Raw genomic sequence first — 57,671 nt, forward strand, 5'->3', positions numbered from 1 at the left:
TTATGACCGCTTTCGGTGTGTTCTGGGGAATATTTATGCTGATAATTATGTCGGGAGCCGGTCGTGCCCTTGAAAATGGGGTGATGGACGGAATTAAAGCTTTCGCATCAAACTCGGCATTCTTCTGGACCGAGCGCACCAGCGTGCCATATAAAGGATTTCAACGGGGACGACGCTGGAACTACAAGAATACAGATATTGAATACATAAAAGCCAACATCAGCGATATAGAATACCTGTCGCCACGATTGTTCGGACCAAGCAGCGGAGGCGGAGATAATGTAATTCGCGGTAAAAAAACAGGCGCTTTTAATATTTATGGCGATTATCCCGAGTTTTTCAAAATCGATCCGTGGACACCGCTGCAGGGACGACTGATCAATACCATCGATATTCAACATTCGCGAAAAGTGGTAAACATTGGCGAACGTGTTGTGGAAGTCATGTTCGACAAGGACGAAGATCCGATTGGACAATACCTGAAAATTAACGGTGTTTACTTCCAGGTGGTTGGTGTGGTAAAAGGCGAAACCCGCGTAAATATTGGTAATGGCCGGAAAAATGAAACCATAATAATGCCGTTCACAACCATGCAAAAGACCTATAACATGGGCGACGATGTGCACTTTTTCTCGGTAACATCGCAACCCGGAGTGCCGGTGAGTAAAGTGGAAAGCCGCTTAAAAGAATTGATGAAAGAACGCCACAGTGTTGCACCCGACGATCAACAGGCAGTTGGGTCGTTTAACATCGAGGTGGAGTGGAAAAAATATATGGGACTTTTCACCGGAATTCAGATCCTAACCTGGATCGTGGGAATTGGAACTTTGCTGGCCGGTGTAATTGGCGTAAGCAATATTATGCTGGTAATTATTAAAGAACGCACGCAGGAAATTGGTATCCAGCGCGCCATTGGTGCCACTCCGGGGAAAGTGATTCTTCACATTGTTGCCGAAAGTGTTTTCCTAACCGTACTTGCCGGATACCTTGGTTTGGCACTGGGTGTCGGCCTGCTTGAGCTGCTGAATATGGCGTTGGAAATGAATGCCGGTAGCGGAGATGATATTTTCTTCCGCCGCCCTGAAATCAGTTTCCAAATGGCAGTTGGAGCGCTCTCAGTACTGGTGGTTTCCGGAATTTTTGCCGGATTAATTCCGGCGCGGCGGGCGGTAAGTATTAAACCGATTGATGCTTTGCGCGACGAGTAAAATGCGGGATTGGGAGTTACATTCACCCCCTATCTCCACTGCGTTCCGATTGTCCCCCTGCAGGGGGACAGGAGCGACGAAGAAGCGACAGGGGGTAAAAAAGTAGAGTGTTAAAAAGAAAAATAAAATTGAAACAAAAAACAATAAAAGCAAATTAGCCATGAAGAAAGTATTTAAAATTTTAGGAGTTGTAGTATTGGTTGCAATATTTGGAGGAACGCTTTTCTTCCTGTACAACAAATCGAAAAAGAAAACCGATTTTTTTGAAAACAAGAACCCGTTTTATAGCGAGGTAGTAATGAAAACGGTGGCTACCGGTTCGGTGGTACCACGTTTTGAAATTGAGATCGTTCCGCAGGTTTCAGGAATTATTGATGAATTGTTTGTTGAAGCCGGCGATAAAATTACAAAGGGGCAGGTGGTTGCACGTATCAAAATTATTCCTGATATGGTGACGCTAAACTCAGCAGAAACACGTGTGAACCGTGCAAAAATTGGTTTTGATGATGCCCAGATCGATTACGATCGTCAGCAGAAATTATTTGATAAAGAAGTGATCTCGTACGAAGAGTTTAAAGCTGCAAAAGTGGCCTACGACTCAGCAAAAGAAGAATTAACCGCTGCCGAAAATAATCTGGAATTAATTAAAAACGGTGTAACAAAAAAGGCTGAAACGGCTACTAATACGCTTGTGCGCTCAACCATCGACGGTATGGTGCTGGATGTTCCGGTTGAAGAAGGTAACTCGGTAATTCAGGCAAATACCTTTAACGCAGGAACTACCATTGCGTCGGTTGCCGATATGAGCGATATGATATTTGAAGGAAATGTTGACGAAACAGAGGTGGGTAAAATCCGCGAAGGAATGCCAATTGAACTTGAAATTGGTGCTATCGACAAAGAAAAATTTGCTGCCGTTCTGGAATATATTTCGCCAAAAGGTGTGGAAGAAAACGGCGCTATTCAGTTTGAAATTAAAGCAAATGTGAAACTTAAGGAAGGCCAGTTTATCCGTGCCGGATACAGTGCAAACGCCAATATCGTTCTGGAGCGCAAAGACAATGTGATGGTTATTCCCGAAGGTTTGCTTCAATTTGAAAACGACTCGTCGTTTGTTGAGGTGAATGTTGGTACGGCCGAAGAACCAAACTACGAAAAACGTTGGGTACATACCGGCCTTTCTGACGGGATAAATATTGAAATTACCGAAGGATTGAATGTGGAGGATAAAGTTAAAGGCGAAAAGATTGATCCAAAGAAAGTTCAGGAAGCACAAGCCAATAATGGCTAACAGTAGGTAATTCACATTGCTTTATGTAAATTAGTGGCAAAACAAAAAACAATACATGATGAAGAATCTTTTAACCTTATTTTTGGGAATATTACTGTCGGCCGGAGCCTTTAACCTGCAGGCGCAAAACGAATGGGATTTACAGACCTGTTTCGATTACGCCATTCAAAACAACCTTCAGGTAAAACGACAGGAGATAAATACACGTTACAACGAAACGCTGGTTAAGCAGGCAAAAGATGATAAGCTGCCTAACCTGAATGGCCAGGTGAGCAACGATTTTAGTTTTGGCCGTTCGTTAACTTACGACAATACTTACGACAATATTAACTCGGCAAGTGTAGCCGGAGGGTTAAATACCAACATGACACTGTTTAACGGAATGACGCTGAGCAACACCGTTAAAATGCGTGAGATCGATTTGCAGGCAACATTGGCCGATCTGCAAAAAACAAAAGACGATATTATGCTGGCTATTGCAGCCGAGTACCTCGAAATTCTTTTTGCACAGGAGGTGCAACTGGTTGCCGAGGCTACCATTGAGGTAACCAAACAACAAATTAATCGCACCCGTCAGCTTGTTGATGCAGGAAGTGAAGCACGTGGAGCTTTGCTTGAAATTGAAGCGCAGCTGGCTCGCGAAGAGCTGGATTTGGTAAATGCACAAAACCGTGTTCAGTTGGCTTACCTGAATTTGTACCAGTTTTTGGAATTACCCATGGCCGAAAGTTTTAAGATTAAAGAGCCCGTATTGCCCGAAGTTCAGGCCAACCTTACCATGATAAACGCTTACGATGTGTTTCGCAACGCAATTAATGTACGCCCCGAAATAAAAGCGGCACAGTTGCGTGTTGAAAGTGCCATGAAACAGTTGGAAATTGCCAAGGGATATCGTTATCCGAGTTTGAGTTTTGGCGCCAACTATTACAACCAGTACAACAACCAGTACAAAGACTTTGAAGGAAACCGCATTGATTTGGGCGAACAGCTGAAAAACAACAGCCGCTCGAGCCTGGGCTTAACGTTGAGTATCCCGATTTTCAATCGTTTCCAGGTGAAGAACAATATTTCGAACTCAGAGTTTCAAATTGCCGATTACGAGTACCAGTTACAACAAAACCGCAATGTTTTGCGCAGAGACATTGAGCAGGTGTACACCAATGCGCTGGCTGCATTTAATCGTTACATTTCAACCGATAAAGCGGTGGCTTCAATGAAAGAAGCTTTCCGTTACACCGAAGAAAAATTTAACGTGGGAATGATCAACTCTGTGGAATACAACCAAAGTAAAACAAATCTGACCAATGCTCAGTCGGATCTGATACAAGCAAAATACGAATACATTTTCCGCACGAAAATACTTGATTTCTACAACGGTGTAGCAATCACCTTGTAGCAGATCTTGCTTGAACATTGTTTTTTGTGCCTCCGGCTGAAAAGTCGGAGGCTTTTTGTTCAGTGAGACTCAGATTACAGGAGAGAATCGAACTGTAATCTGATAGTCGAACTAATCCCGATAGCGGAGCGTATCGGGATGAATGATTTAATACTCCAATGCTTGCATCGTTTTTAACTAAATTCCATATTGATACCTCCTTAGTGTGCTGCGAGGTGGTTCATTTGATGGCTGAACCCCAATCCCTAACCACATAAGGCACATAGACCACATTAGATTTTGCCTATTGCTGTTTGCCAATTGTCAATTCTTTCACCAGTTTTTTTCCCTTTTGCCTTGTATCCTGAACCACATCAGGCACATAGAATACATTCGGTTTTGCTCTCTGTGGCACTCCGTGTCTTCTTTGTGTTATCTCTGTGGTTTATTTTTTTTCAAAGACACGAAGGTGACATTTGCCTACCGGCGTTTGCCATTTGCCTACTCCTTCTAAAATCTTCAATCGTTAATCATCATTCTATAATCATCTTTATTAAAGGGGGTACTTCCGAAGGTGTCGATCGACCTTCCGAAGCTATCCGTTGACCTTCCGAAGGTATCCTTTCTGCTTCCGAAGCTGAACGTCTGTGTTCCGAAGGTCGAGCTCCGGCTTCAAAAGTTAAAATTTGTGCTTCAGAAGGTATCGATCCGACTTCAAAAGTTAAAATTTGAGCTTCCGAAGGTGTCACTCCGGCTTCAGAAGCTCAAGTTCGGGCTTCCGAAGGTATCAATTTGAGTTCCGAAGCTATTGTTTGAGCTTCCGAAGGTATAATTAATACTTCCGAAGGTATCCTTTTAGCTTCAGAAGCTATAATTAATACCTCGGAACTTAAAGTCAGAGCCTGCGATCCTTAAGGGATGAGCTCCGAAAATCTAACTTCAGCTGAATTTTTGGATATTCCTGTTAATTTGTTTCTCGCAAAGAGTGTTAAATAAACTTCTTCAAAGGATAGATTTGTCACTTTGTGGTTATTACAATTTAAATATCTTTACAGGCAATTTATTATACCTAAATCAATTAAAGCTGTTTCTTATGAAGTTGCCTTTGGTCTTATTTCTCTGTGTATGTTTGGCATATACTGCTGTTGCCAACAATTATAGCTCAAAATCGGATACAACGATAAATACCTTCAATAAAGCCTATGTTTATCGCGTAAAGAAATTGCAGGGGCTAATAAATATTGATGGTGTAATTGATGAAAGCGACTGGCAAAGCGCGCAAAAAGCAGATAAATTTTACCGGGTGCTACCTGTTGATACCGGTTTTGCCACGCAGCCTTCAACAATGATGATGGCATACGACGACAAAGCCTTGTACGTAGCACAAATATTTTACGATACTATTCCCGGCGATCGTGTGATGGAATCGTTCCGCCGTGATTTTAGCTTTGGAAATAACGATAACCTGCTCATATTTTTCGATACATTTTTGGATCAGACAAACGGTTTTTCATTTGGAGTTTCGGCCTCGGGAGCCAAGTGGGACGGAACCATGAGTAACGGACACAGTATTTCGTTGGATTGGGATTGCAAATGGGAGATGAAAACCAAACATTACGACAACCGATGGGTAAGCGAAATGCGTATTCCGTTTAAATCGGTTCGGTATCCGAAAGGTAGCAAAGAGTGGAACGTAAACTTTAGCCGATTGGATTTGAAATCGAACGAAAAGTCGGCATGGGCGCCTGTGCCAAGGCAGTTTCCAACGGCATCGCTGGCTTACACCGGACGTATGCAGTTTGAAGAGCCACTGCCAAAATCAAAAATGCAGTTTTCAGTAATTCCTTATTTATTGGGTGGCGCATCAAAAGATTTTGAGGCCGGCACAAGTACCGATTACCGTACCGATGTTGGTTTTGATGCCAAAGTTGGTATCTCGTCATCGATGACACTCGACCTGACGTATAATCCCGATTTTGCGCAGGTTGAAGTTGATCAGCAGGTAACCAATATTGATCGTTTCGAATTGTTCTTCCCCGAAAAACGACAGTTCTTCCTCGAGAACAGCGACCTTTTTTCAAGTTATGGATACTCGCATACTTTAACTCCGTTTTTCTCGCGCCGTATTGGTTTGGATGCGCCGGTACTTGCCGGGGCCCGATTGAGTGGGAAAATTGGCAAAGACTGGCGGGTAGGTTTTATGAATATGGCCACCGAAGAAACCAGCGAAAACCTGGCCCGGAATTTTACTGTGGCTTCCGTTCAGAAGAAAATGTTTACGCGGTCGAGCCTTGGATTTATTGCCGTTAACAAAGAATATTTTGATGAACCATCGGACACCAGCATGTTTAACCGCGTGATTGGTTTCGACTATAACCTGGCCAGCAAAGACAATGTGTGGGATGGTAAGTTCTTTTACCACCGCTCGTTTCAACCCGATAATCCCGATAAACAATATGCACAGGGAGCCATGTTAAATTACAGCACTCCGCATCTACACCTGGGGATTTATGAAACTTCGGTTGGCGAAAATTACCGTGCCGAGGCCGGCTATGTGCGCCGAACAGGATATAACTTTATTGGTGCATCGGCCGGTTATACTTTTGTGCCCAATAGAAAAGTGGTAAATCACGGGCCGAGTATAAAACTTGATAACTATTTCAATCCTGATAAGGATTTGATTGAACATGAGTATGAGTTCGAATATGAGTTAACCTTTGCAAACCGGGCAGAACTGAGTTTTGGTTATGCCGATCATTTTGTGCAACTACGAAACGATTTTAACCCAACACAGGATCCTGACAATTATTTACCCGAAGGTTCGGAATATGATTTTGGACTTTTTTCTGTTAAGTACCAGTCAACACGTAAATCGTTGTTTACCTGGGAAGCCGAGGCCTCAAAAGGCAGTTTCTATAGTGGCGACATTCAGTACATACAGGGAGAAATTGGTTACCGCTTTCAACCCTATGTAAACCTTACCATGAATTTTAACTACACCGATATGGATTTGGGTGATCCGTTCAACCGCGAAAAGTTTTGGCTGGTGGGCCCGAAAATGGATATCACTTTCACCGATAAAATATTCTGGTCGACTTTTGTGCAGTACAACGAACAAATCGACAATCTGAATATCAACTCTCGCTTTCAGTGGCGTTATCAACCGGTTTCGGATATTTACCTGGTTTACACCGACAACTATTTTACCGGCAACTGGAACTCGAGAAACAGGGCAGTGGTTTTAAAAATGACTTACTGGTTTAATTAGGGATTTTGCACATCGCAATAATTCGCCGAACCATTCCGCCCCGGATTCGTAAAAATCAAACATAAGTGACTAAAATCACTTCGGATTAGAGTGGTAAATCGTATGTTTTACCAATTTGTTAAACCGATTTTGGGGGCTCTGAATTATTTCTGACATCGCGAAAAAAAATTAACTTTGCGTGCCTTAAAACAATTTGACAGACAATTGTTTAAGATAACACGATTTTATAATTATAAAACTCACTAGTAAAATGAAAGTAACAGTAGTTGGAGCAGGTGCAGTAGGTGCAAGTTGTGCCGAGTATATCGCAATTAAAGATTTTGCAGATGAAATAGTATTGATTGACATCAAAGAAGGTTTTGCTGAAGGTAAAGCAATGGATTTGATGCAAACTGCTTCGTTAAACGGTTTTGACTCAACTATCGTTGGTGCCACTAACGATTACACAAAAACAGCTGGTAGCGATGTTGCAGTAATTACCAGTGGTATTCCACGTAAACCGGGAATGACTCGTGAAGAGTTGATCGGTATTAATGCCGGAATTGTAAAAGACGTTGCTGAAAAATTGATCGCTGAGTCGCCAAGCGTAATCATTATTGTGGTTAGTAACCCAATGGATACAATGGCTTACCTGGCACACAAAGCTACAGGTCTTCCTAAAAACCGCATTATCGGTATGGGTGGTGCATTAGATAGCGCACGTTTTAAATACAGATTGGCTGAAGCATTGGAATGTGCACAGTCAGATATTTCTGCAATGGTAATTGGTGGACACAGCGATACCGGTATGGTTCCGTTAATCGACAAAGCTGTTCGAAACAGTGTTCCTGTTACTGAATTTTTAAGTGAAGAGAAACAAGCCGAAGTTGTTGAAGCAACTAAAGTTGGTGGTGCTACTTTAACAAAATTGCTGGGAACCAGCGCATGGTATGCTCCCGGTGCTGCAGTATCAGAATTGGTTCGTGCCATTGCATTGGATTCTAAAAAAATGTTCCCATGTTCAGCTCTTCTAGAAGGCGAGTACGGTTTAAGCGACATTTCAATCGGTGTTCCTTGTATCATCGGTAAAAACGGTATCGAGAAAATCGTTGAAATCGAATTGACTGATGCTGAAAAAGAAAAATTGGCTGCAAGTGCAGAAGGTGTTTCAGCTGTGAACGCTTTACTATAATTCGAAAGATTAAAAACAGCATACAGAGGCTCGCAATTTTTGCGGGCCTTTTTTTGTGAAAGTCTCTCCCCATCTTTTTATGTGTATTGCCGTTTGAGTTTCGTCCGGGAGAATCACCTGGCTTCGATCGGCTTTCTTCGCCGGACGATTTCCCTTTGGTCATTTCATCCCGGTGCTACGCACCGGGTTATTCACATTCGACGCTTCCAGCGTCATGAAAAGTTTGCAATTCCGACATAATTGGTCAATAAACTCGTCCTAACTTTGTAATTCAGTTCAATATCCCGAAGGGATAAAATGTGACTAACCTCGGGTGAAACCCGAGGTTGATGTGCGGTAATTTAAAGGTGCAATCAATAAGATATTCAAAGCACAATCGTTTTATGCGCCTGGTAATCTGACTATTTTTATGAAATGCTGTCGACAGGTCTTACTTTCATTCCTGCTGGTAATTTCCGGGAATGTAGAATATTTTGTACTAATTTGATTTAAATTTGAAGCCATGCGAACGAAAATACCTATTGACATTATAGAGCTGGAATCGTCGAACTATCATTTAATTCTTCCCACGCAATTCGAAGGAAGCGAAACCGCCTATTGGGTGATTGATACCGGGGCCTCAAAATCGGTATTTGATAAAAACCAGGCTGAATTTATTTTGTCGGAAGAGGAAGGTACAGAAGATCTCCATGCGGCAAACATGAGTGAGGAACCGTTAAAAACGTCGCTGGGTATTTTAAAACCATTGTCTTTTGGCAAGCTAAAAGTCGACAACATGAAAGTTGCCCTGATGGATATGAACCACATTAACGAACTCTACCAAAAAGTTAGCGACTATAAAATCTGCGGTTTGCTGGGAAGCGATTTCCTGTTGAAATATAATGCCGTTATTGATTATAAACGACGGGTACTGAAGTTGTCAGAGTAAATAATCCGGATCTTAAAGGATTACGCATGGAGTTAATTTAGTTTTAACGAATTTACAATTGCCTCCAATTCTTGCTTTTGTTTCTCTGTTTGATACGTGATCGTGATATCGATATAAAAATCATTCCTTTTCAAGGCGAAATGAGTTTGATTCATTGTCATCTGCTGAATCGTCATGGTAAGATCGAAAGTGAAACACTCAATATTGTTTTTCAGAAACGTTTTCTCAATCTCGGAAGTGATAGGATTTAAATTAGCGTATTGCTTTTTTACATGCACTAAATATTCGTTTTCGTTTTTAAGCTCCGGGTAAAGAGTGCTCCTTTCTGCTATCATCGACAGATTGGGTTTAAATTCCTCCTTTTCAATTTCCTGATAAATGGTGAGCAAGTTGGCCACTAAAACAGTATCCTTTTTATCCGCCTCTGCTGCTGTTGCCTTCTTTTCAATTTTACCCAAAGTGTCAACTGTCCAGCTTTCAGGAACATTCATACTTAATTTGAAATAGTTGCTGGAATAAATCTCATTCTCCAGCTTTCCTTCTTCAACCGGACTGCGGTTAATATTCGTGCACCCCAAGCCAAGTAGTAACAGAATTAAAGCGAAGAAAAGAACATGTGTTTTTAGCATGATATATAAGTTTTTATCTGGTTTGGGTAATACTTAATCGCTGTTCGAAACAAATGCAATCTTCTTGCTGTCGGGCGACCAGCTAGGAACATTTATCGATCCCTGTCCGCCGTAAATGTAGGCTATAATTCGCGGTTGGCCACCTTCGTATGGCATTAAGCGAATCAGACAATGTTTGTAAAACGGATGATCAGCAGGATCAATATCTTCAGGAAATGAAATGAATACGATCCACTTTTTGTCCGGGCTTACATGCGGGAACCAGTCGTTGTATTTGTCGTCGGTCAGCTGAACCTGATTTTTGCCATCAGCATCCATTCGCCACAATTGCATTTTTCCGCTTCTGGTTGAATTGAAGAAAATGTATTTCCCATCGGGGCTGTATTCCGGTCCGTCATCAAGCGTTTTTTCGTTGGTCAGTTGTGTTTCTTCGCCAGTGGCAACATCAACACCGAAAATATCGTATTGGCCGTTTCGTTCGCCGGTAAAGACCATCGTTTTTTTATCGGGCGACCACCCATGAAAATACGAAGCGCCAAGTCCTGTTTTTGTAACTCTAACGGGAGTAGAATCGCCTTTTGCAGGCAAATAATAAATGGTGGAACTTCCGTTGTTATCGACGCTGTGGTGCGAAATGCCCAGCAAACCTCCATCGAAAGTTAAAACATGGTCGTTGTTGTTATTGGTAGCAAATCCGGTATTCAACGGTTTGATTTCGCCGATAGCCAGTTTGTAGGTGAATAAATGCCCTTTTGAATTGTAGATCAGCTTTTCATTATCAGGCGTCCAGTTAGGTGCCTGAATCGAATGTGCCGAATGGTGGATCACTTTGCGCAATCCGCTTTCAATATCCAGTATTTCAAGGTTGCTTCCAATGTAATCCCGGTAAGGTACATAGTCTTCTTTCTCGGGACGAATAATGCGTACATTCCGGTAAACTGCACTTTCCATAACATCGGCATTGTGTGCACAAACATAAATTCCCACATAAACTTCGTTATCCAGCGGCAGGTTATCGAGTTGAACCACTTTAAAAGGCTCGCCAAACTTAGCTGTCGACATAATAAAAGAGGAGCCTTTTCTTTCCAGCTGAATTACATCCGGCGCCTGATCTTCCGATTTTACTTCTTCTGTATCTGCTCCTGCAGTTTTCCTGTATTGTAACGATGTAAGCCCATCGCCATGAACGGTTGCATTTGCATGTGGCGAATTGCTGTCGAGATTATTCCGAACCATCCAACCAACTTTGCGGTGCGGATCAACGCCATCGCCCAAAAGTTTTACTTCGGCGCGCAAAATAAAATCGCCCTGAAGTGTTGTCCACAAGTAATGAAACTGGTCGTCGGCAAACCACATGTTAAATCCCGATCCACCGATTGTGTATGTTTGGTCGATTGCATTAAACGAAGCAAAACCCTGGTGTTTGCAGGCTCCAATATCGGTGTGGTTATCGAAAATACCCAGTTTGTTTTGTGCCGATGTAAAATTCATAATGATTAATAAGAAGGAAAGTACAGTAAATAAACGAATGAAAGCAGATTTGATCATGACGTTTTAATTTAGTTGGTTAGTGTTGCAAGGCCAGTAAAATTAAGGAGTTTTCATTCAACTCAAAGAATGTTGGGCCTATTGTTGAACATATTCTGCAAATATTAGTTTCGTCTGTAATATTCAATTCGTGTTGCCGGAACAATCTCATCGCGATAAAATGCCAGCGATTCTGATTCAAATTGATCTTCGTCCCAGTCAAAGTCTTCCAGAAATTCATTTCCGGCCATCCAAACAAAAGCTATAGCATCAATAATTCCGGAACTTGTTTCAACTTTAACCGGTGCCATCCCATAATCATCCCCTTCGTAGAAAGTCAGCAGGTAAATCGCATTTTCATCGAGGTTAAGTAGAACTTTCCCTTTTACTGTTGAGTTATTTTTTTTGATAATTGCCGGGTAATCGGCCTCTTTTAACGCAAAGCGTGAGTAACCATTTAAAGTTGCTTCTTCCGATTTTAACTTTTCCCCGCACAAACCCTCAGCAATTTCAGGAAATAACAGTGAACCATATACAAATACATTCATCATAAATTGTTGGCGTTAAACCAAATACTTCAAAATAACCGCTGTCGTTTTTGGAAAGCTGGACTATTTCGGTATATTTGCTCCGCTTAAAAATAGGGTGAAAAAACTTGTGTAAAAAGTTTTTTCGGTAACAAATATTTTAAGTAGTTGCAGACGAGAAGTTTAAAGTATGATTTCTAAAATAAAAATAACCAGAAGAATTGTAGTTCGTTTGGCCATGTTTATGGCAATTATTGCGGCTGCCTTGGTTTTGGATAATTATTTTGGGAATAATCCTGAGGAGGTTAAAAAGATTCAGGCTGAATCGCAGGAGCAGAGTAATGAGCAGGGTGCTGTTTACCTGATTGCTCAAACCTCTACAAATACAATAAAAACCTTCGAAGATCGTGTGTATTCAAAGCATACGAAACCTCAGTTGCACGACAAATTCTTACGCAATTATCACTCTATTCGCAATTACCAGGTTTTTAAAGCAGAGCTTGTTAAACAAACCACTCCGCTTATCTCATCCTATCATTACCTGGTTTTTCAAAATCACGTCTTTTCCCCCGAAGAAGACTCCGTAGCTTTATCGTAATTCTTTTATCTGTTTAAAAGAATATCAGGTGCAATGTATACCTGAATGAACTTGAATTCAATCAAATAAAAAATATCAATAAACATTTAAATTCAAATTAAAATGCAAAACAAAGGTGCAATTTTAACATTTGCAATTCTGTTGGCAGCGGTATGTTTTTACCAACTATCATTTACCTGGGTATCGAACAAGGTAAAAGATGATGCCATTGAATATGCACAAGGTGATGAAATGAAAGAGTTTCAATACCTTGATTCAATGAAAAGTGAAGTGGTTTACAACTTCCTTGGATTGAAAAAATTTACGTACAAAGATGTTCAGGAGCTGGAAATAAACCTGGGTCTTGACCTTAAAGGTGGTATGAACGTAACACTTCAGGTTGAAGTGCAGGATATCATCCGTGCGATGTCGAATTACAGCGATGATGAAACATTCAACGCCGCTTTGGCACTGGCAACGAAAAACCAGCAAAACAGTACAAAAGACTACGTAACACTGTTTGGCGAGGCTTTCGAAGAAATTGATCCGAATGCTCGACTGGCTTCAGTTTTCAATACTTTGGAACTTCGCGATCAGGTAAACTTTAACACCAGCAACGCTGATGTATTAAAAATAATCAAAGAGCAAACTGAGGCTGCTATCGCCAATGCTTTTAATATCATCCGTACGCGTATCGACCGTTTTGGTGTAGCGCAACCAAATATTCAAAACCTGCAAACAAGCGGTAGAATTTTGGTTGAATTACCGGGTGTAAAAGATCAGAACCGTGTGCGTAGCCTGTTGCAGGGAACTGCAAACCTTGAGTTCTGGGAAACTTACGAAAACCAGGAAGTTTATCAATACATGCTTCAAGCCAACGAGCGCATTAAAGAAATGCAAGTGCTTGAATCAGAAAAAAGCGGCAAAGAAGCTACTGCTGATACAACAACAGAAACTACTGCTGACGACACTGAAGAGAACTCTTTACTTTCGGAACTGGAAGCCGGTGCAGCCGGTGACACAACAGCAACACCTGATAACTTATCCGCTTTTAAAGAGCAGTATCCACTGTTTGCTATTTTGAATCCAAGTACCGATCAAAATGGTCAGCTATACGGTGGCCCGATTGTAGGTATTGCACATGCAAAAGATACAGCACAGATTAATACATATCTTCATAATGCACAAATCAAAAGTGTATTCCCACGCGATATGATATTTGCGTGGACAGCCAAGTCGATGGATGAAGCTGGTAATTTTTACCGTTTAATTGCATTAAAAGTTACTACCCGCGACGGAAAAGCACCTCTTGATGGTGGTGTAATTACCGATGCTCGTCAGGACTTCGACCAATTTGGTTCAAACCCTGAAGTAGCAATGCAAATGAATGCTGAAGGTGCAAAAGTTTGGCAACGTATGACCAAAGAAAACGTTGGTAAATCAATTGCAATTGTTCTTGATGGTTATGTTCGTTCATTCCCAAATGTAAATGGCGAGATTCCAGGAGGTCGTTCAAGCATCAGCGGTTTGGAAAGTATTGAAGAGGCACAAGACCTTGCAAACGTACTGAAGTCGGGTAAAATGCCGGCTCCTGCACGTATCATTCAGGAAGACATTGTTGGTCCTTCACTGGGTCAGAAAGCAATTAACAGCGGTTTACTTTCATTTGTAATCGCTTTTGCGCTAGTGCTTGTTTACATGTTGTTCTTCTACAGTAAAAATGCAGGTTTGGCTGCAAACGTCGCACTGGTTGCCAACATGTTCTTTATTTTCGGTATTCTTGCTTCGTTAGGTGCAGTACTAACACTGCCTGGTATTGCAGGTATTGTACTTACAATCGGTATGTCGGTTGATGCTAACGTGCTGATTTACGAACGTATTCAGGAAGAAATGCGCGCCGGTAAAGGTGTGAAACTGGCCATTGCCGATGGTTATAAAAATGCTTACTCAGCAATTATCGACGGTCAGGTTACTACATTATTAACCGGTATCGTACTTTACCTGTTTGGTTCAGGTCCGATCAAAGGTTTTGCTACAACGCTGATCATTGGTATTCTTACCTCACTGTTCTCTGCAATTTTCTTAACCCGTTTGATTTTCGAATGGCAATTGAAAAAAGGTGGCCGCATCTTGTTTGCTTCTACAGCAACAGAAGGTTGGTTGCGTAACATGAAAATTAAATTCCTCGAGAAAAGAAAAATGTTCTACGTTATTTCAGGCGTATTCATTGTTCTCTCAATTGGTTCGTTCTTTGTTCGCGGCTTGAATTACGGTATCGACTTTAAAGGTGGTCGTTCGTACATCATCGAATTCCAGAAAGATGTTGAAGTAGGAGAAGTTCGTGCAGCACTGGCCGATGTGTTCGGAACAGCGCCGGAAGTAAAAACTTCAGGGGAAGACATTAAAATTACTACCGACTATAAAATTGACGACCATAGCGAAAACATCGATAACGAAGTTGAAGCGTTGTTAATGAAAGGTTTGCAGGATGCCGACCTGATCGACAAAACAGTATCTCTTGAAGAATTTACTCAGGATTATCAGCAGAGTTCGCAAAAAGTTGGTCCTACTATTTCAGATGATATCCGTAAGGATGCAGCTATTGCAATCGCTTTCTCGCTGATCATTATCTTCCTTTATATTCTGGTTCGTTTCCGCGACTGGCAATATGGTTTGGGAGCAGTTGCTGCATTGGCACACGACTCGTTAATTGTATTGGGTATCTTCTCATTACTATCAGGAGTACTGCCATTCTCCCTGGAGATCGACCAGGCGTTTATCGCGGCTATTCTTACCGTGGTGGGTTATTCGATTAACGACACCGTGGTTGTATTCGACCGTATCAGGGAATATCTGGGCTTGCACCCAAAACGCGACATTGTTGAAAACGTAGATGATGCACTGAACAGCACACTGCGTCGTACCTTTAGTACATCGCTGTCAACTTTTGTGGTATTGTTAGCTATCTTCTTATTCGGAGGAGCTACCATTCGCGGCTTTACGTTTGCCTTGTTGGTGGGTGTGGTTGTAGGTACCTACTCGTCGATATTTATTGCAACACCAATTGCTTACGATACACGTAACCGTGTAGCCAAAGTAGTTGCAAAACGTAAAAAATAATTTGAAGATCGAAGTCAGAAGTCGGAAGACGGAAGACTAAATTTATACAAAGGATGTCATCGCTTAATTGGGGTGACATCCTTTTTTTGTGATTAATGTGTGAGTTTATTTCATTAAAAGCGATTAAACGAGCAAAAAAAGTGTTTATCACTGTCGTTTTGTAAAATCTCTCCGGTGATAACCGACACTTCGTATCGGAGAACATACTTTTTATGGGTGATAAGACCCTTTGGGCAAGTGATAAGGCATCTTTTACGGTTGATAAGCCTTTTCTGGCAGGAGATAAGAGCCGGGAGCCGGGTGATAATTGGCTAAAATGTAGTGATAACAGGAAAATGCGGATGTAATGTTTACATTCTGTAAAGCCATTCATCGGTTTCTGATATGATCTCTGATTGGCTTCAGGTTAGTACATGTCCGATCATCATTTAAACTTGTTAAACTATCTTCCGTCATCGGTCTTCTGACTTCCAACTTTTTATATATTTGTGGTCTAAATCAATTTGACGATGCAGTATTTATTATTTATAAGTGGTGGCGAGATAGTTTTGGTGATGCTGTTGGCATTGTTGTTTTTCGGGTCGAAAGCGATACCTGATATTGCCAAAACACTGGGGAAGGGAATGCGTGAGTTTAAGAAAGCCACAAACGAAATAAAACGCGAACTCGACAACCATACTTCTGATATTCAAAAAGATATTAAAGATGTTACTTCAACCGTAACAAAAGATACCAACGACATTAAAAAAGGTATCACCGATAAGTTGAAGGACTAATTCCAAAAATTAATGTTATTGATTCTACCCTATATTTTGGCTTTGCTGGCTAGCTTCGTTTTGTTGGCCCGCATTGTCGATTTGTTTTTTATATCGTCTTTGGATAAAATTTCGAAAGACCTGCGTTTATCGGACGATGCCGCCGGAGCTACTTTAATGGCCGTTGGGTCGAGCGCTCCCGAGTTATTCGTGGCTTTGTTTGCCGTTATAAAACCCGGCGAACACCAGGCAATTGGTATCGGTAGCATTGTGGGTAGTGCCATTTTTAACCTGCTGGTAATTGTTGGTGCTGCGGTGTATGTAAAAAAGACAAAGCTCACCTGGCAGCCTATGGTTCGCGATTTGTTTTTTTATTCGCTATCGGTAGTATTACTGGTATGGTTTATCTGGGATGGTCGGTTAACATTAAACGAAACCATAATCTTTTTAGGTGTTTACGTTTTATATGTTGTAGCGGTTATTTACTGGAGAAAGTGGTTGCCATACAACGATATGGAAGCTACTGAACTGGAAGATACGCATGGCGAGCACAGTAAGATCAGCCGACCGGTGGATCAACTTTTACGTTTTATTTTCCCGAACGAAAAACATTACTACCGCGTTTTTATTCTTTCAATAGTTTTAATTGCTGCCCTGAGTTATGTTTTGGTAGAAGTTGCGGTTGCTTCGGCGCATATTCTTAACATCCCTGAAGCAATTATTGCATTAACGGTACTCGCTGTCGGAACCTCAATTCCTGATTTGTTTTCATCGGTTATTGTGGCTCGTCAGGGAAGAGGAGATATGGCTGTTAGTAACGCTATAGGATCAAATATTTTTGATATTCTGGTTGGATTGGGATTACCATTTCTTCTTGTAATGATTTTTTCAGGAGGAGTAATCGAATCGGGAGGCGATGTATTTAGCTCAACCCTGATTTTGTCGGGATCAGTCGTCTTGCTGATGCTTCTTTTATTGGTAAAAAAATGGAATGCAGGGAAGTTTACCGGAATAGTGTTGATCGCTGCTTATGTATTATATGTGCTCAATGAAATACTAAAACTTTACGGATTAGGTTTTATCCTATAAATAATTGCATTGATAAGAGCTGAAAACATAACAAAATCGTTCGGAGCACTTGAGGTGCTGAAGGGAATTGACCTGGATATTCCAAAAGGGAAACTGTATTCTATTGTTGGAGCCAGCGGGGCAGGGAAAACCACTTTACTGCAAATTCTCGGGACACTGAGTAAACCTGATAGCGGAGATCTGTTTTTTAACGACACAAAAATTTCAGATCTCAGCGATAATAAGCTGGCAGAATTTCGGAACCGCGAAATTGGTTTTGTATTTCAGTTTCATCATTTGCTGCCCGAGTTTACAGCCTTGGAAAATGTTTGTATTCCTGCCTTTATTGCAAAAACACCAAAAGCAAAAGCCGAAGCCCGCGCAATAAAACTGATCGATTATTTGGGACTGGCCGATCGTATGACACATAAACCATCTGAATTGTCGGGTGGCGAAAAACAACGGGTGGCGATGGCTCGTGCGCTAATAAACAGCCCGTCGGTGGTGATGGCCGATGAACCATCGGGAAACCTCGATTCCACCAACCGCGACGAATTGCACGACCTGCTTTTTAAATTACGCGACGATTTGGGGCAAACTTTTATTATTGTTACGCACGATGATCATTTTGCCGAACAATCCGACCGGATCATCCACATCAAAGACGGAATTATCGAGTGAAAAAAGTCGCCAGTGAGCAGTCGCAGTATCCAGTTGAGCGAAGCGAATTGAAAATCGGCCACAGCCAAATCCCGACCGAAAGCGTCGGGGGATCCAGTATCAATCTTCTCATAAAATTGAAGAATGGAGAAAATAGCTGATCTAAAAGATTTCCTCGACGAAAAAGTTGAAAAGTACAATCAACCCGAATTTATTGAAACCGACCCGATTCAGGTTCCCAAGCAGTTTGCCGAAAAAGAAAATATTGAGGTTGCCGGTTTTCTGGCAGCAACCATTGCCTGGGGAAACCGGGCGGCTATTATAAAAAATGCCTTGCGTTTAATGGCTTTGCTCGAGAATCAACCACACGACTTTGTGTTAAACGCCTCGGAAAAGGAGCTTGAACGGCTGCAAAAATTTGTACACCGCACTTTTAATGGCGACGATTGTATTTATTTTATTCGATCATTACGAAATATATACAAAAATTACGGGGGCTTACAAACGGTTTTCGAAGACGGTTATAAAAACGAACAATCTGTAAAAGCGGCCTTGGCACGCTTCCATTCTGTATTTTTCGAAACGGAAGGCGAACGAACACGCAAACATATTTCGAATGTTACCAAAGGGGCGTCGGCCAAACGCCTGAATATGTATTTGCGCTGGATGTGTCGTAACGATAAATCGGGAGTGGATTTTGGTTTATGGAAAGGAATTCCGCAATCGGCCTTGATGTTACCGCTTGATGTGCACACCGGAAATGTGGGACGTAAGCTAGGGCTGCTACAACGAAAATCCAACGACTGTAAAGCGGTGGAAGAAATTACCAGCACTTTGCGTGAATTCGATCCGGACGACCCGATTAAATATGATTTTGCCTTGTTTGGATTGGGTGTTTTCGAAAAATTTTAACCTTTGTATCTTTATTACACAGAGAACTCGAAGGAGGCTCAGAGATTCACAAAGTAAAATAAACTTTGTGGTTCTTTGTGTGGTCTTGGTGAATCTTTGTGTAACTTTATTTTTTCACCAAAACACGAAGGAGATGGATACAAATGAATTATCTAGTTTAATTATTGGTAAAGCTATTGAAGTTCATAAGGCACTTGGTCCGGGCCTCCTGGAGTCCACTTACAAGGAATGTCTTTCTTATGAGTTGACAGCATTAGGTTTGAATGTTGAGAAGGAAAAGCCACTACCTATTATTTATAAAGATATAAAACTAGATCATGGTTATCGGATCGATCTGTTAGTAGAAAACAAAATTGTAATTGAGCTAAAAGCAGTTGAAACATTTACAGATGTTCATTTTGCACAGGTACTTACCTATTTGAAGGTTGGGGATTTTAAGCTAGGATTGTTGTTGAATTTTAATGTGCTGCGGTTAAAAGATGGCATTAAGCGATTTATAATGTAATGGGCAGAAACAATTATTTCCAGTTCAAACAATTCCGTATCGAACAACAACGTTCGGCAATGAAGGTGGGGATCGATGGGATTCTGCTGGGTGCGTGGGCCAATGTTCGCAGTTGCAGTACTATTCTTGATATTGGTACCGGAACCGGATTAATTGCCCTGATGCTGGCACAGCGCTCGCAAGCCCAAATCACTGCCATCGAAATTGAAAAAAATGCTGCCGAAGAAGCTGCTGAAAATGTGGCTGCATCGCCCTGGAAAGATAGGGTAGAAGTAGCGAATGTTTCGTTACAAAAGTTTGCAGCCGAAACTGCTCAGCAATTCGATTTAATTGTATCAAATCCTCCTTTTTTCCAGAATGTGTTAAAAGCTGGTAACGAAAGCCGTTCGCTGGCACGGCATACCGATAGTTTATCTTACGAAACGCTATTACAGTGTACTTCGCAGTTGTTATCGGACGAGGGGCGATGTGCATTTATCTTGCCCGAACCGGCAGTAAAGGAAATAGAAAAGTTGGCACAGCAACACCATCTCTATTTAAAGCGAATTACAATGATAGCTCCCAATGAGAATAAACCGGCGAACCGGGTTTTAATGGAGATGAGTAAGAAGGAAACAGCGACCGTAACCGAGCACCTTACAATTTATAATAATGACGGATCGTGGAACGAAAAATTTAAAATGTTAACGCGCGATTATTACCTGAACTTCTAAACAAAAAACATAAAAGGATTAAAAATCTGGTTCATTTGCTGCGAGAAACGTTTGATGGCATCGTGGTTAAGGTGCGAAACACTGTTTTCTACCTTCGACACTTTTTTTACGATAAGTTTCTGAAAGAAATTCATTTTATTAAAATCGAACTCTCCGCCCAGGCATGCTGTTGCTTTGGCACTTAGTAACAACCCTTCGGGGAAAGCGTCGTGTAACTGAATTTCCGCTTTTTCGCCTTCCTCCATACAACAAATAAACAAGCCGAGTTCTTTGTTTTTCAGCGTTTCATAATGTTCGTTGCAAAACTCTTTAATTTTTTTCTGAATCTGGCCCGCATGAATGGAGCCGCCAACAATTATCCGGTCAAAGGAAGAAAGGTCATTAACCGCTTCTTTTTTTAGGTTAATCAATAAAACTTCGCCTCCCAAAAACTGTTTTAGTTCGGTAGCTGTTTTTTCGGTACATCCATGTGTGGTGCAGTAGGTGATTAATGTTTTCATTGGTTTCTTATTGTTTGTTTTCAATGGTATAAGATTTGACTCGTCCCGATTAATCGGGACTCCTTTCATTTTTTCTGCTTACTTGGTTTTTAAGAAATTGAAATCGATATTCGAAAATTTCTATCCAAAATTATGGCACACTATTGAACATTCGTGTTAATAATCGGTTAATTCTCTAAAACTATCGGTGAAATAGAATACCAAAAAGTCTTTAAATCAATAATTGCACATATTTTTGTGTCGAAGAAAAAATTAGATACATCATGACAATTGATATGAAACCAGAAGTACAGCTTGATACAAATTATTATAAGGTTGTTGGAATCAGGAAATTAACAGAACACACTTTTGTGTTGTCTTTACCAAAAAGTCGCTTCGAATTTGTTGCCGGACAACATGTGTCCCTGTCGATTACAGGCGACTATCAAAGCCGCGAATACTCGATTTACAGTGCCGAAAAAGGGGAAAACCTGGAGGTGTTGGTAAAAGAAGTTGAAGGTGGTTACTTCTCACCAAAACTAAAGCACCTGAAAGTTGGCGACATGGTAGAAGTACACGGCCCTTTCGGAAAATTTGGTTTGGATGTGAAAAATAAAGATACACACAAGCATATTTTTATTGCCAGCGGAACAGGAATTGCACCGTTTCATAGCATGGTAAAAAGTAATCCGGGTTTGAATTACCAGTTAATTCACGGAGTTCGTTATGCCGAGGAAGGCTACGAGCAGGAAGATTACAATAAAGAAAATTACACACTTTGCACATCGCGCGATAAAAGCGGCGATTTTAACGGCAGGGTGACCGATTACCTGAAAAAGACAGATTTTGATAAAAATACCTCCTTTTACCTGTGCGGAAACAGCGATATGATCTTCGACTCGATGGAGATTTTGAGCGACAAAGGATTTGGAAGAGAGAATATTACCGTTGAGGTATATTTTTAAGATAGAATTACTAAGAATAGTTTGAGAGAGTTTTTCAAGAAATGCCAGTCCTGTAAAGGGCTGGCATTCTTGTTTATTCTATTTTGAATCGATTTTTTCGCCAAATGCCAAATCTCCGGCATCGCCAAGTCCCGGGACGATGTATGATTTTGGAGTCATTTCAGGATCAACAGCACCAAGCCATAAAGTCACATTTTTGTCTTTTATAGCATTTTGCACATATTCAACACCTTCTTCGCTGGCAATAATCGCCACCAGGTGAATATGAGCCGGTTTTCCTTTGCTGAATAATGCTTCGTATCCAATTTCCATCGATTTTCCCGAGGCCAGCATCGGATCTGAAAGTATAACCACTTTATCGTCAAGCGAAGGCGAGGCCATGTATTCAAATTCAATTTCAAAGCCCCCCCCTTCGGTGTATTTTCTGAAGGCTGAAATAAAACAGTTTTCTGCCCGGTCGAAAATACGCAGCAGACCATTGTGCATGGCTAACCCGGCACGTAAAATAGTTGCTAAAACCGGTTGTTGGCATAATTTCGGAACTTTTGCAACGCCCAGTGGAGTTATAACGTCATTCACTTCAAACTGCATTTCTTTGCTTATTTCGTATGCAAAAATTTCACCAATACGGTTAAGGTTATCGCGAAAACGAAGTGGGTCGGTTTGAATGCCTGTATCCCGAATTTCTGCCAGATACTGATCTAAAATGGAGTGGGTGTTGCCTAAAACTCGAACGTTCATAATTTTTTTTTTAGGTGAAGAAGAGATCTCCGTCACCATCCTGAAATGTATGTTGCTTTTTATTTGATACCTGAAAAGTACTGTATATTTTTTGCCCGTATCTTTTCGCGTACAAAAATGGGAATTTTCTGCTTAAAAGCTGGTCTGTCAGCTCCTTTTTATAAATAGTTATGTACTCAATTTTATTACTAAGGCAATATTTTTTTAAAAAGGCGGAAATTTCTTTTGTGCAATCTTCGGGGAGGTTAAAATAAAGCGTTTTTAAATGTCCTTCACGTACCGAGAAAATAAAAAGGCCCAGCAGTTTATTGGCTCTATTCACTTTTACAGTTCTGTAGTAAAAATTTCCCGAAAAAGATGAAAAAGGGTAGCGGGAGCTTTCATCATTTTTTTGCTGTGTCAGCCAGGGATACTCAAAAATCCATTTTAATTCGGCTTCTCTCCGCTTGAAAACACTGGTAGCCGGGTTGGATTTTATAAACTGATAACAGGCTTCATCCGGTTTTTCAATTTCTGAGAATAAAACCGTAGAGTTTGTCTTTGACTTATAGAAGAAGCCGGATACATTAACGATTAGCTCAATAAAAAAATCGGTTATTTTGAATAGAACTGCAGCAACTGGATTTATTCTGGCCTGAAAAATTTTGGTTGTTTTTGCATACAAATACAAACGCGCTCCTTCAAACTGGTGAATCGTGTGAAACAGTCCGGTTTTTAAATACAGTTTTTCCGAATTGGGAGCATAATTGGTGAATACCAGTTTTTTGTTCCAGTCGTTATATGCTTCGCGCAGAAGTTGTTCGGAATAACCTAAGCGGCGGTGTTGTTCGTGTACCCAGTTTCCGCTGCACCACCCAAAACGAATCAGTTGATCTTCAGAAATGAGCGTGTCGGCAAAAATGCTTCGGAAAGCCACCAACTTGTCAGCAATAAAACCAAGATAAAGTACAATGTCATCGGGTAGTGCATGTGGATTGGCTAGATACGATTGGGCGCGAATTGTAGAAATGGGAATCACTTCGTAGTTCTGAAATTCTTTGCTTTTCACAAATTTTTCAAGCTCGTTGAGTCGTATTTTTTTTACCTGGAAAGTCAATGTTTTACTGTTACTTTGCCAATTGTTTTGCGGAGTTTAAAATAAAGAAATTCCGCTTTTACATTCAATTCAAAATCACCCGGTTGTTCAGCCGGGTAGCGTTGAAAATGTTTGGAGATTTCATCGTATTTAACTCCGGCAGTTCCAAAACTAATATCGCATATTTCGCTGTCATGTATTTTTTTTATCAGATTAGTTGAAACGCCATCATCGGTATACGGAAATGAAAAAGCTTTTACATTTGGATTTATAGTCTCTTCTACCCATTTCATACATTTTTTGACTTGCTTCAGTTGTTTTTTCTCCGAAATCTTCCGGAATTCGGGGTGTTTGTGACTGTGCCCACCAATGGAAAAACCTTTGTCGTGCAACTCTTTAATTTGGGTGGTAGTCATGTACGGCTTTTGTGTTTCAAGAAACGATTGAAAATCGATTTCAATTAACTCTGCTGCATGATCAAGTATTTCTCGTTTTGAGTATGGAGTTTGCAATAATGCTTTTAGTGGAATGCCGTTTTCGTGCAGGTAATTTTCCACTTCTGCATCAGGTTGCGTGCGCATTTCATTGGTAATTAAACTGGCTTTGTACCGATGAAAAAGTTCTTTGTTGTCGACAAAACCACTATTCACAAAAAAAGTAGCCGGTATTCCTTTCTGTAAAAGAATAGGTGCAATTATTTCGGCACACTCTTTCAGCCCGTCATCAAAACTTAAATGAAAACTGTTGGATTTGTTTGGCTTTGTTAGCTCATCAAGCGAAATCGGATTAAAATATTTTAAGTAGAAATCAAGTTCCTGCTTAAACTGTTTTTCATCAATTACCGGGTAATTTAAAATGTGTGGTAAAGGTTTGTTGCTAACGGTGTGGTAAAAGGGCAAAAAAGGAGGCGTTATTGCTGTCAGAAGTTTTTGGGTTGAAAACAGCGGACTCAGTTTTTTACTTACCAAACGCGGGAAATTCCTCATTGCCAATTATCGTTTTAGCCACCTAAGCAGCAAAGGTAAACGATTATATTTAAGTTGAAAGTAGGTTTCGGGTCTTGCTCCAAAACCTGCGTAAAAGCGCACAACTCCCGGAATCATAGATCCTTCAAAATCCAACAGCAGATTTTTTCCGGCATTGTCTTCAATAAAACGGTTGACCAGATAATACATCGCTCCCGTGTTTTTGCCTTCTTCGTTTGAGGCTGCATTAAAATAGATAACGCGGTCTTTCCAGCGGCAGAAATAAACAGCCGCACAAAGTTCATTTCCCGGAGTGTATACGCCATATATTTTTCCAAAGCCTTTGTATTCGCCAAAAGCGATAAGGCTTTTTAGTTTGGCGACAGCCGACAGATCAACTCCGGCAGGTAGATTTTTCGATTTAAATTCGAGGTAATCTTCAAACCGGATACCTTCAATAATCGAAAGATCCTGTTTTTGGGCTTTGGCAATATTTCGTTTTGTATTGTTTGAGTAGCCGGAAATGATCGATTTAAAATCTTTTGTTAGCGAAAGCAGGTAATTTTTACGTTCGAAAAAAATATCACCGTCATTTTCTCCGGGAATATTTACAGCATTAAGTTGCATATCGACGTATTTAAAACGGTTTTTTATGGCAGTAATAAATGTTTCAAAAATCGCCTTCGATGGAGGAGGGAAGATTCCAAGCTGCTGCGAAAAATGTGGTTGATAAAGGTATTTTATGCCCAGTTTGCTTCGAAAGGGCAGCGGCATTATATATTCGTAATCGCCATAAACCAGGGCATCCCACTCAATGGCAGTTCTGTCGAGGTGCCAATCGTAGGCATAAATTCTGCAATTTAACGCACCATCAATGCATTGATTCCATTTCCCGGAATCGATTTGCGTATGTTTTATATAGTGAATCTTTTTTACGCTGCTCATTTAAATATGCCGGCTACTCATTCGCCCATTCAAAACCCAGTTTGTTCATCTGTTCAAACACTTCTCTGAAACCTTTCCATGTTCCCAAATCGTTAACGGTTTCGTTGTGCCAGACACTTACAAATGTACCGCCAACATTTTTAACTTCCTGCATAATCTTCTTTATTTCTTCAAAAGCCTTTTCCGGAGACAGCTGAAGATAGTAGCGCAACGTTCCGTCCATAATGTTGAAAGGAATGATTTTCAGGTTTGTTACCGTTTCATGTTTAAGGTCGTAGAAACAATATGGCGTACAAATACCACCTCTGAAACCCGATTGGGCAGAATAACCCAGTGTGTAGTCTTCTTCAATTCCGGCTTTTATCAGGCGGGTGTATGTTTTGGGAAATTTGAGTCGTAAATAGTGTTGTCGACTTTTGGAAACACTTCGGCCAATAATTTCTTCCAGGCGTTGTTTTTCCAATTTTACTTTCTTTTTGCCACCTTTTTTCTTGCTACTGCCAAACGACGGATGAATACCAACGTCGTATTTTTCGGCCGTCCGTTTAATCAGTTCCCGGTATTCTTTGTTGGTGTGGGCAATGTTCTTGTCGTAACGTCCGTAATCGCCCAATAGGAAGAAAAATTTTACTTTGTCCTCGTTTCCTGCAAAAACATTGTCGAGGTAATTGTAGGTGTCGTACGGATCGGATTCTTCACCGTCTAAAACCCGTTTACGTTTTATGGTCTCTTGCCGGTTGCCTTTTATCAGCGACTTTGCCCAGGCCGCTGTTGTGCGCAAAAAACCTTTGTTTTGGTAGGCGTAAGCATTGTCGACATCGATGGTGGAGATAAACTTAAATTTCGATTCGATGTAATTGAATTCCGGGTATGTCTCTTTCAGCAATGTGCCCAACAGCTTTGCCCAGATATTTACAACGGGCTTTTGCATTAGATTATATTTCGATAAAATGCTGTTCTGGTATGGATAACGCCCCAGTTTGTCACGGTTTTTATCGACGTATTCTTCGTGGCGGGTAACCAAATAAAACGAAGCAGCAAAGGGATCGAAAGGCAGGTCAGAGTCTTTGGATGTTTCGCAGAAATATTTTTCACCCTCGTACCAAACCGAATTTATGGTAGGTTTAATAAGTGCATTCTGAAAAATAAGTTTATGTGGTTTGATGTAAAATTCATCGCCAAATTTTTCGTACGAATAGTTGATCTTTGGGATTTCCGACTTTCGAAATTCCGCAGAATTCTGAGTAAACGCGATTTCCGTTTGCAAAATGTTCGCGAAGATCAGTTTTGCAATGTACTCAATCCGTGGGTTAACTTCGTCGGAATAAAAAAGTATCATTTTCGTTCGGTTTATTCGTTTAACATTCCTTCGTCGGCTAAACTCAGGTAGTTGCTCTGGCCAATAATAATATGGTCGAGCACCGTTATATCCATAATTTCAGCCGCGCTTTTAATTTTACGGGTAATATTCAGATCTGCATTTGATGCCTGCATAGTCCCTGAAGGATGGTTGTGGCAGAGAATAATGGCACTGGCCATTTTGTCCAGCGCATTTTTTAATATCAGTCGCACATCGATTACAGTTCCTGAAATTCCGCCCTGGCTCACCATAAACGAGTCGATTATCCGGTTGCCGCGGTTAAGCAGCAGAATCCAGAATTCTTCGTGATTCAGATCGCCAAGCATGGGCTGAAAATATTCAGCTGCGTCTTTACTGCCGCTAATTTGCTTTTTATTGAATACATCAGCTTCTTTCCGGCGTTTACCCAGCTCCAGTGCTGCTGCAATGGTAACGGCTTTTGCTTCGCCAATTCCCTGAAATCGGGTAAGGAAATCAATGCCTTTACGGCCCAGTTCGTTTAAGTTATTGTCGGCTGATGCTAAAATGCGCCTGGAGAGTTCTACGGCTGTTTCTTCAATATTGCCCGAGCCAATCAATATGGCAACGAGTTCGGCATCGGTTAGCGATCGTGGTCCTTTGTTTAGTAACTTTTCGCGCGGACGATCTTCTACAGCCCAGTCTTTTATATTTAGTTTTTTGTATTCTCCCATTTGTCCCGGAGTTCTATCCTAAAATTAATTATAATTAGTTATTTCGGAAATACTAAATTATAGTTACAGAACATACGGGATTATAAAACACAAAAAAACCTCCCCGATACTCGGAGAGGTTTTCTATATAATGTGGTTTTTCTCTTCTTACAACGAATTAACCTGAATAGTTAATTTCGATTTTAAGTTTGCAGCTTTGTTTTTATGAATGATATTGCGTTTCGCTAATTTATCAATCATAGCAACAACTGAAGGATACATTTTATCTGCCTCAGCTTTATCAGTAGCATTACGTAAAGCTTTAATTGCATTACGTGTAGTTTTTGCGTAGTACTTGTTGTGTACTCTCTTTTTTTCGTCTTGACGAATTCTTTTTAATGCTGACTTATGATGTGCCATTTTCTTTCTTTCTCTCTTTTTTAAAAATTAGTAGCCCGTAGGGGATTCGAACCCCTGCTACCAGGATGAAAACCTGGCGTCCTAACCCCTAGACGAACGGGCCTTCCTATTTAACTCCCTTAATTTTGGGACTGCAAAAATACATCATTTTTGTAATCGACCAAATTTTTTCAGGATTTTTTTCTCAGCCAAAATCGGTTTGCTTTTCGTTTAAAGCGCCGTTTTTATTTTAGCGCTGCAAAGGAAAGAAACATTTTTTAATCTGCAAACAAAAAAATAAAAAAAATGTAAAAATGTTTTTCCTAACGTAATTCGAAGTTCTGACCGAGGTAAACACGGCGCACATCCTCATCGGCAGCCAACTCATCAGCTGTTCCGGCTTTAAGGATATTTCCTTCAAACAGGAGATAGGAGCGGTCTGTAATACGCAGTGTTTCGTGTACATTGTGGTCGGTAATCAACACGCCAATGTTTTTTTCTTTCAGCTGCATTACAATTTGCTGAATGTCTTCCACCGCAATCGGGTCAACCCCGGCAAAGGGCTCATCAAGCAAGATAAATTTCGGGTCGATGGCCAGTGCCCGTGCAATTTCTGTGCGGCGTCGCTCACCCCCCGAAAGCTGAATACCTTTACTCTTTCGAATGTGCTGTAAACTGAATTCATCAAGCAATGTTTCCAGTTTTTCTTTCTGGTACTCTTTCGAATAATCAGTCATTTCCAGAACAGCCCTGATGTTGTCTTCAATGCTTAATTTCCTGAAAACAGATGCTTCCTGAGCCAGATAGCCAATGCCTCGCTGGGCTCTTTTGTAAACCGGAAGTTTTGTTATCTCCTTTTCGTCGAGAAATATTTTTCCTGAAAATGGTTGAATCAATCCAACAATCATATAAAATGATGTGGTTTTTCCGGCTCCGTTTGGACCTAATAATCCCACAATTTCGCCTTGCTCAACCTGAAAACTAACTCCTTTTACTACGGTTCTTTTTCGGTATTTTTTAACGATATTTTCTGCTCGAAGAATCATAATGGTTCAAATAACGTCAATTTTTGACGGAATTACATGGCCTCCATTGCTTTTTCACGATTTTTAACTACACGACGCGAAATAACAATACCAATTTCGTAAAGGAAAACCAAAGGGAAACAAACCATAATCTGGCTAAAAATATCGGGAGGTGTAATAATTGCCGATAGTAGCAGCATTACCACATAAGCATGTCGACGATACGTTTTCATAAATTCCGGCGTAAGGAGTCCTACTTTGCTCAAAAAGTAAGAGAAAATAGGAAGCAGGAAAACAACTCCACCCGCCAATGAGATGGATGTTACCGATCCAATATATGAACGAAGATTAATTGTATTTTCAACTTCGCTACTTACCTGGTAAGTACCTAAAAAGTGAATAGATAAAGGCACAATTAAGAAGTAGCCAAACAGTACGCCCATTAAAAATAAAATGGAGGTAAAGAACACGGCACCACCAGCATGTTTCCGTTCATTATCGTACAATGCGGGTTTTATAAATCGCCAGAATTCGTAGAAAACAACAGGCGAAGCTATAATTAATCCGGCAATTATCGATACCATAATATGCGTAGAAAACTGCCCTGCAATTTTTATACTTTGCATTTTTAATGGTACCTGGTTAATTTTTAATGCCTCCGATCCTACCATGTCTCCCAGCTTGGCCAACATGCGGTTGGTCCAAAAATCGGGCATTCTCGGACTGAGGATAACCACATCGAAAATAAATGATTTCATAACAAATGCGACGATGGCAAAAAGAACTATGGCCGCTGATGACCGGATAATATGCCAACGAAGTATCTCCAGGTGTTCAAGAAAGGACATTTCCCCCTTGGAACTTTCTTCTCCTTGTTTTTTTGTAGTACGTTCTTCGCTCATGAATTCTGGTTGTCAAAAAAAAACTTCACAAATGTACACGAATTTTTCGCATTTAAAATCTCAAATATTACTTATATATTGCACGGCCTAAACTTTTCACATAATGTTAGTCTCTATTAAATACATCAATTTTTAAAGTATAAAATTTATTAAATTGTATTGCCATTTTGCTTACTTTTAATAATTTAGAATTTACTTATGCTACAGATATTGGGAGATAGGACATATGAGTGAAAAAGTTGTATTAGCAGAAGAGTTGCAGCGTTTTTTTGGTTTCGACCGTTTTAAAGGGCAACAGGAAGAGGCGATTAAAAGTGTGATGGACGGAAAAGACACCTTTGTGTTGATGCCAACAGGAGGAGGGAAGTCTTTAATTTATCAGTTGCCGGCGTTAATTCTTGATGGCACGGCCATTGTGATTTCTCCTCTAATTGCGCTGATGAAAAACCAGGTAGATGCAATGCGAGGTACGCATGCCGAAGACAGTGTTGCTCATTTCTTAAATTCATCGCTGTCGAAAGCAGCCATAACACAGGTTAAAGAAGATGTGTTGGACGGAAAAACAAAACTGCTTTATGTTGCTCCTGAGTCGTTGACAAAAGAAGAGAACATTGAATTCCTTAAACAAATAAAGATATCGTTTTACGCCATTGATGAGGCGCATTGTATTTCGGAGTGGGGGCACGATTTCAGACCGGAGTACAGGCGAATAAAGCCGATTGTTGAAGAAATCGGGAAGTCGCCAATTGTTGCATTAACTGCAACGGCAACGGCAAAGGTTCAGCACGATATTCAAAAAAACCTTGGCATTTTGGATGCTCGAGTTTTTAAAGCATCATTTAATCGCGAGAATCTCTATTACGAGGTGAGGCCAAAGGTGAAAACCGAAACGCAGATCATTAAATTCATAAAACAAAACGAAGGCAAATCAGGCATTATATATTGTTTAAGCCGAAAGAAAGTTGAAGAGCTGGCCGAAACCTTAGTGGTGAACGGAGTTAAAGCACTTGCTTATCATGCCGGTATGGATGCCACTACCCGCTCGGGAAATCAGGATAAATTTCTGATGGAAGAAGTGGATGTAATTGTGGCTACCATTGCTTTTGGTATGGGCATCGATAAACCTGATGTGCGTTTTGTGATTCACTACGATATTCCCAAAAGTCTGGAAGGATATTACCAGGAAACCGGACGTGCCGGCCGTGATGGTGGCGAAGGACAATGCATTACTTTTTACAGTTATAAAGACATTCAGAAACTGGAGAAATTTATGCACGGGAAACCGGTTGCCGAGCAGGAGATCGGGAAACAACTTTTATTGGATACCGTATCATATGCCGAGTCGGCCATTTGCCGCCGCATAATATTGTTGCATTATTTTGGCGAGCACTACAGAACTGATAATTGTGGAAACTGCGATAACTGCTTGAACCCGAAGGAGCAGATTGAAGCAAAAGATGAAATCGTTACCGCCCTGAAAGCCATTCTTGAAGTAAATGAAAAATACAAAGGCGACCATATTGCCAACATCCTGATTGGGAACAGTACGGCTGCTATAAAATCGTTTAAACATTACACGCTAAAATCGTTTGGTACAGGAAAAGAACACGACGAGCGTTTTTGGAATGCCGTGTTCCGCCAGTCGATGGTAGCCGGAATCATCAACAAGGATATTGAAAATTATGGGCTGCTGAAAGTCACTGAAAAAGGACACGAGTTTCTGGAGAAACCGCATAGTTTTATGTTGGTGAAAAACCACGAGTACGAAGAAGAGGATGATTCGCCAGGTGCAGGAGGCGCTCCATCAGGAGGTGCAAGTGGCGATCCTCAGTTGTTTGCCATGTTAAAAGACCTGCGGAAAAAGATTGCCAAAAAACACAATCTGCCACCGTTTGTAATTTTTCAGGATCCGTCGTTGGCCGACATGTCTATTCAATACCCGGTAACTACAGAGGAGTTGCAAAATATTCAGGGAGTTGGGCAGGGGAAAGCCCGCCGGTATGGAAAAGAGTTTTTGGCGCTGATAAAATCGTATGTGGAAGAAAATGAGATTGAACGCCCGGAAGATTTGGTGGTGCGCACCGTAGCCAACAAATCGAAAATGAAGGTGTTCATTATTCAGAGCATCGACCGCAAATTGTCGTTTGAAGATATTGCCGACTCCAAAGGGATTGAAGTGAGCGACGTGATTGGCGAAGTGGAGGCTATTGTAAATTCCGGGACTAAATTAAATATCGATTACTACATTGATGATGTGATTGACGAAGATCATCAGGAGGATATTTTTGAATATTTCCGCGAGGCAGAAACCGACTCCATTGAGGATGCTCTGGAAGAATTAGGCGAAGAAGAATACTCGGAAGATGACATTCGTTTAATGCGTGTGAAGTTCTTCTCCGACCTTGGTAACTAATCCTTGTTATTGATTTTCAACTTTTTTGTTGCAGAAATTGTTATTTTTGCACACTTTTTTATTTGAAAAAATTAAATAATAGATATGACCGTGTCAGTTCAGGAAAAACTAGATTACAAAGTAGCCGATATTTCATTGGCAGAATTCGGAAGAAAAGAAATTGAGATCGCGGAGAAGGAAATGCCGGGATTAATGGCCATCAGGGAAAAGTTTGGCCCGCGCAAACCGCTTAACGGCGTGCGTGTAATGGGTAGCTTGCACATGACCGTGCAAACGGCTGTTTTAATTGAAACACTGGTTGCCCTTGGAGCAGATGTTCGTTGGGCAAGCTGTAACATATTTTCAACACAGGATCATGCAGCGGCAGCTATTGCAAAAGCCGGGGTGCCGGTATTTGCCTGGAAAGGTGAAACACTGGAAGAGTACTGGTGGTGCACCCGCGAGGCAATGAGTTTTCCGGATGGAAAAGGCCCGCAGCTGATTGTTGACGATGGAGGCGATGCTACCTTGTTAATTCATAAAGGATATGCTGCCGAAAAAGACGCCAGCGTTTTGGATGTGGATGCATCAAGCGAAGAAGAAGAAGTGATTCTTGAATTGCTGAAAACTACATTAAAAGAAGATAACGGGAAATGGCACCGCACAGTAGCTGAATGGAAAGGTGTTTCAGAAGAAACAACTACAGGAGTGCACCGTTTGTACCAGATGGCCGATAAAGGCGAGTTGCTGGTACCGGCGATTAATGTTAACGATTCGGTAACCAAATCGAAATTTGATAACCTGTACGGATGTCGCGAGTCGCTGGCCGATGGCATTAAACGTGCTACCGATGTAATGATTGCCGGGAAAGTGGTTGTTGTTGCCGGTTATGGCGATGTTGGTAAAGGTTGCGCTCACTCGATGCGTAGTTATGGCGCCCGTGTAATTGTTACCGAAATCGATCCGATTTGTGCGCTGCAGGCAGCCATGGAAGGTTTCGAGGTAAAAACAATGGAAGAGGCAGTGGACGAAGGAAACATTTATGTAACCACCACCGGAAACTGCGATGTAATTACTGCCGAGCACATGGCAAAAATGAAAGATCAGGCGATTGTTTGTAATATTGGTCACTTCGACAATGAAATTCAGGTTGCCCGTATGGAAAAATGGCCCGGTATCGAAAAAATAAATATCAAACCACAGGTTGATAAATATACATACGAAGATGGCCATTGTATTTATCTGTTGGCCGAAGGTCGTTTGGTAAACCTTGGATGTGCAACCGGACACCCGTCGTTTGTAATGAGTAACTCGTTTACCAACCAGTCGCTGGCTCAAATTGATTTGTGGGAAAACGACTACGAAGTGGGTGTTTATACTTTATCGAAAAAACTGGATGAAGAAGTTGCCCGTTTGCACCTGGCGCAAATTGGTGTAAAATTGACTGAGCTTACCGACAAACAGGCCGCTTATTTGGGCGTTTCGAAAGAAGGCCCGTTTAAGCCGGAGCACTACCGATATTAAGAAGAAAAATAGATGAGATAGAAAATGGGTTTCACTTCGTGGAGCCCATTTTTAGTTGAATACTCTTAAGGTATTTCCTGCAAGCGATGTGTTGTATTGTTTTAATGGTGCCGCAGCGGGCCCTTTTAATACGGTGCCGCCAATAAAAATATATTCCGATTCGCAACACGAGCATTTTCCTACAGCTCCATCGTTTACAACCCTGCATGAAGGGTTGATTTCGTTAGTGCAAGCCGCATCAAAAGCGTAATATGAGCCTTCTATTTCGCAATAAACAATAACACCTCCAAATCCCTGGTTCGGGAAGTAGGCTGAGTTGCCAGGCACGGTTAGTTCGTTGTATAGCCCTAAATCAAGATTTAAGCCCACCCAAACATCCGGAATTTCAGAGTCAATTTCGTTGCACGACGAATACATCAGAAAAGTAAATGCAATAAAAAACAAATACTTCATCCCCGAATAACCCGATTCCCTGCTGTGGCACTTTTTTTGCATGATGCTAACTTTGTTTTATTATTCTTTAACGCGAAAGTTTTTATTTCCGTACGTGTTTCGTACTTTTATAAATTGAACAGCCAAAAATACAATTTATTGCTGATAGAAAATTATGGATGATATAGTAGTTATTATATTGACATTGATAGTTGCCGTGTTTGGCATTCTCAATAAAACACGTAAAAAGAACGCTACGCCCGGAGAAGCTGCGCCCTCAACAGGCAGTGCCCAGGATTTTTGGGAAATGCTGATGGATGACAATAAAGATGTGCCGGGTCAATCACAGCCGCAGGTAGTGTACGAAGAAGTGGAGGAAACGGAGCCTGTACAGGAAGTTCGTCCGGCATTCCAATACAGTGCTGAAGTAAGAAAATCGGCGCCGCTAAAAAGAAAAGAGGAAGAAACAAAAAAATCGAAAAAGAAGTCGTTGATACTGGGTGAGAGTTTTTCGTTGAAGAAAGCCGTGATTTATAGCGAGATTATCAACAGGAGATATATCTAACTGTGTAAATGCCACCTGTTTTCGATATTTTTTTTGCGTAGAATATTTTAATATTCAAGAAATTATATAATTTTGCATTAGGAAGAGTTCCGGGCAAATCGGGATTCTTTCTATTTTTTTATGCCTACGTTGAGGCGAAACAATTTAATAAAAGGAGGATACAAAATGTCCGAAGTAACATATTTAACGAAAGACGGATTAGAGAAGCTGAAGAAAGAGTTGGAGCAGTTGATGACTGTTGAACGCCCAAAAATTTCGAAGCAGATTGGCGAGGCCATTGAGAAGGGTGATATATCGGAAAATGCCGAGTACGATGCAGCTAAAGATGCCCAGGGTATGCTTGAAGCTAAAATAGCACAGATAAAAAATATAGTGGCCAATGCCCGAATACTCGACGAGTCGAAAATTAATACGTCACAAGTTCAGATTCTGAATAAAGTAACTATAAAGAACAAAAAGAATAATGCTACCATGCAATATACTTTGGTTCCCGAAAGTGAAGCGAATCTGAAAGAAGGAAAGATATCGGTACAAACGCCAATTGCCAAAGGATTGATGGGCAAAAAAGTTGGTGATGTGGTTGAAATTAAAGTTCCGTCAGGAGTAATACCTTTTGAGATTGTAGAAATTTCAATTTAAGAACGATGGCAAGCATTTTTACAAAAATTATCAATGGTGAGATCCCTTCATACAAAGTAGCTGAGGACGAGAATTATTTTGCTTTTCTCGATATTTTCCCAACTGCAAAAGGACACACTTTGGTAATTCCGAAAAAAGAGGTAGACTACCTTTTTGATTTGGATGATGAAACCTACGCAGGTTTGCAAATGTTTGCCAAAAAAGTGGCCAAAGGATTGGAAAAAGCTGTTCCCTGCAAAAAAGTTGGGGTAATGGTTTTGGGTCTCGAAGTGCCACATGCACACATTCATTTGGTACCTATGCAAAGCGAACACGATTTGCTGAACTTTGCCGACAAAACAAAATTCCCTCCCGGGGAAATGGAGCAACTGGCAAAGCTCATCGCTGAAAATATTGACTAGAAAGAAGTCCCGATCAAAGCATCGGGCTTTTTTTTTGCTCTAAAAATTCCATCAAAAATTATTAACATCCCCCGGATAAGGCTGCGAGAATTGGTATCTTTAAAAACTTTTTTAGTTCAGTTTTTATGGTTCCATTTACGCATTTACACGTACACTCGCAATACTCTATTCTCGATGGTGCAGCCAGCATTGGCGATTTGGTAGGCAAAGCAAAAAGCGACAATATGCCGGCTTTGGCTTTAACCGATCACGGAACAATGTTTGGCATTAAAGAGTTTCACGCGGCCTGTTCGAGGGCAGAAATCAAACCAATTTTGGGATGTGAAACTTATGTGGCTGCCCGCACAATCAATGATAAAAGCGATAAGGTCGACCGCTCGGGGCATCACCTTATTTTGCTGGCAAAAAACAAGATCGGTTATATTAACCTGATCAAGCTGATCTCGACAGCCAGCACAACCGGTTTTTATTACAAACCGCGTATTGATAAAGAGCTACTCGAGAAACATCACGAAGGTTTGGTCGCATCATCGGCCTGTTTGGGAGGAGAGATTGCACAGCATATAATGGCCAATAACCTGAAAGCTGCCGAGGATGCCATTTTATGGTATAAAAACCTGTTTGGCGAAGATTACTACCTGGAGTTGATGAGGCATCCGGCACAATCGCAACGCGAGCGCGAAGAGGTGTACGACTGGCAGGTAAAAGTAAATAAGCAACTGGTTCCGCTGGCTAAAAAGCTGGGCGTTAAATTAATTGCCACCAACGATATTCACTTCACCAACGAATCGGATGCGGAAGCGCATGATTTGTTGATCTGCCTGAATACCGGAAAAGATTTTGACGACCCGAACCGGATGCGTTACACCAAACAGGAGTGGTTTAAAACGCAGGCCGAAATGAATGAGCTATTTAAAGACCTTCCGGATGCGTTGGCAAATACCAACGAAATTGCCGAAAAGGTTGAGGCTTTCGAACTGAATACATCTCCTATTATGCCGGTGTTCCCCATCCCTGAAGAAATTGGAACGGAAGAAGGTTTTAAGGAGAAATATTCAGAAGCTGATTTGCGCGAAGAATTTGGTGATTCGGCCTTTGAACGTCTTGGCGGATACGATAAAGTAATTCGTGTAAAACTGGAGTCGGCGTTTTTAGAGCACCTTACATTCGAAGGGGCGAAAGAACGTTATGGCGATCCACTAGAGAAGAGTGTGGAAGAACGCCTGATTTTCGAGCTGAATACCATTAAAACAATGGGTTACCCCGGTTACTTCCTTATTACGCAGGATTTTATAAACTGGGCAAAAGATAACGGAGTGATCGTTGGTCCGGGACGTGGATCAGCTGCCGGTGCGGCCGTATCGTATTGTGCCGGGATTACCAACATCGACCCGATTAAATACGACCTGCTTTTCGAGCGTTTCCTGAATCCCGACCGTATATCGCTTCCCGATGTCGATATCGACTTTGATGATGACGGACGACAGCTGGTACTGGATTACGTAACCAACAAATACGGGAAAGATAAGGTGGCCCACATTTGTACTTTCGGTACTATGGCTACCAAGTCTTCGATCAGGGATGTGGCCCGTGTGCTAAAATTGCCCTTGCCCGAAGCCGATCGTTTGGCCAAGTTGGTGCCCGAGGCTCCCAAAATGAGTTTCAAAAAGGCTTTTAAAGAAAGTCCCGATCTGGCAAGAGAAAAGGATTCGCCTATTCCACTGGTCGTTGATACGCTGAATTTTGCTGAAAAACTTGAAGGTTCGGTGCGAAATACCGGAGTGCACGCCTGCGGAATTTTGATCAGTCGTGATCCGCTGACAGACCATATTCCGTTGATGCCGACCAAGGACGAAGAGCATCTGCTGACAACACAGTACGATGGTCGTTTTGTGGAAGACATCGGTTTGTTGAAAATGGACTTCCTCGGACTGAAAACCCTGTCGATTATTAAAGAGTGTTTGGAGAACATCAAGCTGTCGAAAGGAATTGAAGTTTCGATAAATGAAATTCCGCTCAATGATGAAAAGACATTCGAGCTTTTTAGCCACGGCGAAACCACAGCTATCTTCCAGTTTGAATCGGACGGAATGAAAAAACACCTGCGCGATTTGAAGCCTAACCGCTTTGAAGACCTGGTGGCCATGAACGCGCTTTACCGCCCGGGACCAATGGAATACATTCCCGATTATATTGCACGTAAACACGGTAAACAAAAAGTGGATTACGATGTGCCGATGATGGAAGAATACCTGAGCGATACTTACGGTATTACAGTCTTTCAGGAGCAAGTGATGTTACTCTCGCGTTTGCTGGCGGGCTTTACCCGTGGTGACTCGGATACGCTGCGTAAGGCGATGGGTAAGAAGATTATGTCGGTGATGGAAAAGCTTAAAGTTAAGTTTGTTGATGGTTGTAAAGCCAACCGGCAGTTTGTTGATGAATGCAAAAACAAAGGGAAGCAGACCGACGAAGTAATTAATAAAATATGGAAAGACTGGGAGGCATTTGCTTCGTATGCATTTAACAAATCGCACTCGGTTTGTTACGCTTACATTGCTTACCAGACAGGTTTCCTGAAAGCACATTACCCGGCCGAGTTTATGGCGGCCAACCTTAGCCGAAACCTTAATAATATTGTTGATATAACCAAGTTAATGACCGAGTGCAAGCGTATGAAACTGAATGTACTTGGCCCGGATGTTAACGAAAGTTTTATCAAATTTACAGCTAACCCTGAGGGCGACATCCGTTTTGGAATGGGAGCTATTAAAGGAGTTGGTTCCGCAGCCGTTCAGCATATTATTGATGTGCGTAACGAGCGCGGTCATTTTAAAACCATTTACGATCTGGTGGAGCATGTAAACCTTCAGTCGGTGAATAAAAAGAACCTCGAAGCGCTTGCTATGGCAGGAGCTTTCACCAACCTGGAAGGGGTAAACCGCAGTTGCTTTTTTGCCGGCGAAAATGAAAACGACGACACCAATTTTATCGAAAAACTGATTCGATATGGTAACCGCGTACAGCTGGAAGCGCAGAGTGCACAGCAAAGTTTATTCGGAGGAATGGGAGGCGGACAGGACATTCAAAAACCACCTATTCCACAAGTGGATGAGTGGGCAAAGCTTATTATGCTGGAGAAGGAGAAAAACCTGATCGGGATTTATCTAACAGCACACCCGCTTGATGATTACCGTTTGGAGATCACCAATTTCTGCTCGAGAGAAGTGGCGCTGAAAGACCTGAACAACGATATCTCGAAATACCAGGGTAAAGACTTTACATTTGGAGGAATGGTTACGGCAGCGCGCGAAGGACAGTCGAAAAACGGAAATATGTATGCCGTTATGACGTTGACGGATTATACCGATTCAAAAGAACTATTCTTCTTTGGGAACGACTATGTTAACTTCAGTAAATTCTGCAAAGTGGGGATATTTATCATGGTCAAAGGTTCGGTGAAGCAGCGTTTTAACAGCGATTTTTACGAGTATAAAGTTAACAGCATTGAGCTGCTCGACGATGTGCGCGAAAAATACATCAAAAGTTTAACCATTAACGTTCCGCTAACAGCATTAACCGAAGACTTTGTAAAACGCGTCGATCAGATAGCCGGAGAATACAAAGGAAAAGCCCTGCTGAAATTTAATGTTTTTGATACCGAGAACAATATGTACATTGAAATGTTTTCAAGAACTACAAGGGTAATTCCTTTGGATGGTTTTCTGAAGTTTTTTGATGAACAACCGGAAATGAGTTACAGAATTAATTAATTTTGTGTTACCGAGAAACGATATACAATAATAAAAAGATAATAATATGGCTTTAGAAATTACAGATGCCAATTTTGAAGAATTGGTAATGAGTTCAGACAAACCGGTGATGATCGATTTTTGGGCAGTTTGGTGTGGCCCTTGCCGAATGATTGCACCTATTGTTGAAGAAATGTCGGCTGAGTACGAAGGCAAAGCAGTAATCGGCAAAGTTGATGTTGACAACAACCAGGATGTAGCAATGAAGTACGGAATCAGAAACATTCCTACAGTATTGTTTGTGAAAAACGGCGAAGTTGTTGACAAACAAGTAGGAGCTGCTCCAAAACAAGCTTTTATCGACAAGCTGGAAGCGCTGCTGTAATAGCATTTTTATTAGGACTGTCATTTCGACGACGCAGGAGGAGAAATCTTTTTCAATAAAAGATCCGGCTTTCTTGCTACCCGAAATGACAGTTTTTATTTTCAATTGACAGATTTCGACTACGTTAAGTCTGACAGTATCCTGAGCTTAATCGAAGGGAGTTCAATAAAACAACATTACTTTTCTTTTTATCATTTTGAAGAACCTGATCGACATAGAACAATTTCACCGTTTTGATAACCTGGGGCTGGTGGCTCACGAGGTTGTTGAAGGTTTTATAACCGGCTTGCACCGAAGTCCTTTTCATGGATTTTCGGTTGAATTTGCCGAACACAGGTTATACAACCAGGGCGAGTCGACAAAGCATGTCGACTGGAAATTGTTTGCACGTACCGACAAACTTTTCGTAAAACAATACGAAGAGGAAACCAACCTGCGTTGCCAACTTGTGGTCGATACTTCTTCATCCATGTTGTTCCCTTATACAAAAGGGAAAAAGCATTTACACAACAAACTGGCTTTTTCGGTTTACACGGCCGCTGCACTTATTTACCTGATGCGTAAACAGCGCGATGCCGTTGGACTGACGCTTTTCTCCGACGAAATAGAGTTCCATTCGTCACCACGAATTTCATCGGTAAATGCCGAGGTGATGTACGGAAAACTTTCGGAGCTCATTCAGCCCGAAAATGCCGTTTTACGAAAAAACACCAATACCACACAGGTGCTTCATCAAATTGCCGAGAATATTCATAAACGTTCGCTGGTAATTATTTTTAGCGACATGCTCGACAGCTCGAAAAACGAGGAGTTGTTTTCGGCACTTCAACACCTGCGTTTCAACAAACACGAGGTGATTCTTTTTCATGTGACCGACCATTCTTTAGAGCGCGAGTTTGAATTTAGTAACCGTCCGCACAAGTTTGTTGATTTGGAGAGCGGACAGGTGGTTAAGTTTAATCCTTCGGAAGTAAAACAGCATTACACCAATACGGTTAGCGAGTATTTCGAAGACCTGAAAGTAAGGTGCGGGCAATACCAGATTGATTTGGCCGAAGCCGATATCAACAAAGATTTTAAGGAAGTTTTGTTTTCCTATCTGGTGAAACGGAAAAAACTGTACTAAAACTAACCTTTTAAAATTCAGCGCTTTTTACTACATTTAACTAATATTAAACTAAATCCCCGTTTATGTTAGTTAAAACCTTCGGAAGCGCAGTCTTCGGCATTGATGCCACTACAATTACCATTGAAGTTGATGTAACCACCGGAATTAAATTCCTGCTTGTGGGTTTACCCGACAGTGCTGTGAAAGAGAGTCAGCAACGAATTGAATCTGCCCTGCGCTTAAACGGCTACAAATGGCCCAAAAAGAAAATCATCATTAACATGGCTCCGGCTGATATTCGTAAAGAAGGATCGGCCTACGATTTACCGCTGGCAGCTGCTGTTTTGGCCGCATCGGGACAGATAAATCACGATAAATTATCAAAGTATGTTTTAATGGGCGAACTCTCGCTCGACGGAACTTTGCAACCCATAAAAGGTGTTTTACCCATTGCCATTAATGCCCGTGCCGAGGATTTTGAAGGTTTTATTCTGCCCAAACAAAATGCACGCGAAGCAGCGGTTGTCGATCGCCTGAAAGTTTTCGGCGCCGAAAATATTAAAGAAGTGATCGACTTTTTAAACGGTGAAGGAAGCCTTGAACAAACGGTAATTGATACACGTGCCGAGTTTTATGCGCAAGTCAATAATAATCCGCTTGATTTTTCCGATGTAAAAGGACAGGAAAATGTAAAACGGGCTTTGGAGATCGCAGCTGCAGGAAGTCATAACATAATTTTGGTTGGCCCTCCCGGGTCAGGAAAGACGATGCTCGCAAAACGAATTCCTACGGTGCTGCCTCCTTTCTCGTTAAAAGAGGCGCTGGAAACCACCAAAATTCATTCTGTGGTTGGGAAGATTGATAAAGAAACATCGTTAATGACCCGCCGTCCGTTTCGGAGCCCGCATCATACGATTTCTGACGTCGCTTTAGTCGGTGGCGGAAACTACCCGCAACCCGGTGAAATTAGCCTGGCACACAATGGTGTTTTATTCCTCGATGAATTGCCGGAGTTTAAACGCACAGTGCTGGAAGTAATGCGCCAGCCGCTGGAAGACCGGAATATAACCATTTCACGAGCGAAATTTTCGGTGGAATACCCGGCAAGTTTTATGCTGGTGGCTTCCATGAATCCGTGTCCTTGTGGGTATTACAATCACCCCACAAAAGAGTGCGTTTGTGCGCCGGGAGTGGTACAAAAGTACCTCAACAAAATCTCAGGGCCGCTGCTCGACCGTATCGATATTCACCTGGAAGTGGTGCCTGTACCATTCAAAAAACTATCGGAAATGGAATCGTCGGAGAATAGTGAGGCGGTTCGCGAACGGGTGTTGGAAGCCCGTCAAATTCAGGAGAAACGTTTTGAGAATCATCCAGGTGTTTATGCCAACGCACAAATGAGCTCGAAACTGATACGCGAATACGTGGTGCTCGACAATGAAAGTAATAACCTGATTAAAAATGCCATGGACCGGCTTGGCCTCTCTGCCCGTGCTTACGACCGTATTTTAAAAGACATAAAAAACAATATAAAGCATAGAAGAAATATTATATTTGTATCGTTGAATTGAAGCAATACAAAATATGAGTAAAAAGATTGGTGTTATCTATGGGCGTGTAAGTAGCGAAGATCAGGACTATACAAGACAGGTTGAAGAGTTAAGTAAATGGGCAGTAGCATTAGATATAGAAGTATCAAAGGTATTCGTTGAGAAAATAAGCGGATCAAGAACAGAGGCTAAGGAAAGACCTCAGTATATGGAAATGCTCCGATACATAGAAGATAACAGCATAAAACACATACTGTGCCATGAGGTATCACGATTAGGGCGTAACAATAAAGAGGTGGTGGACTTTTTTGAGAATACAGTAAAGAACAAAATTTGTCTATATATAAAGAAAGACAATTTAATAACACTTGACGACCAAGGTAACAAGACGACAACAGCCACATTAACAATAAATATATTGTCTGCTCTTGGAGAGATGGAGGCAGAGCAATTAGCAACGAGAATAAAATCAGGAAAGATATCAGCAGCAAAACAAGGAGGTGATTTTAACGGTAAGATATACGGCTACGATTCAGTTGATAAACGCCCACAGGTAAATGAGGTACAAGCCAAAAACGTTCGTACTATCTTCAATATGTTAGCCAAGGGTATTGGCTCACGTTCAATAGCTGCACACCTTAATGCCAATGTAGGTGACAAAAAATGGACTCCAGCAGCCGTTCATTCTATCGCAAGAAATTCATTTTTTAAGGGTGAGAGAAAATACAAGGATATTATTATTCCAGTTCCTTCAATAGTCAGTTCCGAGTTATGGCAGAAAGCTAATGATTCAATCGATAGTAAAAAACAATATGCGGGGAACAATACTGTGAATGTAAATTTACTTCAGGGGCTCATAAAGTGTAAGAAGTGTGGTTCGACCATGCATCAAGTAGTTAATCCATCGCAAAGGGCGAACCTCTACAAATGTTCCAACGGATGCAAAACACAAATCAATCGCCCATGGTTGTATTTTGTGGTAAGACAACATGTGGAGGAGTATGCAAAGGCATCAAAGGATGCAGATAAGCGCAAACAGTTACAGACTGACAAGGAACTAAAACAAGCTGAAATAGTTGTTCTAAAAGCCGAAATCGAGAAAGTAAAAAAGAGGCTTAGTGCTTTGTTAGACGTTTACTTGGATGGTGATATAAGCAAGGAAAACTACCATGAAAAGAAAGATAGTCTAGAGAGTCAGATTAATGCAATAAATACAAAGATATTTGATTATGAGGGCTTCATTCGTTCAGTTGACAACACACTATCTTCCGACATTAGTCATTTTTCTACAGATGAGGAGGTATTCAAGTCTGAACTAGCATCTATATTGGAGCATGTATTGGTTTGGGAAGGCATGGTTGAGATACAGATTAAAGGTTGGTTTAAATTTCTATTTCGAAAACGTAATGGAGCCGAGATTGGATGGATGATTCGCAACGGTGAGTTTCGGTTGTAGTCTATTATTTCTTGTTCCAGTGGAAACAATTTCATGAACCATTTAACGGATACTGGGCTTAATAATGGAGCGCAAAGTTATGCTGGATTGGGAGTATAGCAGTTATAAGGAATTCAGATTAAAGTCTAGACCTGCACACAATGGCTCATTGAAAGGTGGTTTTAGCAAGGAGATTAGAGAAATATTTGCATAGGATTTATTAGCCTTATGTGGTGGTAGATAGTTCGTCTATCAAGCCCTACAGAATTAAAGGGGTGTTTATTAATTCATAAAATATATGAATGGTAAACACCCCTTTCTTTTGAAAAAATTGAGATAGTTAAAATAAGTTTAAATAATTGAAAATTAAAGTGAAAGGAAAAAATGAGGATGAACAAAAAAAGAGGATTTGTGAAAATTTTTAGAAATTTAACTGAATGGGAATGGTATCATGATGTAAATACTTCTAGAGTATTTATACATCTACTTTTGACTGCAAATTTTGAGGAAACTTGTTACAGAGGAATTGTTATTCCTAAGGGATCAGTTGTTACTGGTCGGAAGGCTTTAGCTAAGGAATTATTTATGTCTGAACAGGAAGTTCGCACTTCCTTAAACAAATTGAAATCAACCAACGAAATCACCATAAAAGCAACCAGCAGATATAGTGTTGTAACTATCTGTAAATGGGTCGATTATCAAGTTTTCAACAACAACGGGCAACCAACAAGTAACCAGCAAGTCAACCAAGTAAATGTCCAGCAAAATAACCAGCAAAAAAGTCACGTCAAACTCAGTAGCGAAGAGGGTTTTAGAGGATTCGATAATCAGCAATCAACCAATAAAGTAACCAGCAAATCAACCAAGGAAACAACCACATATAAAGAAGATAAAGAAGAAAAAGAATATAAAGAATATAAAGAAAAAGATTATGTCGACAGAGTCGACGCATGCTCTGATTTCAATTCACTTCATGGAGTGGATGAGCTTAAACAGAATATAGAAGTCAAAGAAACCTTAGTAAATACCGAGAAGGTTAAAAAGGACTTTTTCAAAGAGATTTCAGATATCTATTCCCACCTATCGCATAAGGTGGGGAAAACTTTTAAACCAACTTCACTCCATGCAAAACATCTTAGAGCTAGATTGAGAGAATTTGGTTCTGACAAAGAGACTTTAGAAATTATCAAAGCAGTAATCGATCTAAAGGTTGAGGAGTGGTTAGGAACTAAGATGGAAAAATATTTAAGACCAGAAACTCTTTTTAATGCTGAGAAGTTTGAGAAGTATCTAGAAGCGTATGAAGACTCACCACGATGTAGAGCAGCTAAACTCTCATATGGTGATGTTTTGGACGATATAGGAAAACTAGAAGGACTTAAAGACACCGACAAGCTACCTATCAAGTTTACTCCGACTGAAAAGGGGATTCTTAATGGAAAAGAGAAGTTTGAGTCAGATGTTGAAGTTCGATTTATAATTACAACTTTAAAAAACAAAAATGGGATTTGTACCTACAATGGCAATAAGCCTGAAGCGAAAATAAATAAGCTGCATATCCCTTACGGTGAAGAGATAACCGAGAGTGATTTAATTGGATTTGATGAGCATAGTATGGTTTTTGCAAAGTTCAAACCATCAAAGAAAGGTTTACAATTTGGTAAGACTGAAGAAGAAAAGCTTTACAAGGTTAGAGTCATAATCGGCTGGGCAAAATTTGGAGAAGGAACTTTCTATAACGCACGGAAGGCATAGCGCAATAATGCTGAGAGCTAATTTAAGGCCAAAATTAAAGACTTTTAGATGCTGCTTGACAGAATGTCATATGAGGTACGAAAGTTGCTTAAAATTCATCACGGGTGACAATATGATTAATTATAATAAGTAACTATTTGCTAATATAAATGTTTTGCAAATTCTAAAGGCAAGTATGCCTAATTACAGATTAAGCTTAGGTCATTTATAAAACAGATAACGACATCCCATTTTATTGCTCTAGTTTTTCTTAAGTTCAACATAATAAATTACTTTTGAAAAACATAAGCTCATTTTCAATAGAGTTGATGTTTATTATAGGAAATTGTCAACCTTCAACGCAATCCTCAGGTTTGCACAAAGGCGAAACTAATAACCTACATACAAATACAAAGACTTATGGAACCACTTTCATCATTCGGTATAAGTATAGCAGCTGGAATTGCTCTAGATATTTACAATAAATCACAAGGAATTGTAAAAAAGGAAATTGAAAAAGCATTTGAGAAAGCATTAAGTTTATGGTGTGTAAATAAAGATATCCGAGATAGAAAGAGAAAAGAAATCAAGACAGTGCTTAATAAATTTATCGCTGAGCCAGAACTTCTAGCTGACCTAAATAATCAAAGTCCTGAATTGAATTCATTTTTTGAAAAATTTGATGAAGCTCTAGTCCATTATAGTGCCGCATATAATTACATTAAAGGAATCAAAGATTTAGAGTGGCACAGAAAAGAGGTATCATTCCTTTCAAGTATAAAAGACACCGTTGAAGACACCAATAAAAAACTTACTGATTTTATAGGGAATAACCTTCCCGAAAGTAGTAAACTTCTCGAAGATGAATGGAAAAGACAACTTGTCGTTTATAAAGAAAATATTTTAAACTTTAAACCTAAAACGGCACTTAACTTGCTTCTAAAACTTGAAGAAAGTTTTGCTACAAATGATGTAAAACCTTCGAAAAGTCTATTATCGTCAATTGAATTTTTGAAAGCGCAGTGCTATGAATTAATTGGCAATTCAAAAGAAATGTATCAAAGCTATATCAAAGCTAATCAATTAAATTCCGCTACAATCCAAATCAAGGAAAGGGCTTGTTATTCATATGCAAAAATCAAAGAAAATGAGAAATCTAATAATTTGATTGAAGAGATTTTAAAATATGATGAATTTAATTCTTGGGCGTGGGCAGTTAAAATTATCCTTGATGAAGGTAGAAATTTAGAATCTCACATATTGGGAACTCCACTATTGGTTAGAAATGATTGGAACTTTAAAAGGTTGGTTTACCTAAATATTTTAAATGGTTCCGATTTTGCACATCAATTGGAAATATTCAATAAATATGAGTTTTTAAATGAAAGTTACGACGAAGAGCCACTCACTTTATCTAATTATAAAAAAGCTTTATTTGTTGTTCAGATTAATCTTACTCAATTATTAAGTGCCCCGTTTCTTGAATTCACAAGAAATCAAACAAATGATATAAAACTCATAAAAAATATCAATATAATATTTCGGCATTTCATAAATGAGATGGCTGAATCAGAGATATTAGGCAACTTTAAAACAGTTGAATTTTGTTACTACTTCTCGGAATTTGTTTTGACAGGAAGTAGGGAATCTGTTCTTAAAATGAAGTCATTATATGCTGAAATCAATAAACAAGACTTATCTCTTTTGATGATGTTAGCAAATTCACTTCAATTGATTGGCGAGATAGATGAAGCAATAGCGGTTATTAACAAACAAGAAACTAAGTTGATTGAAACAATTCAGCTTGAAGCCTATTGTTACATTAAAAAGTCCGATATTGAAAATTACATACGAGTTTCTAGGGAACTTCTTAACTCAATTACAGAAATTGATTTAAACTCAAGCGAAAGTATTTTCGCGATCCCTGTTACTCTTTATGATAATAATAGAATAAATGACATTGAAGTTTCAGATTTTTTGACCGACAAAGAGTTTGAAAATGAAGAATTAAAAAAATTCGTCACCTCTTTTGTTCAAATTCTTAAAAGAGAAAATATTGAAGGTAGTATTAAGGAGTTACAGTCAATTGAAAACAAAATATTTAAACTGGAATCTAGCATTAGATTCTATATCCCATTTTCATATTATGTACTCGAAAGGTGGGATTTAGCTATATCATCATTTAGGAAATATCTTTCTACAGATAAGCAATCTCGCGATTTATACTTTTATATTCTTGCTCTAGACAAATCGCTATCTAATCACAAGGAACTTCTTGAATTATTGGCAATTTGGAGAAATGGTTTCGCCTTTAATGAAGTATTATTGAAAATTGAAGCAGATGTTTGTCGCCAATTACCAGATTGGGATAGATGCTTAATTATTTCAGAGAAATACTTGTCGAAATATCCGAGTGATGAACCTTCCCTGGTACTTAAACTATTCTCGTTAAATGAAATAGATATAAAGGATAAAACAGAGAAAATTAAGGAGCTTGCTGAAATTTTTAAGACACACGATTTTAAATTCTATGGTCATGTTCAAAGTGTAGTTAGAGTACTAATTGAAAATAAGTTTTATCAAATTGCATTAGATATTCTATACAAGAAAGCAACGGATAATGGCAATATTCAAGCTCGTATGGATTATTTCTTGGCGACGACACAAATGCCAGAAGAGCTCATACAGGAAAAGGAAATTGTTGAGTTAGGCAGCTATGTCAAATTTTCAATTGATAATGAAACTAAATTCTTAAAAATCGATAAAGGAAATTCTCTCGCAGAAAGATTACTTGGTCATAAAACGGGGGATACAGTTATTATCGAACGCCCTATGGTTAAAACCATTGATAATGTTCAAATACATAGAATAATGAATAAGTATCTCTACTTACATGATGAGATACTTGAGGACGTAAGATCAAATCCATATTCAGGCTTTCCAATGCAATCTGTTCAGTTTAAAGATACTTCACCGGAGGGCATAAATAAAACATTTATAGAATTGTTTGGTGCTGAAGGGACGATTCGAAATGATAGACAAGATGACGCCTTTAAAAACTATTACAATTTTAATTTGTCATTTACTGAAATAATTATTCAAATATTTAACTCAAATTATTTGGGGGGTTATTTCAACTTAATAATTTCTAAAGATGGAATTACTCAAATTCCAATGATTTATTATCCTGAGAATATCTTATTTAAGGATGTTGAAATTGTTCTTGATGTTAGTTCATTACTTATTTTACATCAAATATCAAGAGAACATAACATCATATTTGAACATAAATTTCTAATTGCGAAAGGAGTTGTAGAATATATACGTGCATCTCTAAAAAAGGAAAAGCATGATCCTAAAGAAAAGATGTCAATAAATATTACGCTGGATGGCGTTACTGCGGATAAAATTCCTGAAGGAGCTTCAAGTAGCAATGTCATATATTTGCAACGACTTTTGGAATGGATAGAATCGAATTGTACTGAAACGATAGTAGCAAGCAAGCTCGATTTAATTCGTAAATTAGGAGGTAAGATAGAAAACGAAATATTCATGAGTCTCCTAATTGAGAATCTTTCGTTAGTAATGGAAAAGGAAAATCGGATTCTTTTAACTGACGATTCCATATATTTTAAGTTTCTTCCTATCAAAAGCAGGAGAACAATAAGTTCTGAACTGTATGTAAAATCAACGGAACATGGTAATGATGGATGTTACAATGAATTTGTAAAGAACAAATACGTTGGCCATACATTTCAATCAAATATATTAGTTCAAGAATTCAATAAGAAACTTAAAGACCAACCTAATAATTTTGCTCATTGCATCAATAATACAACGCTGAGATTGATACCAAACAAGAATACAATCTATACAATTGTTGGTTTTTTGAAGCAAATGGCTATGAATCCTGTTATAACTGCCGATTTGTTTAAGCAAGAATCAACAAGTGCGATTGTGAATCTTTTAAAAGGGCAAAAAGATAACAAACCATACCGTATAACAGAATTGTTGCTTAGAAAGGAGTTTAAGTATTTGGGAACAAAGCTAGATTTAGTATTGCAAAGTTATGAAAGAGCGCTTGTGATATTAGGGATTAGTTAATCTAATTCAGCACATAAGGATAAAACACCATACTATAGAATTTAAAGGTTTGCTTAAAGTACATGTTATTACTTCAAAGATTGAATGAGGTAAATAAAACATACTTCTCATGCCATTCATACAGTTTACTGAAATAAGTATTGATATCTATTGCACAAGGCGAGAATGTGAGGTGGCATACAAGTAATATAGATTATTACTACACTCAATAGTTAAATTTGAACAAATATCGAATATGTTCGAAAAAAAATAGAAAAAAATTATATTTTTTTAAATGCCAGTTAGACAGGGTGATAGGGAGTATAAAGGGCAATAAATAGATAAAAGTGCCTAAAATAAAATCAAAATAATCCTCCGATTTAGCTGTTTGAAATAGTATATAAGTGGAGGGACATGTGTAATTATGCATCATAATTCAAGTCCTCATCTAGTTTTAACATTTACAACTAATAAAATACAGGAGACACAACATGAAAGAATACTATTCAATTAGGGAGGTAGCTAAAATTTTGGACATGAAACCAAAAACAGTTCAAAAATATTGTAGAGAGGGTAATATCAAAGCAGGTAAGATTGGTAAAAATTGGATTATTACAAAAGCAGCAATTAACGAATCAATTGTTTATACCGAACCAACAGTAGAAAATTAACTCACTCTTTCATAGGGTGACAAAATAAGTTAGTATTCGAAATAGAAACAATCGAAGATTCATCCACAAAGACACTTTTGTAGAGATGGCAAAAGGTCTATATTAATTCAATCTTGAATAAAATTATTTATTCTAATGTCATGTGTAATGTGTTATTTATTAGTATGTTGATGCTTTTAGGTAATCAGATGTTTATCATTATGTGCCTTTTTAAATGATACTAATAAGGGACCCGTTATATGTCTGAATCACCGTATGAAATGAAACAGATATTTGAATGATACTATTTTTTTGTTCGGGAACTTTTAGACCTGCCTTCAATATCCGTACTCATTTTACATTAACCCAAAACTTCTTTTTTTTACATAAAAGCTAGAGAGTCACCCAATTAATTCAGGGTGACTCTCATATTAAACAAAGGAACTTCTTCTTTTAAACTATATATAAAGATGTGAGCCACAACATGTGGCTTTCATCTCTTTTTAATTAGAGAGATTTATTTTGGTTATTCATGTTTGCAATACATAATAGCTGAGAAGATAATACGCCAATTGCCTCTCCTTCATTTATAAGAATCTTCTTTTTTCAGTAATATTTATAAAAGCAAAGGAGAGTCACAAATTAAGTGACTCTCCATTCACTCAGTAAAGTAAGGCAATAATGCCAAACATTATAAATACAAAAATTATAGATTATGAGTTTAATTAACAGAAAACAAAGTCAGACTCAGGAAGCATTAATTAATAATGTAGAGACTATAAATCCTGTGAACCTAAAGGAACTATTACAGAGCTTTATTCTAACAAATGTTATTTCATCAAGGGCAATTGACAAAGCCTGCATAAGGTTTGATTTGAAGGGGTTTGAACAAGAAATTAAGGATTCCTACTTCACAACACGTAATGGAGAGAGGTACTCTTTAACAATCAAGGCTTTTAAAGCAATGAATCCAGACTCAAGGGAAAAGGAGATTTGTAATGGACTATTAATCGATTGTTACGAAAAGTTTATAGTAAACGGTAATAGGAAGGCTAAAACAATGGATGACTTCGCTCAGGCATTGGTCGATAAAAAAAACAAGATTGAAGACAAGGAACATTTAGAACGAATCCTAAAAGCAATGGTTGCCATAGGATACATTAACAGACATTTTAACCATGGATCTTATATGAACGGATACAATTACACATTGGAGCTATCTGATTATGGGTGTAAGGTATTGTCGAAAACACTTCCTCGAAAGTATTTAATGAAATTACCTGAGCAGTTTAGAAATGAAGTAAAGGAAAAGGTTTCAGATATTAAACCTGCATCTAATCCTTACAAAACAGTTGAACTATAATACCCCTCATGAAGAACAAAACAAATGATTTACATTGAGATAGACAAACACGGTAGACAACGACTAGTGAGTAGCTTTGATGAAAGCATGATCGTATTAAGATCATGGAACAAAGAAGACGAGAGTAACTATTCAAAAAGCACATTTTCATCAGGACATCAACGGAATAATAAGGCAGATACACCCGAGTTGACAGAGCTACGAGATAGACAAAAACAAATCTTTTTAGCTTCAATGGCTTTGCTTAAAAAGATCCGCGAGGAAATAAGAGAATTCAACTTTGAAGAAAAAGCATTTTTGGAGAAAGCAAAGAAAGAGTATAATGAGATAGGTGAAAAATATTTAGGTGTACGTTTCTCCACATTTTTAAGAGGTGTCGTTTAACCACACCACAAAAATAGACATGCAAAAAGCATTGACAGGCAAAGAAAGACAGCCACTAGCTTTCCTTATGATTGGTGGGATCTTTTTCTTTTTTAATGTCAGGTGGAGAACAATACTAAATTCTGTTTAATTTACTTGAATGGTGACGGATTGTTTAGGGAATTGATTTTAAGAAGTACTCCACTCAATACGAAATGTATCGTTTATTAGGGAACATCATCTAACAATGATGTTCCCTAAAATATTACCAATAGAATTACAGTTAGGTTTGATTGAATAAATGAAAATTGATTTGCAGATAAAATGAAATATTTTTTTGTAACATTATGGTCAAATAATATAAATTATTACAATGTTAAAAAACGTGTTGAGAATTCAGAATTTAAAGGGACAATTTACCATTTGTTTTGCAGTATTCCTTTCGATTACATCATGTGTAAAGGTAAAAAGTAAGTATATTAAAGAAGAAAGAGAGATTGCAACTTATGAACAAACCATTAACGGTTCTTTGTATGATTTGAATTTCGAAGTTATTAATACAACTGTTGCTGATAGTATTACTGTTGCTGATAGTATAGAGATTTTGAATAATGAATCATTGGAGGTGTTGCTTTATCTGAACGATTTGGCAGAGAACGATGACAACTTTGTGTCGAATTCGGTATTTACTACTATTATGCTTGTTCAAGAAAACAATTCATTAGATAGTAGTATTGATAGATATGCAGAACATATCAGTAATAATTTAAGATACAGTCGTGTAGAAAAGGATAAGTTTCTGGATGTCGTAAACTTACAATTACGGATAAGCAATTACAAGGGACTAAAACAAGACTCAGTACTGGCAAATATTGTAGGCTGCAAGTACATAATGAACGACCTTTCTGGTAACCGCTTTGAAAGAAACGATAATTACATTTTCATTGATGGTGAACTGATTGAAAAAACAGATATAGAGGGAAGAAAAAATATAATTGAAAAGAACAAGGTAGCTGCAAAAGAAGCGATAGAAAGATTCAATAACAGTCTTAATGATGATATAAAACGCTTAAAGGCCGTAAATGATGAGAGGGAGAAAAAACTGGAAGAAATTAGAAAAAAATATAAAAGAATTGGTGACGGATACGACGATACGAGAGATTTAATGAGGTTAGAGAGAGGTTACTAGCCATAAGAAATAAAATTATTTAAACCGTTCTATTTTGAACGGTTTTTTTGTGCCGTATTGATTAGGTTAAATGGCAATACAAGCAATATTAGACTGTTCTAAACACAAGTAACACCTATCTTGCGTCAACATACTATTGAAAGTGGCCAGACTCCCAAAAAAATAAAGATGTAATGCAATTATCGGTCAATTACAAACCTCACAAAATAAACGGGTGCGGGTATAAGCTAAAAACATAATATAAAATTGTATTTGCTTTGTGCTTGGTTAGTGTACGAATGCATAAGGCGTCAAATAAACTGCAGATTATTAAGATGTTATAATTGCGTATACAGCATCAAATAATAAGTGAATGATTAATGCATATTGTTACGGCAGACTATACCAAATATCATGAATTATATCTTTAATAATAAAATATTTTCGTCGAGCTTTTTATTACGCCATAGGAAGGTTATATATAATAGTGACGGGGGGGCATTCTGGGATTCGAAACAAACAATGAAACCATATCCCACCCGAGGGATGTATATTTTTTAGGATTTTTGGATAGGGGGGGTGAAATAGGACTCGCAAGAAGAGAATGACAGCTCTGTATGTCGTATAAATAAAGGGAATTAGGCCAATATTGTTAAATACAATGAATGCGTATGGAATGCCTGCAAATTATAGATTAAATCAATCATGCGCCTAGTCGCAATGGGATTCAAGAACAAATCATCGAAAAGAGAGAAAATTCCTAAAAACATCAAAAACAACTATTTTTTGCTATAGTTTAACAAGTCGTTAGTGATATGTATATAGCATCTTTATGCATTATATAAAAAAGAGTAATAAAGGTTTCGCGCACCATTGCCGATCTCGATGGACAAGAACATGTGCAGGTCGATCACCTGTCGGAAGCCATCCATTACCGCAGTCTGGATCGTGACAACTGGGGTGGGTAAGATCTCGTGTTGGCACGCTGATAACACTGTTTTTTTTGATTTTGCAGAAAAGAGATTGCTCGCAGATTTCGCAGATTCGCGCAGAATGATTTTCGGGATTCGTGCTACAGTTTGGTGATGGTCTCACTCCGGGTGAACCTATCACTTAGGTCCTACGGGATTGGTGCTAGTCTTTAATTGTTTTGTATTCGTTCGCCTTTTAAAGGAGAGTAGTCGTTTTTCAAATATCCATTCACATCAATGTTGTCAAAAAAGCATTTAATCCCTGTTGCTTTATTGATATCTTGAATATTCTGCATGTGAAAATGAAGATGTGCTTCTGAAGAGTTGCCCGAGTTGCCACAAAGCCCCAGTAAATCACCTTTATTAATCATTTGTCCTTGTTTTACAACGATTGAGTTTTGTTTGAAATGGGCAAAAAATAAATATTCATTGGTAGCAGCTTTAATAATAACTGTATTTCCCGGGATATAAAAAAGGTCAAACTCTCCGGGAGTATTATCCGCTATACCATCTATTACACCAACTACCTCGGCATTACAAGGAGCAATTATCCCTTTACCAAAAGCATAATAATCTTCGTTTGTTTTTCCGTCTGTTTTGTATGATTTGCCTTCCTGGTCGGAGATAATAAAATCGAATGCATTTTTCTGTGCTTCATTCTCAACATGATAGTTTAGTTCTTTGGTGTCACCTCCCCAAACAACTGTCCATTCTCCACGAAACGGCAAATCGAGGTTTGTTTTATTTCTGTCAGGTTTTGGGAGATTTTCATCCTTAAATGGTTTTACCAATAAGCCGTTTATTTTATCATCCTTATCAACCGAGATATTTAGCGAAAACAGTGCACGTTCAAAGCGGGTTTTATACGAGGCAAAGCTTTTGTTTTCGTACCGAATAAATTCTCTGTTTTCAATATTACCTGCCTGTTTTTTTAGTTCTTTTAAGAAATCAATGGTTCTCTCAATTGGTAAATCTTTTTTCATCTCCGGCGAAAAGAGCTCAAACAGTTCAGCGTATTTATCGGAGTTATACAATAGCTCGAAATCATTAGCAATTTTTTTTGAAACCTCTTTCTCTTCTTGTCCGAAGTTTACCAGTGGAAGTAAAATTAAAATTATAATGCAGAGACGATTCATCTGGGTTTTTGTTTACTTATGGCCTAAAGATAACTATTTAAATACGATACAAATCATCAGTGTAGTCGGAAGTGTTTTGGAATGCTGACAACTCTGATTTTTTTGATTTTCGCTGAAAAGAAATTGCTCGCAGATTTCGCTGATTTAAGCAGAACAATTTTTCGGGATTAGGAATTAGTTTGGTGATGGTCTAACTTTGGGTGAGGCTATCACTGATTAACAAAGACCTGTTTTACCTTTTTCAGCCTTATTGGCTGAGACACGATTTACAAAATCGCGCCAGCTGAGGCGCTTATTGGCTCCTGTGGACTTTTGTGCATTATAACGAAACATATTTTTTAAGTTTCATCCAACAAACACAGTAAAACAATTTCCAATAAATTGTAAGATTGAAATAACCGGCAATTTGTTTCTCCGAAAAACCGGAGGCCAAAAACCGGCCCCAATTCTAAACTCCGTAAAACCGGAGACGAAAGACCAACTTCAATTTTTGCTTCCGGAAAACCGGAGTTAAAAATGAGGTCCCAATTTTGAGCTCCGAAAAACCGGAAGATAAAAACAGATCCCGATTTATACGTCCGAAAAACCGGAGATGAAAAACGAGCTCCAATTCTTGTTTCCGAAAAACCGGAGTTGAAGATTAGCTTCCAATTCGGAACTCCGAAAAACCGGGAATTAAGTTAATTGTCATCTAAACAATAAGCTAAAATTTGTATCTTCATAGCCTAAATCAATAAAACCACAAAATGAAGAAGCCTGTTCTTTTACTGCTCTTTCTGCTGAGCATTGTCCCATCGTTGTTCGCACAAAACATCCATTTAAATTCGCTGGGTTTTCTAACCAATGGCCCAAAATCGGCTGTTGTTCCGCAATCGTGTACTTCGTTTAAAGTTGTTTCGGTTGCTAGCGGCGACGTTGTTTTTGAAGGCAAAACAACAGGGCCAAACTATCAGAAAGATGTAGATCAGGAAGTATGGAAAGTTGATTTCTCCGACTTTCAAAAACCGGGTGATTACTACCTGGAGGTCGCCGGAGTTGGGCGCTCAGATGAATTTAAAATCGCAAACGATGCGTTTAACTTTGCAGCAGTAACAAGTATGCGTGCCTTTTATTTATGGCGCTGCGGAATGGCTGTTGACGGCGAGTTTGCAGGCAATCATTACCATCAGGATGTTTGTCACCTCGATGATGCATACGAAGATTATATTGGAAATAAAGGATCGAAACGTGACGGGACAGGTGGCTGGCACGATGCCGGCGATCATGGAAAATATGTGGTAAATGCAGGTGTTTCTCTGGGCGTTTTGTTTTATGCCTGGGTACATTTTCAACCTCAGCTGGAAAAAATGGATTTGGGTATTCCTGAAACAGCACCCGGATTCCCCGATTTTCTGCAGGAACTGAAATGGGAAACCGACTGGATATTAAAAATGCAGTACCCCGATGGCTCGGGCAGGGTATCGCATAAACTTACGCGTACTTCATTCTCAGGTTTTATAATGGCCAGCGACGATGACGCCAAACGGTATTTTACGGAATGGAGTTCGGCGGCAACAGCCGATTTTGTGGGAATAATGGCTATGGCTGCGCGCTACTTTAAACCCTACGATGCGGCCTACGCACAAAAATGTTTGGATGCTGCGAGGGTGAGTTATCGTTTTTTGCAGGAAAACCCGGAGGCCAAACGTTTTGTGCAGGGTGATTTTAAAACCGGGGGTTACCAGACAAGAGATAATGATGATCGCTTGTGGGCAGCTGCCGAGCTATGGGCAACTACCGGCGACGAAAGCTGTTTGCGTGATTTTGAAAAGCGGGTCGCTGAATTCGATTACAAAATAGAAGAGAACTGGGACTGGTCAAATGTGTCGAACCTGGCGATGTATTCGTACGCACTTTCTTCGCGCAAAGGCAAAAATCCGGAAGCAGAAGCTACAATAAAAAAGAACATCATTGCCAATGCCGATGCTTTGGTGGAAAAATCAGAAGCTGATGTGTATTCGCGTGCCCTTGGCGGCCGATACTACTGGGGCTGCAACGGAACTGTTGCCCGCCAAACGGTAAACCTGCAGGTGGCTAATCTTATTCAGCCCAATCCAAAATACAAAAAAGCGGCTATTGGTATTGTCGATCATATCTTCGGGAAGAATTACTATAATCGATCGTACGTTACCGGTTTGGGAATCAATCCGCCAATGTTTCCGCACGACCGTCGTTCGGGAGCCGATTCGATTGATGCACCCTGGCCGGGGTATCTGGTTG

At 39.6% G+C, this 57,671-nt stretch carries 48 protein-coding genes and 1 tRNA gene (2 of these 49 only partly in view); 33 read left to right on the forward strand and 16 right to left on the reverse strand.

Translation table 11 applies throughout. The features are described from left to right. The 6 genes from G4420_RS16275 to G4420_RS16300 form a co-directional block, all read left to right on the forward strand. On the forward strand, positions 1-1,208 hold the 3' portion of the coding sequence (locus G4420_RS16275; protein ID WP_163324997.1) for an ABC transporter permease. The gene continues 64 nt to the left of window position 1, outside the view; 1,208 of the gene's 1,272 nt are visible here — the last part of the coding sequence; its start codon lies off the left edge, out of view; its stop codon occupies positions 1,206-1,208. A 160-nt stretch (positions 1,209-1,368) separates the two neighbouring features. Beyond that, entirely contained in the window at positions 1,369-2,499 is a 1,131-nt protein-coding gene (locus G4420_RS16280) for an efflux RND transporter periplasmic adaptor subunit (protein ID WP_163324998.1), read from the forward strand. A gap of 58 nt (positions 2,500-2,557) precedes the next feature. After that, entirely contained in the window at positions 2,558-3,895 is a 1,338-nt protein-coding gene (locus G4420_RS16285; protein ID WP_163324999.1) for a TolC family protein, read from the forward strand. A 1,072-nt stretch (positions 3,896-4,967) separates the two neighbouring features. Further along, positions 4,968-7,142 (forward strand): DUF5916 domain-containing protein, encoded by a 2,175-nt coding sequence (locus tag G4420_RS16290; RefSeq protein ID WP_163325000.1) that lies wholly within the window; start codon positions 4,968-4,970, stop codon positions 7,140-7,142. Positions 7,143-7,392: 250 nt separating this feature from the next. Continuing rightward, positions 7,393-8,313 (forward strand): malate dehydrogenase, encoded by a 921-nt coding sequence (locus G4420_RS16295; protein WP_163325001.1) that lies wholly within the window; start codon positions 7,393-7,395, stop codon positions 8,311-8,313. Positions 8,314-8,815: 502 nt separating this feature from the next. Then, complete coding sequence (locus G4420_RS16300) at positions 8,816-9,241, forward strand: aspartyl protease family protein (protein WP_163325002.1); 426 nt, start codon at positions 8,816-8,818, stop codon at positions 9,239-9,241. 32 nt (positions 9,242-9,273) lie between these two features. Here the strand turns inward: G4420_RS16300 and G4420_RS16305 are convergent, their stop codons facing one another. The 3 genes from G4420_RS16305 to G4420_RS16315 form a co-directional block, all read right to left on the reverse strand. Beyond that, entirely contained in the window at positions 9,274-9,870 is a 597-nt protein-coding gene (locus G4420_RS16305; protein WP_163325003.1) for a hypothetical protein, read from the reverse strand. Between the two features lie 33 nt (positions 9,871-9,903). Further along, a complete protein-coding gene (locus G4420_RS16310) occupies positions 9,904-11,361 on the reverse strand; it encodes a TolB family protein (RefSeq protein ID WP_246241659.1) in 1,458 nt (485 codons plus the stop codon). 161 nt (positions 11,362-11,522) lie between these two features. Further along, on the reverse strand, positions 11,523-11,948 hold the full coding sequence (locus G4420_RS16315; protein ID WP_163325005.1) for a gamma-glutamylcyclotransferase family protein: 426 nt from the start codon (positions 11,946-11,948) through the stop codon (positions 11,523-11,525). 166 nt (positions 11,949-12,114) lie between these two features. Here G4420_RS16315 and G4420_RS16320 point away from each other — a divergent pair, with 166 nt between their 5' ends. The 8 genes from G4420_RS16320 to G4420_RS16355 all read left to right on the forward strand — a co-directional run bounded on the left by G4420_RS16320 (position 12,115) and on the right by G4420_RS16355 (position 20,234). Next, a complete protein-coding gene (locus G4420_RS16320) occupies positions 12,115-12,522 on the forward strand; it encodes a hypothetical protein (protein ID WP_163325006.1) in 408 nt (135 codons plus the stop codon). 102 nt (positions 12,523-12,624) lie between these two features. Continuing rightward, a complete protein-coding gene (gene secDF / locus G4420_RS16325) occupies positions 12,625-15,621 on the forward strand; it encodes a protein translocase subunit SecDF (protein WP_163325007.1) in 2,997 nt (998 codons plus the stop codon). 509 nt (positions 15,622-16,130) lie between these two features. Next, positions 16,131-16,397 (forward strand): twin-arginine translocase TatA/TatE family subunit, encoded by a 267-nt coding sequence (locus tag G4420_RS16330; protein WP_163325008.1) that lies wholly within the window; start codon positions 16,131-16,133, stop codon positions 16,395-16,397. A gap of 12 nt (positions 16,398-16,409) precedes the next feature. Beyond that, on the forward strand, positions 16,410-17,465 hold the full coding sequence (locus G4420_RS16335) for a calcium/sodium antiporter (protein ID WP_163325009.1): 1,056 nt from the start codon (positions 16,410-16,412) through the stop codon (positions 17,463-17,465). Positions 17,466-17,474: 9 nt separating this feature from the next. After that, positions 17,475-18,125, forward strand: coding sequence for an ABC transporter ATP-binding protein (locus G4420_RS16340; RefSeq protein ID WP_163325010.1), 651 nt, complete (start codon positions 17,475-17,477; stop codon positions 18,123-18,125). 123 nt (positions 18,126-18,248) lie between these two features. After that, positions 18,249-19,016 (forward strand): TIGR02757 family protein, encoded by a 768-nt coding sequence (locus G4420_RS16345; protein ID WP_163325011.1) that lies wholly within the window; start codon positions 18,249-18,251, stop codon positions 19,014-19,016. 133 nt (positions 19,017-19,149) lie between these two features. After that, a complete protein-coding gene (locus tag G4420_RS16350) occupies positions 19,150-19,521 on the forward strand; it encodes a GxxExxY protein (RefSeq protein ID WP_163325012.1) in 372 nt (123 codons plus the stop codon). Beyond that, entirely contained in the window at positions 19,521-20,234 is a 714-nt protein-coding gene (locus tag G4420_RS16355; RefSeq protein ID WP_163325013.1) for a tRNA1(Val) (adenine(37)-N6)-methyltransferase, read from the forward strand. Before G4420_RS16350 ends, G4420_RS16355 begins: the two co-directional genes overlap by 1 nt. On the opposite strand, the gene G4420_RS16360 is transcribed toward G4420_RS16355, so the two are convergent. Continuing rightward, entirely contained in the window at positions 20,231-20,734 is a 504-nt protein-coding gene (locus G4420_RS16360) for a flavodoxin domain-containing protein (RefSeq protein WP_163325014.1), read from the reverse strand. The two genes, G4420_RS16355 and G4420_RS16360, sit on opposite strands and share 4 nt — an antisense overlap. Positions 20,735-20,997: 263 nt before the next feature. Between G4420_RS16360 and G4420_RS16365 the strand changes: the two genes are divergently transcribed. Beyond that, complete coding sequence (locus G4420_RS16365; protein ID WP_163325015.1) at positions 20,998-21,678, forward strand: FAD-binding oxidoreductase; 681 nt, start codon at positions 20,998-21,000, stop codon at positions 21,676-21,678. Between the two features lie 78 nt (positions 21,679-21,756). Here the strand turns inward: G4420_RS16365 and upp are convergent, their stop codons facing one another. From upp to tatC, 10 genes are all read right to left on the reverse strand, one after another. After that, positions 21,757-22,419: a uracil phosphoribosyltransferase gene (gene upp / locus G4420_RS16370; RefSeq protein WP_163325016.1), complete on the reverse strand. Its 663-nt coding sequence runs from the start codon at positions 22,417-22,419 to the stop codon at positions 21,757-21,759. A gap of 10 nt (positions 22,420-22,429) precedes the next feature. After that, positions 22,430-23,467, reverse strand: coding sequence for a hypothetical protein (locus G4420_RS16375; protein ID WP_163325017.1), 1,038 nt, complete (start codon positions 23,465-23,467; stop codon positions 22,430-22,432). 44 nt (positions 23,468-23,511) lie between these two features. Then, positions 23,512-24,480: a polysaccharide deacetylase family protein gene (locus tag G4420_RS16380; protein ID WP_163325018.1), complete on the reverse strand. Its 969-nt coding sequence runs from the start codon at positions 24,478-24,480 to the stop codon at positions 23,512-23,514. A 6-nt stretch (positions 24,481-24,486) separates the two neighbouring features. Beyond that, positions 24,487-25,404 carry a hypothetical protein gene (locus G4420_RS16385; RefSeq protein WP_163325019.1) on the reverse strand — a complete coding sequence of 306 codons (918 nt, stop codon included), beginning with the start codon at positions 25,402-25,404 and terminating at the stop codon, positions 24,487-24,489. A 13-nt stretch (positions 25,405-25,417) separates the two neighbouring features. After that, entirely contained in the window at positions 25,418-26,743 is a 1,326-nt protein-coding gene (locus G4420_RS16390; protein WP_163325020.1) for a polysaccharide deacetylase family protein, read from the reverse strand. Between the two features lie 11 nt (positions 26,744-26,754). Then, on the reverse strand, positions 26,755-27,456 hold the full coding sequence (gene radC, locus G4420_RS16395; protein ID WP_163325021.1) for a RadC family protein: 702 nt from the start codon (positions 27,454-27,456) through the stop codon (positions 26,755-26,757). Positions 27,457-27,603: 147 nt separating this feature from the next. Further along, positions 27,604-27,855, reverse strand: coding sequence for a 30S ribosomal protein S20 (gene rpsT / locus G4420_RS16400; RefSeq protein ID WP_163325022.1), 252 nt, complete (start codon positions 27,853-27,855; stop codon positions 27,604-27,606). A 31-nt stretch (positions 27,856-27,886) separates the two neighbouring features. Then, a tRNA-Glu gene (locus G4420_RS16405) sits at positions 27,887-27,958 on the reverse strand. 199 nt (positions 27,959-28,157) lie between these two features. Continuing rightward, the gene (lptB, locus tag G4420_RS16410) at positions 28,158-28,880 is read right to left on the reverse strand and encodes an LPS export ABC transporter ATP-binding protein (protein WP_045031676.1); all 723 of its coding nucleotides are present in this window, start codon (positions 28,878-28,880) and stop codon (positions 28,158-28,160) included. A gap of 32 nt (positions 28,881-28,912) precedes the next feature. Continuing rightward, complete coding sequence (gene tatC / locus G4420_RS16415) at positions 28,913-29,761, reverse strand: twin-arginine translocase subunit TatC (RefSeq protein ID WP_163325023.1); 849 nt, start codon at positions 29,759-29,761, stop codon at positions 28,913-28,915. A 226-nt stretch (positions 29,762-29,987) separates the two neighbouring features. Here tatC and recQ point away from each other — a divergent pair, with 226 nt between their 5' ends. Further along, positions 29,988-32,174 (forward strand): DNA helicase RecQ, encoded by a 2,187-nt coding sequence (recQ, locus tag G4420_RS16420; RefSeq protein WP_163325024.1) that lies wholly within the window; start codon positions 29,988-29,990, stop codon positions 32,172-32,174. 84 nt (positions 32,175-32,258) lie between these two features. Continuing rightward, complete coding sequence (ahcY, locus tag G4420_RS16425) at positions 32,259-33,677, forward strand: adenosylhomocysteinase (protein ID WP_163325025.1); 1,419 nt, start codon at positions 32,259-32,261, stop codon at positions 33,675-33,677. Positions 33,678-33,728: 51 nt separating this feature from the next. Here the strand turns inward: ahcY and G4420_RS16430 are convergent, their stop codons facing one another. Beyond that, positions 33,729-34,172 carry a Rieske (2Fe-2S) protein gene (locus G4420_RS16430; RefSeq protein WP_163325026.1) on the reverse strand — a complete coding sequence of 148 codons (444 nt, stop codon included), beginning with the start codon at positions 34,170-34,172 and terminating at the stop codon, positions 33,729-33,731. Between the two features lie 112 nt (positions 34,173-34,284). Between G4420_RS16430 and G4420_RS16435 the strand changes: the two genes are divergently transcribed. The 15 genes from G4420_RS16435 to G4420_RS23610 all read left to right on the forward strand — a co-directional run bounded on the left by G4420_RS16435 (position 34,285) and on the right by G4420_RS23610 (position 54,273). Then, positions 34,285-34,674 carry a hypothetical protein gene (locus G4420_RS16435; RefSeq protein WP_163325027.1) on the forward strand — a complete coding sequence of 130 codons (390 nt, stop codon included), beginning with the start codon at positions 34,285-34,287 and terminating at the stop codon, positions 34,672-34,674. A gap of 165 nt (positions 34,675-34,839) precedes the next feature. Next, a complete protein-coding gene (gene greA, locus G4420_RS16440) occupies positions 34,840-35,313 on the forward strand; it encodes a transcription elongation factor GreA (protein WP_163325028.1) in 474 nt (157 codons plus the stop codon). 5 nt (positions 35,314-35,318) lie between these two features. Continuing rightward, positions 35,319-35,714, forward strand: a complete 396-nt coding sequence (locus G4420_RS16445; protein WP_163325029.1) for an HIT family protein — start codon at positions 35,319-35,321, stop codon at positions 35,712-35,714. 125 nt (positions 35,715-35,839) lie between these two features. Continuing rightward, a complete protein-coding gene (dnaE, locus tag G4420_RS16450) occupies positions 35,840-39,487 on the forward strand; it encodes a DNA polymerase III subunit alpha (RefSeq protein WP_163325030.1) in 3,648 nt (1,215 codons plus the stop codon). Positions 39,488-39,533: 46 nt separating this feature from the next. Further along, positions 39,534-39,851 (forward strand): thioredoxin, encoded by a 318-nt coding sequence (gene trxA / locus G4420_RS16455; protein ID WP_163325031.1) that lies wholly within the window; start codon positions 39,534-39,536, stop codon positions 39,849-39,851. A 196-nt stretch (positions 39,852-40,047) separates the two neighbouring features. After that, positions 40,048-40,977 (forward strand): DUF58 domain-containing protein, encoded by a 930-nt coding sequence (locus tag G4420_RS16460; RefSeq protein WP_163325032.1) that lies wholly within the window; start codon positions 40,048-40,050, stop codon positions 40,975-40,977. Between the two features lie 65 nt (positions 40,978-41,042). Beyond that, positions 41,043-42,530: a YifB family Mg chelatase-like AAA ATPase gene (locus G4420_RS16465; protein WP_163325033.1), complete on the forward strand. Its 1,488-nt coding sequence runs from the start codon at positions 41,043-41,045 to the stop codon at positions 42,528-42,530. Positions 42,531-42,543: 13 nt separating this feature from the next. After that, positions 42,544-43,965 (forward strand): recombinase family protein, encoded by a 1,422-nt coding sequence (locus G4420_RS16470; protein ID WP_163325034.1) that lies wholly within the window; start codon positions 42,544-42,546, stop codon positions 43,963-43,965. Positions 43,966-44,334: 369 nt separating this feature from the next. Beyond that, positions 44,335-45,699 carry a conserved phage C-terminal domain-containing protein gene (locus G4420_RS16475; protein WP_204273718.1) on the forward strand — a complete coding sequence of 455 codons (1,365 nt, stop codon included), beginning with the start codon at positions 44,335-44,337 and terminating at the stop codon, positions 45,697-45,699. A gap of 399 nt (positions 45,700-46,098) precedes the next feature. After that, a complete protein-coding gene (locus tag G4420_RS16480; RefSeq protein WP_163325035.1) occupies positions 46,099-49,782 on the forward strand; it encodes a PIN domain-containing protein in 3,684 nt (1,227 codons plus the stop codon). 470 nt (positions 49,783-50,252) lie between these two features. After that, positions 50,253-50,432: a helix-turn-helix domain-containing protein gene (locus G4420_RS16485; protein ID WP_262888336.1), complete on the forward strand. Its 180-nt coding sequence runs from the start codon at positions 50,253-50,255 to the stop codon at positions 50,430-50,432. 694 nt (positions 50,433-51,126) lie between these two features. Then, positions 51,127-51,774, forward strand: coding sequence for a hypothetical protein (locus G4420_RS16490; protein WP_163325037.1), 648 nt, complete (start codon positions 51,127-51,129; stop codon positions 51,772-51,774). Between the two features lie 24 nt (positions 51,775-51,798). Then, a complete protein-coding gene (locus G4420_RS16495; protein WP_163325038.1) occupies positions 51,799-52,158 on the forward strand; it encodes a hypothetical protein in 360 nt (119 codons plus the stop codon). A gap of 352 nt (positions 52,159-52,510) precedes the next feature. Continuing rightward, positions 52,511-53,326 (forward strand): hypothetical protein, encoded by an 816-nt coding sequence (locus G4420_RS16500; protein ID WP_163325039.1) that lies wholly within the window; start codon positions 52,511-52,513, stop codon positions 53,324-53,326. 833 nt (positions 53,327-54,159) lie between these two features. Further along, positions 54,160-54,273: a magnesium chelatase subunit ChlI family protein gene (locus G4420_RS23610; RefSeq protein ID WP_163325055.1), complete on the forward strand. Its 114-nt coding sequence runs from the start codon at positions 54,160-54,162 to the stop codon at positions 54,271-54,273. Positions 54,274-54,446: 173 nt separating this feature from the next. Here the strand turns inward: G4420_RS23610 and G4420_RS16510 are convergent, their stop codons facing one another. Then, positions 54,447-55,412, reverse strand: a complete 966-nt coding sequence (locus tag G4420_RS16510) for a DUF3887 domain-containing protein (RefSeq protein WP_163325040.1) — start codon at positions 55,410-55,412, stop codon at positions 54,447-54,449. 746 nt (positions 55,413-56,158) lie between these two features. On the opposite strand from G4420_RS16510, the gene G4420_RS16515 reads away from it, so the two are divergent. Further along, positions 56,159-57,671, forward strand: the 5' portion of a protein-coding gene (locus G4420_RS16515) for a glycoside hydrolase family 9 protein (protein ID WP_163325041.1). Its footprint extends 119 nt past the window's final position; only the first 1,513 of its 1,632 coding nucleotides appear in the window; its start codon is at positions 56,159-56,161; the stop codon falls past the right edge of the window.

Origin of the sequence: Draconibacterium mangrovi (assembly GCF_010586825.1) — a bacterium.
Classification (GTDB): Bacteria; Bacteroidota; Bacteroidia; order Bacteroidales; family Prolixibacteraceae; genus Draconibacterium; species Draconibacterium mangrovi.

What these genes read in the sequence shown, in the direction of transcription:
- upp (WP_163325016.1), bottom strand. Translation starts at nt 22,419, where the DNA reads ATGAACGTTCGAGTTTTAGGCAACACCCACTCCATTTTAGATCAGTAT.
- G4420_RS16470 (WP_163325034.1), top strand. Translation starts at nt 42,544, where the DNA reads ATGAGTAAAAAGATTGGTGTTATCTATGGGCGTGTAAGTAGCGAAGAT.
- G4420_RS16310 (WP_246241659.1), bottom strand. Translation starts at nt 11,361, where the DNA reads ATGAATTTTACATCGGCACAAAACAAACTGGGTATTTTCGATAACCAC.
- G4420_RS16380 (WP_163325018.1), bottom strand. Translation starts at nt 24,480, where the DNA reads ATGAGGAATTTCCCGCGTTTGGTAAGTAAAAAACTGAGTCCGCTGTTT.
- radC (WP_163325021.1), bottom strand. Translation starts at nt 27,456, where the DNA reads ATGGGAGAATACAAAAAACTAAATATAAAAGACTGGGCTGTAGAAGAT.
- G4420_RS16360 (WP_163325014.1), bottom strand. Translation starts at nt 20,734, where the DNA reads ATGAAAACATTAATCACCTACTGCACCACACATGGATGTACCGAAAAA.
- G4420_RS16365 (WP_163325015.1), top strand. Translation starts at nt 20,998, where the DNA reads ATGACAATTGATATGAAACCAGAAGTACAGCTTGATACAAATTATTAT.
- secDF (WP_163325007.1), top strand. Translation starts at nt 12,625, where the DNA reads ATGCAAAACAAAGGTGCAATTTTAACATTTGCAATTCTGTTGGCAGCG.
- trxA (WP_163325031.1), top strand. Translation starts at nt 39,534, where the DNA reads ATGGCTTTAGAAATTACAGATGCCAATTTTGAAGAATTGGTAATGAGT.
- greA (WP_163325028.1), top strand. Translation starts at nt 34,840, where the DNA reads ATGTCCGAAGTAACATATTTAACGAAAGACGGATTAGAGAAGCTGAAG.
- lptB (WP_045031676.1), bottom strand. Translation starts at nt 28,880, where the DNA reads ATGATTCTTCGAGCAGAAAATATCGTTAAAAAATACCGAAAAAGAACC.
- G4420_RS16285 (WP_163324999.1), top strand. Translation starts at nt 2,558, where the DNA reads ATGAAGAATCTTTTAACCTTATTTTTGGGAATATTACTGTCGGCCGGA.
- G4420_RS16495 (WP_163325038.1), top strand. Translation starts at nt 51,799, where the DNA reads ATGATTTACATTGAGATAGACAAACACGGTAGACAACGACTAGTGAGT.
- G4420_RS16490 (WP_163325037.1), top strand. Translation starts at nt 51,127, where the DNA reads ATGAGTTTAATTAACAGAAAACAAAGTCAGACTCAGGAAGCATTAATT.
- G4420_RS16485 (WP_262888336.1), top strand. Translation starts at nt 50,253, where the DNA reads ATGAAAGAATACTATTCAATTAGGGAGGTAGCTAAAATTTTGGACATG.
- G4420_RS16355 (WP_163325013.1), top strand. Translation starts at nt 19,521, where the DNA reads ATGGGCAGAAACAATTATTTCCAGTTCAAACAATTCCGTATCGAACAA.
- G4420_RS16345 (WP_163325011.1), top strand. Translation starts at nt 18,249, where the DNA reads ATGGAGAAAATAGCTGATCTAAAAGATTTCCTCGACGAAAAAGTTGAA.
- G4420_RS16430 (WP_163325026.1), bottom strand. Translation starts at nt 34,172, where the DNA reads ATGCAAAAAAAGTGCCACAGCAGGGAATCGGGTTATTCGGGGATGAAG.
- G4420_RS16390 (WP_163325020.1), bottom strand. Translation starts at nt 26,743, where the DNA reads ATGATACTTTTTTATTCCGACGAAGTTAACCCACGGATTGAGTACATT.
- G4420_RS16500 (WP_163325039.1), top strand. Translation starts at nt 52,511, where the DNA reads ATGTTAAAAAACGTGTTGAGAATTCAGAATTTAAAGGGACAATTTACC.
- G4420_RS16295 (WP_163325001.1), top strand. Translation starts at nt 7,393, where the DNA reads ATGAAAGTAACAGTAGTTGGAGCAGGTGCAGTAGGTGCAAGTTGTGCC.
- dnaE (WP_163325030.1), top strand. Translation starts at nt 35,840, where the DNA reads ATGGTTCCATTTACGCATTTACACGTACACTCGCAATACTCTATTCTC.
- G4420_RS16290 (WP_163325000.1), top strand. Translation starts at nt 4,968, where the DNA reads ATGAAGTTGCCTTTGGTCTTATTTCTCTGTGTATGTTTGGCATATACT.
- G4420_RS16335 (WP_163325009.1), top strand. Translation starts at nt 16,410, where the DNA reads ATGTTATTGATTCTACCCTATATTTTGGCTTTGCTGGCTAGCTTCGTT.
- G4420_RS16300 (WP_163325002.1), top strand. Translation starts at nt 8,816, where the DNA reads ATGCGAACGAAAATACCTATTGACATTATAGAGCTGGAATCGTCGAAC.
- G4420_RS16465 (WP_163325033.1), top strand. Translation starts at nt 41,043, where the DNA reads ATGTTAGTTAAAACCTTCGGAAGCGCAGTCTTCGGCATTGATGCCACT.
- G4420_RS16385 (WP_163325019.1), bottom strand. Translation starts at nt 25,404, where the DNA reads ATGAGCAGCGTAAAAAAGATTCACTATATAAAACATACGCAAATCGAT.
- recQ (WP_163325024.1), top strand. Translation starts at nt 29,988, where the DNA reads ATGAGTGAAAAAGTTGTATTAGCAGAAGAGTTGCAGCGTTTTTTTGGT.
- ahcY (WP_163325025.1), top strand. Translation starts at nt 32,259, where the DNA reads ATGACCGTGTCAGTTCAGGAAAAACTAGATTACAAAGTAGCCGATATT.
- tatC (WP_163325023.1), bottom strand. Translation starts at nt 29,761, where the DNA reads ATGAGCGAAGAACGTACTACAAAAAAACAAGGAGAAGAAAGTTCCAAG.
- G4420_RS16350 (WP_163325012.1), top strand. Translation starts at nt 19,150, where the DNA reads ATGGATACAAATGAATTATCTAGTTTAATTATTGGTAAAGCTATTGAA.
- G4420_RS16475 (WP_204273718.1), top strand. Translation starts at nt 44,335, where the DNA reads ATGAACAAAAAAAGAGGATTTGTGAAAATTTTTAGAAATTTAACTGAA.
- rpsT (WP_163325022.1), bottom strand. Translation starts at nt 27,855, where the DNA reads ATGGCACATCATAAGTCAGCATTAAAAAGAATTCGTCAAGACGAAAAA.
- G4420_RS16330 (WP_163325008.1), top strand. Translation starts at nt 16,131, where the DNA reads ATGCAGTATTTATTATTTATAAGTGGTGGCGAGATAGTTTTGGTGATG.
- G4420_RS16435 (WP_163325027.1), top strand. Translation starts at nt 34,285, where the DNA reads ATGGATGATATAGTAGTTATTATATTGACATTGATAGTTGCCGTGTTT.
- G4420_RS16445 (WP_163325029.1), top strand. Translation starts at nt 35,319, where the DNA reads ATGGCAAGCATTTTTACAAAAATTATCAATGGTGAGATCCCTTCATAC.
- G4420_RS16315 (WP_163325005.1), bottom strand. Translation starts at nt 11,948, where the DNA reads ATGATGAATGTATTTGTATATGGTTCACTGTTATTTCCTGAAATTGCT.
- G4420_RS16280 (WP_163324998.1), top strand. Translation starts at nt 1,369, where the DNA reads ATGAAGAAAGTATTTAAAATTTTAGGAGTTGTAGTATTGGTTGCAATA.
- G4420_RS16480 (WP_163325035.1), top strand. Translation starts at nt 46,099, where the DNA reads ATGGAACCACTTTCATCATTCGGTATAAGTATAGCAGCTGGAATTGCT.
- G4420_RS16305 (WP_163325003.1), bottom strand. Translation starts at nt 9,870, where the DNA reads ATGCTAAAAACACATGTTCTTTTCTTCGCTTTAATTCTGTTACTACTT.
- G4420_RS16320 (WP_163325006.1), top strand. Translation starts at nt 12,115, where the DNA reads ATGATTTCTAAAATAAAAATAACCAGAAGAATTGTAGTTCGTTTGGCC.
- G4420_RS16510 (WP_163325040.1), bottom strand. Translation starts at nt 55,412, where the DNA reads ATGAATCGTCTCTGCATTATAATTTTAATTTTACTTCCACTGGTAAAC.